47 protein-coding genes and 1 pseudogene are annotated in these 45,052 nt (G+C 38.3%); 11 read left to right on the top strand and 37 right to left on the bottom strand.

Features of this window, described 5'->3' with window-relative positions:
- Positions 1-325 precede the first annotated feature (325 nt).
- Positions 326-1,618 carry an alanine racemase gene (gene alr / locus AWW73_RS11225; protein ID WP_062849673.1) on the top strand — a complete coding sequence of 431 codons (1,293 nt, stop codon included), beginning with the start codon at positions 326-328 and terminating at the stop codon, positions 1,616-1,618.
- Positions 1,619-1,764: 146 nt separating this feature from the next.
- Here the strand turns inward: alr and AWW73_RS19205 are convergent.
- Both AWW73_RS19205 and AWW73_RS19200 read right to left on the bottom strand, forming a co-directional pair.
- Positions 1,765-2,315: pseudogene (locus AWW73_RS19205) on the bottom strand (FAD-dependent monooxygenase); the annotation flags it as partial.
- A 2-nt stretch (positions 2,316-2,317) separates the two neighbouring features.
- The coding region (locus AWW73_RS19200; RefSeq protein ID WP_240491654.1) for an FAD-dependent monooxygenase at positions 2,318-2,878 on the bottom strand (561 nt) is incomplete at its 3' end.
- A 141-nt stretch (positions 2,879-3,019) separates the two neighbouring features.
- On the opposite strand from AWW73_RS19200, the gene pobR reads away from it, so the two are divergent.
- The gene (gene pobR / locus AWW73_RS11215) at positions 3,020-3,835 is read left to right on the top strand and encodes an IclR family transcriptional regulator PobR (RefSeq protein WP_062849672.1); all 816 of its coding nucleotides are present in this window, start codon (positions 3,020-3,022) and stop codon (positions 3,833-3,835) included.
- Between the two features lie 62 nt (positions 3,836-3,897).
- On the opposite strand, the gene AWW73_RS11210 is transcribed toward pobR, so the two are convergent.
- The 10 genes from AWW73_RS11210 to AWW73_RS11170 all read right to left on the bottom strand — a co-directional run bounded on the left by AWW73_RS11210 (position 3,898) and on the right by AWW73_RS11170 (position 13,626).
- Positions 3,898-4,281 (bottom strand): carboxymuconolactone decarboxylase family protein, encoded by a 384-nt coding sequence (locus AWW73_RS11210; protein ID WP_000064100.1) that lies wholly within the window; start codon positions 4,279-4,281, stop codon positions 3,898-3,900.
- Positions 4,278-5,735 carry an NAD-dependent succinate-semialdehyde dehydrogenase gene (locus AWW73_RS11205; RefSeq protein ID WP_062849671.1) on the bottom strand — a complete coding sequence of 486 codons (1,458 nt, stop codon included), beginning with the start codon at positions 5,733-5,735 and terminating at the stop codon, positions 4,278-4,280. The genes AWW73_RS11210 and AWW73_RS11205 overlap by 4 nt, the downstream gene beginning before the upstream one ends.
- Before the next feature lie 138 nt (positions 5,736-5,873).
- Entirely contained in the window at positions 5,874-7,043 is a 1,170-nt protein-coding gene (locus AWW73_RS11200; RefSeq protein ID WP_062849670.1) for a hypothetical protein, read from the bottom strand.
- 25 nt (positions 7,044-7,068) lie between these two features.
- Positions 7,069-8,475, bottom strand: coding sequence for a purine-cytosine permease family protein (locus tag AWW73_RS11195; RefSeq protein WP_031380571.1), 1,407 nt, complete (start codon positions 8,473-8,475; stop codon positions 7,069-7,071).
- Between the two features lie 38 nt (positions 8,476-8,513).
- Positions 8,514-8,657: a hypothetical protein gene (locus AWW73_RS18655; RefSeq protein ID WP_075382724.1), complete on the bottom strand. Its 144-nt coding sequence runs from the start codon at positions 8,655-8,657 to the stop codon at positions 8,514-8,516.
- A 122-nt stretch (positions 8,658-8,779) separates the two neighbouring features.
- The gene (gene tgnC / locus AWW73_RS11190) at positions 8,780-10,249 is read right to left on the bottom strand and encodes a (Z)-2-((N-methylformamido)methylene)-5-hydroxybutyrolactone dehydrogenase (RefSeq protein WP_062849669.1); all 1,470 of its coding nucleotides are present in this window, start codon (positions 10,247-10,249) and stop codon (positions 8,780-8,782) included.
- Between the two features lie 11 nt (positions 10,250-10,260).
- On the bottom strand, positions 10,261-11,298 hold the full coding sequence (gene tgnB, locus AWW73_RS11185) for a flavin-dependent trigonelline monooxygenase oxygenase component (protein ID WP_004793333.1): 1,038 nt from the start codon (positions 11,296-11,298) through the stop codon (positions 10,261-10,263).
- A gap of 2 nt (positions 11,299-11,300) precedes the next feature.
- Positions 11,301-12,233, bottom strand: a complete 933-nt coding sequence (tgnA, locus tag AWW73_RS11180) for a flavin-dependent trigonelline monooxygenase reductase component (RefSeq protein ID WP_062849668.1) — start codon at positions 12,231-12,233, stop codon at positions 11,301-11,303.
- Positions 12,234-12,263: 30 nt separating this feature from the next.
- Positions 12,264-13,055, bottom strand: a complete 792-nt coding sequence (locus AWW73_RS11175) for an alpha/beta fold hydrolase (protein ID WP_062849667.1) — start codon at positions 13,053-13,055, stop codon at positions 12,264-12,266.
- Positions 13,024-13,626, bottom strand: a complete 603-nt coding sequence (locus AWW73_RS11170; protein ID WP_000420415.1) for an amino acid synthesis family protein — start codon at positions 13,624-13,626, stop codon at positions 13,024-13,026. The genes AWW73_RS11175 and AWW73_RS11170 overlap by 32 nt, the downstream gene beginning before the upstream one ends.
- A 152-nt stretch (positions 13,627-13,778) precedes the next feature.
- Here AWW73_RS11170 and AWW73_RS11165 point away from each other — a divergent pair, with 152 nt between their 5' ends.
- Positions 13,779-14,441: a GntR family transcriptional regulator gene (locus AWW73_RS11165; RefSeq protein ID WP_062849666.1), complete on the top strand. Its 663-nt coding sequence runs from the start codon at positions 13,779-13,781 to the stop codon at positions 14,439-14,441.
- Between the two features lie 62 nt (positions 14,442-14,503).
- The gene (locus AWW73_RS11160) at positions 14,504-14,788 is read left to right on the top strand and encodes a DUF1330 domain-containing protein (RefSeq protein WP_001277471.1); all 285 of its coding nucleotides are present in this window, start codon (positions 14,504-14,506) and stop codon (positions 14,786-14,788) included.
- A 67-nt stretch (positions 14,789-14,855) separates the two neighbouring features.
- On the opposite strand, the gene AWW73_RS11155 is transcribed toward AWW73_RS11160, so the two are convergent.
- The 6 genes from AWW73_RS11155 to AWW73_RS11135 all read right to left on the bottom strand — a co-directional run bounded on the left by AWW73_RS11155 (position 14,856) and on the right by AWW73_RS11135 (position 17,625).
- Positions 14,856-15,500: a glutathione S-transferase family protein gene (locus AWW73_RS11155; RefSeq protein WP_062849665.1), complete on the bottom strand. Its 645-nt coding sequence runs from the start codon at positions 15,498-15,500 to the stop codon at positions 14,856-14,858.
- Between the two features lie 94 nt (positions 15,501-15,594).
- On the bottom strand, positions 15,595-15,783 hold the full coding sequence (locus AWW73_RS11150; protein WP_081409592.1) for a hypothetical protein: 189 nt from the start codon (positions 15,781-15,783) through the stop codon (positions 15,595-15,597).
- A gap of 147 nt (positions 15,784-15,930) precedes the next feature.
- Positions 15,931-16,401, bottom strand: coding sequence for a hypothetical protein (locus tag AWW73_RS11145; protein ID WP_062849663.1), 471 nt, complete (start codon positions 16,399-16,401; stop codon positions 15,931-15,933).
- A 96-nt stretch (positions 16,402-16,497) separates the two neighbouring features.
- Complete coding sequence (locus AWW73_RS18650; RefSeq protein WP_016141421.1) at positions 16,498-16,644, bottom strand: hypothetical protein; 147 nt, start codon at positions 16,642-16,644, stop codon at positions 16,498-16,500.
- 218 nt (positions 16,645-16,862) lie between these two features.
- Positions 16,863-17,072 carry a cold-shock protein gene (locus tag AWW73_RS11140; RefSeq protein WP_000072127.1) on the bottom strand — a complete coding sequence of 70 codons (210 nt, stop codon included), beginning with the start codon at positions 17,070-17,072 and terminating at the stop codon, positions 16,863-16,865.
- Between the two features lie 232 nt (positions 17,073-17,304).
- Positions 17,305-17,625 (bottom strand): hypothetical protein, encoded by a 321-nt coding sequence (locus AWW73_RS11135; protein ID WP_062849662.1) that lies wholly within the window; start codon positions 17,623-17,625, stop codon positions 17,305-17,307.
- Positions 17,626-18,011: 386 nt separating this feature from the next.
- Here AWW73_RS11135 and AWW73_RS18645 point away from each other — a divergent pair, with 386 nt between their 5' ends.
- From AWW73_RS18645 to AWW73_RS19090, 3 genes are all read left to right on the top strand, one after another.
- Entirely contained in the window at positions 18,012-18,164 is a 153-nt protein-coding gene (locus AWW73_RS18645; RefSeq protein WP_081409591.1) for a hypothetical protein, read from the top strand.
- A 179-nt stretch (positions 18,165-18,343) separates the two neighbouring features.
- Positions 18,344-18,460, top strand: a complete 117-nt coding sequence (locus AWW73_RS18960) for a hypothetical protein (protein WP_125699389.1) — start codon at positions 18,344-18,346, stop codon at positions 18,458-18,460.
- 340 nt (positions 18,461-18,800) lie between these two features.
- Positions 18,801-19,034: a hypothetical protein gene (locus AWW73_RS19090; protein ID WP_025470329.1), complete on the top strand. Its 234-nt coding sequence runs from the start codon at positions 18,801-18,803 to the stop codon at positions 19,032-19,034.
- Positions 19,035-19,269: 235 nt separating this feature from the next.
- Here the strand turns inward: AWW73_RS19090 and AWW73_RS11120 are convergent, their stop codons facing one another.
- Positions 19,270-20,163, bottom strand: coding sequence for an NAD(P)/FAD-dependent oxidoreductase (locus tag AWW73_RS11120; protein WP_062849661.1), 894 nt, complete (start codon positions 20,161-20,163; stop codon positions 19,270-19,272).
- Positions 20,164-20,406: 243 nt separating this feature from the next.
- Here AWW73_RS11120 and AWW73_RS11115 point away from each other — a divergent pair, with 243 nt between their 5' ends.
- On the top strand, positions 20,407-21,051 hold the full coding sequence (locus AWW73_RS11115) for a TetR/AcrR family transcriptional regulator (protein WP_062849660.1): 645 nt from the start codon (positions 20,407-20,409) through the stop codon (positions 21,049-21,051).
- An 88-nt stretch (positions 21,052-21,139) separates the two neighbouring features.
- On the opposite strand, the gene AWW73_RS11110 is transcribed toward AWW73_RS11115, so the two are convergent.
- Entirely contained in the window at positions 21,140-21,694 is a 555-nt protein-coding gene (locus AWW73_RS11110; RefSeq protein ID WP_081409593.1) for a TetR/AcrR family transcriptional regulator, read from the bottom strand.
- Between the two features lie 807 nt (positions 21,695-22,501).
- On the opposite strand from AWW73_RS11110, the gene AWW73_RS11105 reads away from it, so the two are divergent.
- Positions 22,502-26,266, top strand: a complete 3,765-nt coding sequence (locus tag AWW73_RS11105) for a hypothetical protein (protein WP_062849658.1) — start codon at positions 22,502-22,504, stop codon at positions 26,264-26,266.
- Between the two features lie 118 nt (positions 26,267-26,384).
- On the opposite strand, the gene AWW73_RS11100 is transcribed toward AWW73_RS11105, so the two are convergent.
- The 13 genes from AWW73_RS11100 to paaA all read right to left on the bottom strand — a co-directional run bounded on the left by AWW73_RS11100 (position 26,385) and on the right by paaA (position 37,752).
- A complete protein-coding gene (locus tag AWW73_RS11100; protein ID WP_002133131.1) occupies positions 26,385-26,768 on the bottom strand; it encodes a PaaI family thioesterase in 384 nt (127 codons plus the stop codon).
- A 77-nt stretch (positions 26,769-26,845) separates the two neighbouring features.
- On the bottom strand, positions 26,846-27,451 hold the full coding sequence (locus AWW73_RS11095) for a DapH/DapD/GlmU-related protein (protein WP_062849657.1): 606 nt from the start codon (positions 27,449-27,451) through the stop codon (positions 26,846-26,848).
- A complete protein-coding gene (paaX, locus tag AWW73_RS11090) occupies positions 27,438-28,403 on the bottom strand; it encodes a phenylacetic acid degradation operon negative regulatory protein PaaX (protein WP_000062822.1) in 966 nt (321 codons plus the stop codon). The genes AWW73_RS11095 and paaX overlap by 14 nt, the downstream gene beginning before the upstream one ends.
- A gap of 53 nt (positions 28,404-28,456) precedes the next feature.
- Complete coding sequence (gene paaK / locus AWW73_RS11085) at positions 28,457-29,746, bottom strand: phenylacetate--CoA ligase PaaK (protein ID WP_000377865.1); 1,290 nt, start codon at positions 29,744-29,746, stop codon at positions 28,457-28,459.
- 40 nt (positions 29,747-29,786) lie between these two features.
- Positions 29,787-30,995, bottom strand: coding sequence for a 3-oxoadipyl-CoA thiolase (gene pcaF / locus AWW73_RS11080; RefSeq protein WP_057106468.1), 1,209 nt, complete (start codon positions 30,993-30,995; stop codon positions 29,787-29,789).
- Between the two features lie 12 nt (positions 30,996-31,007).
- Entirely contained in the window at positions 31,008-32,546 is a 1,539-nt protein-coding gene (locus AWW73_RS11075) for a 3-hydroxyacyl-CoA dehydrogenase (protein WP_062849656.1), read from the bottom strand.
- A gap of 2 nt (positions 32,547-32,548) precedes the next feature.
- Complete coding sequence (gene paaG / locus AWW73_RS11070; RefSeq protein ID WP_062849655.1) at positions 32,549-33,340, bottom strand: 2-(1,2-epoxy-1,2-dihydrophenyl)acetyl-CoA isomerase PaaG; 792 nt, start codon at positions 33,338-33,340, stop codon at positions 32,549-32,551.
- Entirely contained in the window at positions 33,340-34,113 is a 774-nt protein-coding gene (locus AWW73_RS11065; RefSeq protein WP_062849654.1) for an enoyl-CoA hydratase-related protein, read from the bottom strand. The genes paaG and AWW73_RS11065 overlap by 1 nt, the downstream gene beginning before the upstream one ends.
- An 8-nt stretch (positions 34,114-34,121) precedes the next feature.
- Positions 34,122-35,183 carry a 1,2-phenylacetyl-CoA epoxidase subunit PaaE gene (gene paaE, locus AWW73_RS11060; RefSeq protein WP_062849653.1) on the bottom strand — a complete coding sequence of 354 codons (1,062 nt, stop codon included), beginning with the start codon at positions 35,181-35,183 and terminating at the stop codon, positions 34,122-34,124.
- Positions 35,184-35,206: 23 nt separating this feature from the next.
- Positions 35,207-35,707, bottom strand: a complete 501-nt coding sequence (gene paaD, locus AWW73_RS11055; RefSeq protein ID WP_001177938.1) for a 1,2-phenylacetyl-CoA epoxidase subunit PaaD — start codon at positions 35,705-35,707, stop codon at positions 35,207-35,209.
- 15 nt (positions 35,708-35,722) lie between these two features.
- The gene (paaC, locus tag AWW73_RS11050) at positions 35,723-36,478 is read right to left on the bottom strand and encodes a 1,2-phenylacetyl-CoA epoxidase subunit PaaC (RefSeq protein WP_062849652.1); all 756 of its coding nucleotides are present in this window, start codon (positions 36,476-36,478) and stop codon (positions 35,723-35,725) included.
- Positions 36,479-36,490: 12 nt separating this feature from the next.
- Positions 36,491-36,781 (bottom strand): 1,2-phenylacetyl-CoA epoxidase subunit PaaB, encoded by a 291-nt coding sequence (gene paaB / locus AWW73_RS11045; RefSeq protein ID WP_062849651.1) that lies wholly within the window; start codon positions 36,779-36,781, stop codon positions 36,491-36,493.
- 32 nt (positions 36,782-36,813) lie between these two features.
- A complete protein-coding gene (gene paaA / locus AWW73_RS11040) occupies positions 36,814-37,752 on the bottom strand; it encodes a 1,2-phenylacetyl-CoA epoxidase subunit PaaA (protein WP_016141440.1) in 939 nt (312 codons plus the stop codon).
- 265 nt (positions 37,753-38,017) lie between these two features.
- Between paaA and paaZ the strand changes: the two genes are divergently transcribed.
- A complete protein-coding gene (paaZ, locus tag AWW73_RS11035) occupies positions 38,018-40,120 on the top strand; it encodes a phenylacetic acid degradation bifunctional protein PaaZ (RefSeq protein ID WP_062849650.1) in 2,103 nt (700 codons plus the stop codon).
- A gap of 43 nt (positions 40,121-40,163) precedes the next feature.
- Here paaZ and AWW73_RS11030 read toward each other — a convergent pair whose 3' ends face one another.
- Positions 40,164-41,543 carry an L-serine ammonia-lyase gene (locus tag AWW73_RS11030; RefSeq protein ID WP_062849649.1) on the bottom strand — a complete coding sequence of 460 codons (1,380 nt, stop codon included), beginning with the start codon at positions 41,541-41,543 and terminating at the stop codon, positions 40,164-40,166.
- Positions 41,544-41,895: 352 nt separating this feature from the next.
- On the opposite strand from AWW73_RS11030, the gene AWW73_RS11025 reads away from it, so the two are divergent.
- Entirely contained in the window at positions 41,896-42,804 is a 909-nt protein-coding gene (locus AWW73_RS11025) for a DMT family transporter (RefSeq protein ID WP_062849648.1), read from the top strand.
- Positions 42,805-43,183: 379 nt separating this feature from the next.
- On the opposite strand, the gene AWW73_RS11020 is transcribed toward AWW73_RS11025, so the two are convergent.
- The 3 genes from AWW73_RS11020 to AWW73_RS11010 all read right to left on the bottom strand — a co-directional run bounded on the left by AWW73_RS11020 (position 43,184) and on the right by AWW73_RS11010 (position 44,729).
- Positions 43,184-43,618 (bottom strand): I78 family peptidase inhibitor, encoded by a 435-nt coding sequence (locus tag AWW73_RS11020; RefSeq protein ID WP_031947948.1) that lies wholly within the window; start codon positions 43,616-43,618, stop codon positions 43,184-43,186.
- Positions 43,619-43,776: 158 nt separating this feature from the next.
- Positions 43,777-44,241 carry a redox-sensitive transcriptional activator SoxR gene (soxR, locus tag AWW73_RS11015; protein WP_062849647.1) on the bottom strand — a complete coding sequence of 155 codons (465 nt, stop codon included), beginning with the start codon at positions 44,239-44,241 and terminating at the stop codon, positions 43,777-43,779.
- A gap of 194 nt (positions 44,242-44,435) precedes the next feature.
- Positions 44,436-44,729, bottom strand: coding sequence for a hypothetical protein (locus AWW73_RS11010; RefSeq protein ID WP_016141447.1), 294 nt, complete (start codon positions 44,727-44,729; stop codon positions 44,436-44,438).
- Between the last annotated feature and the right edge of the window lie 323 nt (positions 44,730-45,052).

Here is a 45,052-nt window from a genome sequence, read left to right as displayed (position 1 = left end):
ATGTTATATTTTAAAAAAATTAATTAAAAACAGCACAACCAAATAGATTAAAAAAATAACACTCAAAAAAATATAATAAATTTTCTGCTTGTTTTTTAATGAAGGTATATTTAGATTTAATTAAGATTAATTGAAATCACATTTACATTTTTCAATTTAGTCTAAGCAAAATTAAATTTTACTTAATAGTGACTATAATATTTTAAGGAGAAAGTATTATTGCGACTAAATCGTGTGACATTTTAAATCAATTATATTTCTGTACTTAACCATAAAAACCCACCCAGCGTTAAAATATATTCAGCCAGGAAAGATTAAAAAACTCATGAAACTTAAAACAAAATTTTCTCATCTCGCTTATAGCTGTGCATTAATATTATTCGGTTCGGTGCAATTTGCTCATGCAGCTCCCTTACTCACTCCCCATGTTACAAATGAAGTAAGCCCTGCACCTACAGCAAATGCATGGATAGAAATTGATACTCAAGCTTTTGAAGATAATATTAAAAAGACAAATCAGTTACTTAATGGCAAAACACAACTTTGTATAGTCATGAAAGCTAACGCATATGGCCATAGTATTGATCTACTTATGCCAAGTGTTATGAAGTTAAACGTATCTTGTATTGGCATTACCAGTAATGCTGAAGCGGCTATGGTACGTAAGCATGGCTATAAAGGCAAAATTACACGTTTACGTACAGCCACAGATAGTGAAATTATCAACGCACAGGCGTTAAATATTGAAGAGCTTTTGGGTAATTATGACCAAGCTGCCCGTATCTCTAAATGGGCGGAAGTGAATAATACAACTGTTCATTACAGCTTGGCTTTAAATTCAGGCGGCATGGATCGTAATGGTCTTGAAATGTTGTCAGAACAAGGTAAAGGACAAGCTGTCGCGATCACCAAACTGCCCCATCTTAAAATTGATGGCATTATGACCCACTATGCCGTAGAGGATGAAAAATTTGTTCGTGAGCGTCTGGCACAATTTAATGAACAAACTGCATGGTTGATTAAAAAAGCCAAACTCAATCGTAAAGAATTAACATTACATACAGCGAATTCATTTGCTACCGTAAACGTTCCTGAATCACATTTAGATATGGTCCGTGCAGGTGCAATTATATATGGGGATTTTCCTAATCACCCTGAATTTAAAGGTATGATGGCATTTAAAACACAAATTGCCGCAGTTAATAATTACCTTAAAGATTCAACTGTAGGTTATGACCAGACCTACACGTTGAAACGTGACTCTAAACTAGCAAACCTCCCTGTAGGTTATTCGGATGGCTACCGTCGTAGTTTTAGTAATAAAGCTTTTGTATTAATAAATGGACAAAAAGCGCCAGTGGTGGGTCGAGTATCAATGAATACTGTTATGGTTGATGTAACAGATATTCCAGAGGCGAAAGCAGGCGATGAAGTTGTTTTATTTGGTCATCAAGGCAATGCTGAAGTTAAAACGAGTGATTTAACCAGTCTTACAGGCCATATTTTGACAGAAGCGTATATCCCGTGGAGTAACTCTAATCCACAAGTGATTAAACCCCTTCAATCTCAGCAACAAGTGATATTAACCAATAAAAAAGTTACGGCAACCGCCCACTAAACTTTAAGTTGATTGATAAGTAGCCCTATATTTTGAAAAGTATCGGGCTACTTTTAGCTGAATCACATCTTTCAAGCGATCTTATTCCATCCAGTTTTTATATAAAAAAGAGCACTTTCATGCCCTTTTTATTTTTTAACTAGCCTTTAGCTCGCATGCTTAAAACTATCAATTTGCTTAATCTCATAAGGCAAACCGACATAGTTTTCAGCCAATGTGGTTTTACCCGCAATTGAACCAAGCACATAACTTAACTCTGCTTGTTTAATCTTATGATCAAACTCGCTTTCAGTTTCAAAGCGATGCAATAAATGAGTCATCCACCAAGAAAAACGCTCAGCTTTCCATACTCGTTGTAGGCATTTTTCTGAGTATTCATTTATACCTTGCTCTGAACCCTCAACATAATATTCAACAAGTGCACTTGATAAATAAGCAATATCAGAAGCCGCGAGGTTTAGGCCTTTTGCTCCTGTTGGTGGAACAATATGCGCAGCATCACCTGCTAAAAATAGTTTTCCGAAACGCATTGGCTCGGTCACAAAGCTGCGTAATGGCGCGATACTTTTTTCAATAGAAGGTCCTGTCACTAACTTTTCACGGCTTTCAGGATCTAGGCGATTTTTTAACTCATCCCAAAACTTTTCATCCGACCAATCTTCGACATGATCTGTTAAAGGAACTTGTAAATAATAACNNCCAGCCAAATGGATAAACTTTTTCAAAGGTTTTAATTTTATCTTCTGGCACGCTGGCACGGCAGACACCATGGTAGCCATCACAACCAGCAATAAAGTCACACTGAATTTGAAAGGCTTTACCTTGGTACTCAAACTCAACTTTCGGCGCAGTATAGAAATCTTTCACTTGTACATTTTGAGCTTCATAAAATGAAGTAAGCTGCTCTGCTTCACGGGCAGTCATTAAATCTTTGGTGACTTCGGTCTGACCATATACGGTCACTTGTTTTCCACCCGTGAGTGCGGCTAAATCAACCCGATGCAATTCACCATTGGTTAAGATTTCAATGCCCGAATGCGGTAATCCTTTTTCTTTTAAATTTTGGTCAACGCCAGCTTGTTTCAGTAAGTCGACCGAAACTTGCTCTAAAATTCCTGCACGAATCCGTGAAGCCACATATTCAGCACTACGTTGCTCAACAATAATATGGTCGATGCCAGCTTTATATAGAAGTTGCCCAAGCAATAACCCTGCTGGTCCAGAACCAATAATTGCAACCTGTGTCTTTAAAATATCCATAACTTCATCCTTGTTTCATCCTGACTTTTAAATTACTGGCTTTAAGTTTTATGCACTATGTATCCAAGACGAAAATAACCGTTTATCATTTAGTTTGTCCGAATAGCGGACAGAAACAACCAAAATAACAGGAATGAAAGGATGCCTTCTCTCGATGCTTTTTTAGAGCACCCAAACTCGCATGAGAAAATTCGTCAAGAAGACTACATTGCAGGATTAGCAAAAGGCTTGGCTTTGCTGGAAGCTTTTGGAACAGATCGGCAACGGCTCAATGTCACTCAAGTGGCCGAGCGAACCGGTATTAGCCGAACAGCGGCAAGGCGTTATCTAAAAACTTTAAAATACTTAGGCTATTTAGAAACTGATGAACATTACTTTTGGCTCACTCATCGTGTGCTGCGCTTTTCGAGTTCATATTTAAGCTCTGCTCACCTGCCTAAAGTTGCCCAATCATTTTTAAATCTTTTGTGCGCGCAGACGTCTCTTACTTTTTCGATAGTGGTGTTAGACGATAATGAAGTCGTACCGATTGCCCGTAGCTATTTACCGCAGCAAGATAATTTGCGTGTAAGCCCTTATGGTATGCATTTAGGTAACCGACTGCCTGCCCATGCAACTTCTACGGGTAAAGTATTGCTTGCAGCACTGTCTGAAGAAGCTCAGCACACGTGGGTAAAAACTTACGGTTTAAAGCGCTTAACCCCTTTTACCCTTGTAGATGAGTCAAAGTTTTTTGAAGTACTTAAGGGTATTTCGTTATCGGATTATTGTCTTTCTAAAGAAGAACATGAGCTTGGCGTGATTGCGATTGCCGTACCCGTTTTTAATGCACAAGGTCAAGCGGTGGCAGCGCTTAACTGCATGTCTCAAACCAACCGCGTACAAGAAGATTATTTAGTTCAGCAAATTTTGCCCTTGCTGCGTAACACGGCAAATGAACTTAGAAATGTGATTTAAATTATATAAATAAGGCCTCGTCCACTTGAACAAGGCCTTTTTATAATATTCAAACCGAAAGTTTATTGCTCAGATTCAAACTCTTTAATTGCTTCTTTAGCAATACGAAAGCTATCTACAGCTGCAGGTACGCCACAGTAAATAGCTACCTGTAACAGCACTTCACGAATTTTCTCTTTAGGTACGCCATTTCGAAGTGCACCTTTAACATGTAGTTTTAACTCATGTGGACGATTTAAAGCTGAAATCATTGCCAAGTTAATTAAGCTACGCTCAGGCTTACTTAACTCTTCACGTCCCCAAACAGCTCCCCAACAATATTCAGTCACTAACTCTTGAAGAGGAAGATTAAATTCATCGGCATTATTAATTGAATTATTTACATATTCTTCACCAAGAACTTGTTTACGGATTGCTAAACCCTTTTCAAATTTTTCATTACTCATATATTCAATCCTCCAAACAAGGTGTATTTAATTTCCAGATAATCTTCAATACAGTATTTAGAACCTTCACGCCCCAAACCAGACTGTTTAATTCCACCAAAAGGCGCAACTTCATTAGAAATAAGGCCTTTATTAATTCCAACCATGCCATATTCGAGCTGTTCACTCATTCGCCAAGCACGGCCTAAATCTTTGGTATAACAATATGCAGCTAAACCAAATTCAGTTGCGTTTGCCATTTCTACCGCTTGTTGCTCGGTTTCAAATTTAAATACGGCTGCCAGTGGGCCAAACGTTTCTTGAGTTGCCACATCCATATCAGCGGTAACATCTGCAATCAGTGTCGGCTCAAAAAACAATTCACCCGCTTTATGTTTTTTACCACCAATCACAAGACGACCATTTTTATCTAAGGCATCTTGAATATGAGCTTCAACTTTTTTCACCGCATTGGCATTAATTAATGGTCCAATGTCATGCCCTGCTTCTAATCCATTACCAATATTAAAGTTTTGAATTTTTTGGCTTAGGGCAGCAATAAATTTTTCATAAATGCCAGCCTGTACCAAGAATCGATTGACGCAGACACAGGTTTGCCCTGCATTTCTAAATTTGGCAATGAGTGCTCCCTCAATTGCTGCATCTAAATCGGCATCATCAAATACAATAAACGGTGCATTGCCACCCAACTCTAAGGAAACTTTTTTTAAAGTTTTTGCTGAACGCTCAAGCAACATTTTGCCGACTGGTGTTGAACCGGTAAAAGTAAACTTGCGTACGACATCACTTTCAAAAATCGCATCACCAATATGAACTGCATCACCTGTAATCACACTAAAAATTTCAGCAGGCACGCCAGCTTGTACAGCTAAGTCCACTAAAGCCAAGGCAGTAAAAGGTGTTTCTGGTGCCGGTTTTACAATGCAAGGACAACCTGCCGCCAAGGCTGGAGCCACCTTGCGCGTAATCATGGCAGCCGGAAAATTCCAAGGTGTAATGGCTGCAACGACGCCAATAGGCTGTTTATTTACAACAATTCGAGCATCGGGATATGGGCTTGGAATAATATCGCCATACACTCGTTTTGCTTCTTCGGCAAACCATTCAATAAAACTGGCAGCATATAAAATTTCACCTTTGGCTTCGGCTAAAGGCTTTCCTTGCTCACTTGTTAAAATAAAAGCCAAGTCATCTGCATTTGAAATAATTAAATCAAACCATTTTTTTAAAATAATTGATCGATCTTTTGCTGTTTTATTTTTCCATAACGGCCAAGCTTCTTTGGCAGCTTCAATGGCACGCTCGGTCTCAGCCTTACCCATATTGGGGACAGTACCAATCACTTCTAATGTCGCCGGATTTAAAATTTCGGATGTTTGTTGATGGTCTGCATCGCACCACTTTCCAGCAACAAAGGCTTGCTGACGAAATAAAGCGAGTTCATTAAGCTGCATGATCATTATCCTGTTGAGATCTTCTGCATTGATAGTGAAGCGATAGATAAATTAAATAGCTCACCATCAACTTTGTATTATGGCATACCAAAAATTAATTTAAAAAAATTTTCGGCATGCCCGAATGTTTAAATGTCTTTAAAAATGATAAAACAGCGTTAAGTTAAGCAACTTATTCCACTGGTTATCATCCCCTTGTGCCAATGAATCTTGAGTCCCACCAATGAACGGGTCATTTTTACTCATGATGTATTCAGCCACCAAAGATAGTTGTTTATGGTCAATAGACACACCAATAATATTACGGATTGAATCTTTCATATTGTCCTGATCTTTATCGTACTGACTGTACATAAAGTACGGCGTAATGTTTCCGATCTGCTTAACATTTTTGAAAGAGTAGCCCACATCTGCGGTATAGAACGTTCCTTTGTTCGCGACATAATATTCAGTGTCGTAGGAACCCATGAGTGACTGATTAGGATTGAGCTGATCCTGATTAGTTACATCATTTTTACCACCTGTAAGGGTCACATTAAAATTGCCATAATTGGCTTTACCAAAAAGTGCCCATGCATGACGACGCCCATCACTCGAAGCCGCTTTATTTTCAATATCCGATGTCCAATATGAACCACCGAGCTGTGTGGTTAAACCATTAATTCCAAGATTTACATCTTGAGTCACTCGGCCCACCCACATGTTCTTTTCTTGCAAATCGGTTTTATTCGGATCGTCTGAACTCACGTAGTTTGCTGTATAGCGACCTGAGTCTTTTGTAGAACCTGTGTAGTTTCCGCCATCTACTGCAAAATAACCCAAATCAAACTTAGTTGCCGTCGGCAATTCAAAGTGATAATTCAAACCAAGATTATGAACATCTTCTAAGCCTGCGGTTGTGCTCATACTTCCATATAGACTATTGCCCCAGAAACGTCCCGGCCCAAATGGAATCGGCTGAACACCTGCCACCACCTGATCTGTTTTATTTAATTTGTATCCCACATAACCATCAACCAACGTAGAAAAATCACATAGACGGTCATATTGATAACAACGATATTCCGCATGACCAAATAAAGGTCCACGCTCGTAGTCCAGTTTTAACTGCGCAGCATCAAAACGAATTTTTTGATCAGAAGCAGTTTCACCATAATGTTTATCTTGATAGTTAGCGCGGACATAGCCCGATACGGTGAGCTTACCGTATTCACCATCGGTATCTCCAAAACTTACACCTGCGTAACTTGGATAAATTACGGCCATCAATGCTGCGCTTAGAGCCGCTTGTAAATAGCTTTTTTTCATTGTGGGATTCCTTTCACTACAATGCTTATTGAGGTAATTTTGCGTTTAATGCAGGTGCAGAACATTTAATCTTTCCTAGATTAAAGGCGTAATACACCACCAGACTCACCACCAATCCAATCACCCATGAAATATCCGCATCCGGAATTACATCGGCCAGTGCACCGGTGAAAAACGCATTTTTTAAGAATGGAATTTGTACCGCGATCCCAATGAAATAAGCTGTAAGCGCTTTTGCATTAAATTTGCCGTAAATACCACCATCACGTGCAAAGATAGACTGAATGTCATAAGACTTTTTATTCACGACATAGAAATCTAGTAAATTAATAGACACCCATGGCACCAAAATAAATAACAGAGCAAAAATCACATTCAAGAAGAAACTAATAAAGTTACTTGATGCCCAAAGCGCTGTTAAAGTCGCTAGAACTAATACAATGATTGATAACACGACTCGGATATTTCGGCTTGGCATCCACTGCCCTGCAAAAGTCTGAATAGAGGTAATACAGGAAAGAACCGCACCGTAGAGGTTCATAGCATTGTGACCAATGATATTGCATAAAAACAAAATCATAAGAACATAACCGAACAACCCAGTGCCTGACTTTACCGCTTCCATAGCATCTGTGGTTGAGCCAATACTGACCGCAATCGTCCCAAATGCCATCGCAAAAATGGTTCCTAACGATGCGCCTAAATAGGTAAAGATAAATGGCTTATAAATACCAATCGACTTCGGTAAATATCGCGAATAGTCTGAGGTATAAGGCGAGAAACTAATTTGCCATACCGCACACAAACCAAACATGGCAAACCAGCCTTTCATATTGAAAGAGCCTTTGGCAAGTACATCTGCATTAATATGCGGCACCATAATCATGAGCCCGATGAGCAACGAACCACCCATAAACCAAGTTCCAATTTTATTGAACTTATGAATAAAGTGATAACCGATCACGCCAATTGTAGTTGCTGCAATCGCACCAATCACGGTTGCGGTCGGCACAGGAATGGCAGGAACAACGGTATGAAGGGTTTTGCCTGACAAAATAATGTTAGAGATGAAAAAACCTAAATAAATGAGGGTGGTAAACAGTACAACCAGCAATGCCCCATAACGCCCGAACTGTGCGCGGCTCTGAATCATTTGAGGAATGCCGACCTGCGGACCTTGTGCAGAGGTTAAGGCCAGAATCGCTGCACCAAAAAAATGTCCGCAGCAGATCGCAAGCAATGCACTTACGATATTGAGGTTAAAGGTTAAAATTGACATTGCACCCGTAATGACGGCAAGCGGTGCAATATTGGTACAAAACCATAATGTGAATAGATCGCGAACTTTCCCATTACGTTCAGAGGGAGCAACATAATCAATAGAATGACTTTCGATAGCGAAAGCATTATTGCTATTTTCGTTTTGGCTCATATCCTTAATCTCTCTTTGAGGAATTCATTTCCTCAACATCAAAAAATCTGCCCAGCCAAAGTCATTTCAATATGACTCGGCTTCATCTTTTTATTTCCTTTTACAAACAGCTCATTTCTCTGTTTGTGTTGTTTTAGCCAAGAAAAAGGTAAAGCCAGTCCGATCAATACTTGATTAAGCATCGATACATCTAGTTTTACGTTTTCAACTATTTAAAGCTTTAGGCGATTACTGGGTTTGACTGATTCATTTTTTCATCCTTGAAATTAAAATCCCGTTATATTTTCATACCTCAAGTCATGATTTATCTCATGACAAATGGGTCATCAATTGGCTCATCTGAGGTACGTAACCAAACTGTTTTGGTGGTGGTGTAATCTAGAACAGCATTTGCGCCACCTTCCCGCCCATGTCCCGAAAGTCCATGTCCACCAAAAGGTGCAAGTGGTGAAACAGCGCGGTAAGTGTTTAACCAAACAATTCCCGACCCAATGACTTTGGTCATACGGTGCGCACGGCTTAAATTGGTGGTAAAAACGCCAGCTGCCAACCCGTAAGGCGTGCTATTGGCTTTTTGCACAGCTTCCGCTTCATCTTTGAAACTATCTACCGATAACACCGGACCAAATAGTTCTGTGGTAATGCAATCTGCTTGAGGCGCATCGGTGCAATCTAAAATGGTCGGTGGATAGTAATACCCTGCTCGCTCTAGGCTTTTACCGCCAGTAAGAAGTTTTGCCCCTTGCTGGATTGAACTTGCAACGACTTGCTCGATTTTTTGGCGTTGGCGTAAAGTACAAAGTGGTCCAAACTCGGTTGCCATTTCATGAGGTAAACCAATTTTTATGGTTTGTACACGCTCAACCAAACGCTGAACAAATTCATCTTTAATGCTTTCTTCAACCAGTAAGCGTGAACCTGCCACACAACTTTGCCCAGTAGCAGCAAAAATAGCAGCGACCTGAGCATTTACCGCACTTTGAATATCTGCATCAGCAAATACAATAAATGGAGATTTGCCACCTAATTCGAGTGAAACTTTTGCAAGATTTTCAGCCGAGTTACGCACAATGTGTCTTGCCGTTTCTGGACCACCTGTAAACGCAACATGTGCAACATCTGGATGACTACTCAGCACGGCGCCACATTCAGGTCCGAAACCGGTAATCACATTGACCACTCCAACCGGAAAACCCGCCTCATGGACCAATTTAGCAAAAGCTAGCAATGGCCCAGGGCCGTCTTCAGAGGCTTTTAACACGACGGTACAACCTGCCGCTAAAGCTGGCCCTACCTTCACTGCCGATAGAAATAACTGACTGTTCCAAGGAACGATTGCAGCAACCACACCTACTGGTTCACGAACAATCCACGCTTGCATGTCTGCCTTATCAATCGGTAGAAAACTACCCTCTAATTTGTCGGCAATACCTGCATAGTAGCGATAATATTCAGCGACATAGGCAATCTGGCTCGAAGTTTCACGAATAATTTTGCCCGTGTCACTGGTTTCAATTTGTGCCAATTGCGGTGCAGCTTTTTCAATTAAATCAGCCAGTTTATAGAGCAATTTACCGCGCTGTGAAGCAGTTAAACCTGCCCAAGCCGGTGCCTTTAACGCACTTGATGCGGCCTGAACTGCTCGATTGACTTCATCGGTTCGAGCTTCCGGCATGTGTGCCCAGACTTCACCTGTTGCAGGATTAATACTTTCAAAAGTCGCTGCACCAGATTCAAACTGACCATTAATATAAAGCTGAAAATCTGCTGTCATGATATTCGCCTCTATGCAAATGCCGGCATAACTTCATTGATCATACGTTCTAATGAGGCTTTTTTACGTTCAAAGCTCATGCCCGTATCAATCCAGAAAGAATATTCGTTGTAACCCATCGCTTCATAAGCTTTTAAGCGGTCAATCACTTCTTGGGCCTGCCCAATCACGTTATTTTTGCGCATCGCTTCTGGTGTATAAAAAGGATGTGCAGCAATTTCTTCAGCACTTAAAGGTGCGATTAAACCTTGATTAATTTCACGCTCATTTTTAAACCATGCGCCGAAATAGTTATAGAAGGTGTTAATTTCATCTGCTGCTAGTTGAGCATCTTCTTCACTATCTGCCACATAGGTATGGCGGAGCAACATAATTTCAGGGCGCTGAATTTCATTGAACTTTTCGCAAGCTGCATTGAAATGCCCCATGAGCTTTTCAACTTCTTCGTCACCTAAATGCAAAGGCGTTACCTGTACATTACAGCCATTTTGCACAGCAAATTCATGGCTATTTGGATCACGGGCAGCAACCCAAATTGGTGGATGCGGTTGTTGAAGCGGTTGAGGTGCTGAAGTGGTTTTTGGAAACTGCCAAAATTCACCGTTATGCTCATAATCGCCTTTCCAAAGGTTTTTAATGGCAGGAATCATTTCACGTAAACGCTGACCTGCACTCCATGCATCCATACCCGGAACCATACGTTCATATTCAAACGAATATGCACCACGAGCAATACCAATATCTAAACGACCATTGGTAATAATGTCGGTCATTGCAGCTTCGCCTGCAAGTTTAATCGGATGCCAAAATGGTGCTACCACCGTACCTGTACCTAAACGAACATTTTTGGTTTTATTGGCTAAATCGACTAGATTTAAAAATGGGTTTGGTGCAATGGTAAAGTTCATGGCATGGTGTTCGCCTGTCCAAACCGCATGCATACCACCACGGTCTGCAATCTGACAAAGCTCAATCATTTCATCATAAAGCTGCTTCTGGGTTTGCTGATCAGAAACACGTTCCATATGCACAAATAATGAAAAACGCATGATTAAACTCCCTCTTTAACGATTTGACGAACTGTACCTGTTGTCTGATTTCCGTAATAAACCCCATACGTTTTCAGATGGTTTTCTTTGCGATAGCGCATCAACATACTTTCTAAAGCACTATCTACAAACTCTAGCTTTTCAAGATCATTTAAATCGACAAACTGACCTTTGGTGGCTTGAGCTACGGGTGTGTTGCATAAAAATGAAATATATTGCTGTTGGTTTTCAACGTTTTCATATACAGAGTAAATGAAGTTGGCAGAAGCATCTGGCTGATATTCTGTAAAGATTTTCTCAAGCGCTTTATCGGCACCGTCTTTATCTACCATCACATGTGGAATAGTCCATTTATGATCGGCAGTTTCTTCAAGCAAAATGGTATTTTCATGACCAATGATCGCACTCATCACCACTTTAGGACCAGAGATGACCTCGGCAGAAAGTTTGGCTGGTGTGAAATATCCACCACGATAATAACCAAGACCTGCAAAACCTGTCGAAGCAAAATCTTCAACTTTACCAATTAAAATGGCGTGGTCACCTGCATCGACAACCTGATAAGTTGTACAGTCAAACCATGCACTCACATGATCGATCAGCGGGTTTTGGCAAGCACTTTTTGACCATGAAAGATTTGCAAAACGGTCTTCGCTTGGACGAGCAAAGGTATTCGAAACATCCTTTTGCTCTTCTGCCAAAATATTAATTGCAAAATGAGTGGTATTTGCAAAGTTATGATAATTGCTTGATGTCTTGGCAATACTCACTAGAAGTAAAGCTGGGTCCAAAGACACCGAAGCAAAAGAGTTTGCTGTAAAGCCAAGTGGCGTTCCATCTTCTTTACAGGTTGTGACCACGGTAACGCCCGTCATAAATGATCCGAAAGCATCGCGTAGTTCACGTATTTTATTAATTGTATCCATTTCACTCATTGTTATATTCCTTCAGCAATGTGTGGCAATTTAAACGCTGGTTTCCAACCACGCTTGCATTGCATTATTCACTTTGTCAGGTGCAGTCAAGTTCACCATGTGACGTTCATTTTCAATGACAATTGCAGTGCCATGCTTTGCTTGATTCGCCATTTGCACAGCCATTTCGGCAGTTGAGTTCGGATCATCCGTTCCGGTCAACACCAAAGCAGGACAAGTAATCTTTGACCAGTCATCTGCATAGGTTTCATCGCCTTGCGCAAAAGCAGAATATGCAGTGGTATAACCAGACAAGTCGACATTTTCGAGCCATGATTTCACTTTGGCTGCCGCTATACGCTCGACTTCGCTTTCACCAAACCAGCGCTGTAGCGGAGTCTCAACATCAATACGACCTGTTTTTAACTCTTCAGCTCTTTTGATCACGGCATTACGTGCTTGTGTTGTACGTTTATATACACCATTGAGCACCGCCATCCGTTTAACTAAATCAGGACGGGTAACGCTAACTCCTGTGGTAATCAGCGAGCCCATTGAATGTCCCGCTAAATTTACAGGCCCTAAATTTAAGGCTGTAATAAATTCGATGGTCCATTCAACAAAATCTTGTAATTTTGCGTCTGACGGTAATTTGGTGCTTTGACCATGGCCCGGCATATCTACTGAAATTACATGATAATGTTTAGAAAAATATTCAATTTGTGGATACCATGCCGCAGCTTGCATTCCCACTCCATGGATCAGAACCAGAGGCTCTCCTTCGCCTTGCTCAAAATAGTGAGCAATACGGTTATTTGACAGCTGCAGGGTTTTTGACATCATGACCTAACTCTTCCAAATCTTTATAACGATCACCAATACGATGATGTGGTCGACCACCTGTTGCTGCACCAATCACAACAACCAGCTCATCGGCAGCAGGCGCATCTGGAATTGCAAATTGCAATGTTAAGTAATGAGAACGACGGCCTTCGTCATTTTTATCCATCATTGGAATTAAAATCGGCGCGTTTGCTGGGCCACGGGTATTGTTAAATGCTAAATAAGATTTCGCACCAACAGCACTACGGTAAGTATTACCAAAATGTAAGGTATGAATTAAAGCTGAAGCATGCTCAAGTTCACCGTTTAAGCCCACCACTGCACTTTTACCAAAAGCTTCAACAGCTTCGCCCGAACCGACTTCATCAAGAATAAGCTTGGTTAAATGTTCGCTTAAGATCGGCGCAATGCGGCGAATTTCCGGTGTTAGGTTTTCTACATAGCCTTGCCCTGCCCACGGATTTTTAATCACCGCTGCGGCTGCCACCATTTTTAAAGGCTTTGCTGCTTCTTTGCCGCCATCTACATAAGTGGTTTCTACATGAAGCACTGTTTTACGTATGAGTTCCATTGCTCTTCCTTGCAAGTAAATTATCTTGTCATTCGTATTATGGTATACCATAATACATACTGAAAAAAAAGCAAGAGTTTGCTATGCTAATTTTTATTGAAAAACATGTGATGAAACTCAACATGTTAAAAAACAGGAAAATTTAATTATTTATGAATCTTAAAATTGAAAACCCGCCCGTAACATTACGAGAGCTGTGTTTAGATAAAGTGCGCAATGCCATTATTACGGGCTATTTCCCTTCAGGAAAAAGACTGGTTGAAAGAACGTTATGTGAAGAACTCGGCGTGAGCCGCTCTGTGGTTCGCGAAGTGATTCGTTATTTAGAAGCAGAAGGTTTAGTTGAGATTTTGCCAAATAAAGGCCCTATCGTTTCGCTACTTAACTGGGACATCGCTTCACAGATCTATGAAATTCGTCTTTTGTTAGAGCAAAGTGCTGTGGTTGACTGCACTAAAAACCTCGATGATAAAACTGCTGAAAAATTAAAGCTTCTATTAGAAGATCTTAAAGCTGCTTTTGCTGCCGATGACATCAATCTGATTATTGCGACTTCAACCCAGCTTTACCAAACCATCTTCGCTACCGCAAATCATCATATTGCTTGGGAAGTGGTGCAACGCTTAAATGGTCGAATTAGCCGTCTTCGTGCCATGACCATGAAATCAACAAAACGTGAAATTTCAGGTTATCAACGTATTAAAAATATGTGTGAAGCCATCTATCTTCACAAAAACCCAGAAAAGGCAAAAAAAGCGGTTGCTGAACATATTGCTGAAGCTGCGGCTGTCGCAAAAAATATTTTAGATGCGTGAAATCACAAATTTTAGGAAAAGGTAAATAGACCTTTATTTAATAAATTATAGGGAAATACGATATGTCTGCTTACTGGATTGCTCATGTCACTATTCATGATATGGAACAATATAAACAATATATGGCCACTGCTCCGCAAGCTTTTCAAAAGTACGGTGCCAAGTTTCTTGCCCGTGGCGGTGCCTCAGAAGTTTTAGAGGGGCAAGAGTTTGAACGTCACGTGGTGATTGAGTTTCCAGATATGGAAACCGCACGTGAATGTTATTTTTCACCTGAATATCAGCTTGCCAAAAGTAAACGTCAAGGCTGCTGTGATGTTATGGTGAGTTTTGTTGAAGGGATCTAAATTGCTGAATTGATTTCTCTACTTGAGAAATCAATTCTTTTTTTAAGTGCTTAAGGGTATTTCGTTTTTAGGCATTGGTTTGGTGATGAAGATTTTGTTCTATAGACATGGCTTTTTGCCAGCTTTCTAAGCTTTCTAGACTTTTTACATATTGTTCAATATTGAGATATTTTGAGCGAATATTTAAAGAATTAATTAGACCATAGACTACAAAACCAATCATAAAATCTGCACCCGTTAAGCTATTGCCTACTAAGAATTTTTTGCCTAGTAATTGTTGATCTAAATACGAAAATACTTTATCCAACTCAGCATGTGCATATCGGTCCAAGAACTTTAATTGAGTGCCATTTTTTAACTCAATTGAATTAAAAATATTTAATAAATATGGAACCATAGCCGAACTTTCTGAAAAATGAATCCATTGTAAATAATCAAGATAACTGTCTGAATCTTTCGCAGGCATAAGTTGTGGAGCAAACTTTTCAATCAAAATTTCTACAATTGCACCTGATTCTGCAATTACTTTTCCATTGAGCTCAATCACAGGTGATTTTCCTAAAGGATGTATGTTTTTTAATTCTTGAGGTGCAAGATTTGTAGTTTTATCTCGAAAATAACGTTTTAATTCATAAGGTTGATTAATTTCTTCAAGTAACCACAGAATGCGAAATGAGCGTGAAGCATTTAAATGATGAAGAATAATAGACATTAATTTTCTCTTTTAAACTAGAAGGACAACAAAGTAATGCCTCACTATATAGATTAGTAGACGACCGGTCTAATATTTTTTGTTATCAGTACAGCTAACGACTGTATATTGGATCTTCCTCAACAAAAAACACTTCCCCCGATGAGGGTAAAACCCATTGATAAGTTCCTTCTATTTTCTGCATTTTTTCTTTAAAAATATTATATATTGCTACAAGAACATGTTTTTCATCATATTCTCCTATATAGCCAAGTTCCTTTTCTTCGTGAAAATCTCTAAACATTTTGTGCATTTTTACTGGTTTAAGTTCCATATCCTTTCTCTTTTTTATTATCACTCTAATTATTATGATCCTTTTTTTATTTTAAATACTAAAAAAATGTACCAAAATATATCTTATAGCAATATCAATTAAATGGTCATTAGGTATTTAGTATTTATCAAACCTAAACTTTTCCATATCATAAGGTATATCTAGCTTCACGCTCCATTTGCTTGTCTTTTCACTTATTATAATTGCATCAACCTCAAAAGCATCCTTATCACTAAAACCTTTTATTTTTAAAAAATTAACAAAAATTGAGGCATTTATTTTATTAAGATAACCAACTCTTAAAGTATCTATATAGACTGCGATTTTATCTGTTTCTTTTTCGAGGCATATTACAGCATTTTTAAAAACCTTATTTCTATCACCATTTTGGTTACCGACTAAAGTTATCAGTTCTTCTTGGTATAAAGTTACAATAATTTCATGTTCAAAAAAGTTTTTATTCTCTGTAAATATTTTACCAGCTATTTTTAGGGTACTTTCGGGAAGTTCCAGACTAACTTTAGAAAAAACTTTAAATAAAATATAAGCCAAAACAAAGAAAATAAAAATTATTATAATAAAAGACATATTTAAAATATTCCTCTTAATTTTATAAACTGGCAAAAAGAATAATTATTCTTTCTACCAATCCATCATTTAAGAAAAAATAAATTTATTATATTATTATTTTTTCTCTTCTTTCTCATTTGGATTTACTTTTTCTACATCATTCTGATCAGGAGTTTTTGGCTCAAACTCTTTACCATCTTGCTGTTGCTGTTGTTGCTCTTTTGATTTGTCTTGATCGCTTTGAACTTGGTCTTGAGACATTAGAGTCTCTGCTATTTAATGGTGTGCAGATGATTATCTAACACTTAGTTAACATAGTCCTTTTACCTATATATAGATACAACGCAAGTGTATCTGAATGTGATAGTGTTGTTTATTATCATAATAATGCATATTTTTTAATTTATTTAAAATTATCTTGGTGATTAATATACTAAAAACAAAAAAAGCACCTAAGGTGCTTTTTTTATTTTTAAATATTATTGAGCAATAATATTTGTAGCTGTAGGACCTTTTTGGCCTTGAGCTATATTAAAGGTAACACGTTGACCTTCATATAAGGTTTTAAAACCAGAACTACTGATTTCTTTGAAATGTGCAAAAACATCTGGGCCTGTATCTTGTTGAATAAAACCAAAACCTTTAGTTTCATTAAACCACTTCACTGTACCAATTGCTGTATTAGACATAATATATCCTTTGATTTTTAATAATATAAAGCCATATTTCATGACTCATTAAACTTTGAAAAAATAATAACAAATTGAGTTTAAGATCTTAAAAAACGAAGGATTATGAATAAAACTACGATACTAAAAGAGGATTTACTAATAAGTCTTTTTTTCTAGTTAATTCGAGTATACGCTAAATAAATATTTATACAACAAATTTAAAAATATTTATTTATTATCACCTCGTAATTTAAAAATAATAATTCTTAGATACAGAAATACTTTTTATAAAACCTGCTAACCAAAGAATAAATTCATGTTCATTCTCAAAATTAGGAAGAAGGCTTAAATCTATTTTTACTACACGCTCTTTCATAGGCCGATTTAAGCAATTTTCAAAATCAATAACACTATATTTTAACTGCAAATTATTTGTAGCAGCTTCTTTTTTAATTTCAATTAACAATCTATTGAGACAATCTACTAAATTCTTAGAAGTCTGATTTTTAAGATGAATATTATGATAAACACTTTCAGCCACATCAAAATATTTATTCATTTCAGTATCCATATTTTTCTCATTTTCTAAGCAATTTGATTGAGTATGCATGTAAAACTGTATCTTTATGTTGTATAAATATATTTGAAGATCAACTATAGCACTTCAATAGAAATACCCAACTTTAACTTAAGGAGTTTAAATAATATATTTAGTTTAATTGTAATTATTAAAAAACCATTAAAAACAATAGCGATTTAGGGCTATGTTAACTCTTGTATTTGATTAAAATACCCTTCTACTTATATATCAACAGACTATTTGATTTAAAGAAATATGATGTCGATAATTAAACAGTTTCAGGCACATATTTCTACATAGAGTTCTCACAATCACCGCAATGTAACTAAATTAAAAGCCTACGATAAAGCTTCCTTACGATGATTAAGAAGTTTAAAATGTCTGATTTCAAAGAATTCTCTAAAAAAACCACACAAAATCAAAATGATTCGAATGCTAAACCTACTGAGGAAAAAACTGAAAAGACTGTACAACCCCCTGAAGCAGAAAATAATCCTGCCGAAAATAATAATAAAAACAAAGAGGTATAAATAATTAACTCAGAAGCTCTATACTAAATAGAACTTCTGTTTAGCATTATATTAATTAAAAAATATTTTACCTAAAATTTCTTCATTAAAAATCAACTACCCGCCTAATTTCACAGATATATTTATTTTAATTTAAGCAAGTTCAAATCTTTTATTTAATATTAATTCAACTCTTCTTTGTGCATCACAAAAATCAATCTCTTCACTTATCCAAAACGTATGAAGTTGTCCATGTAAATGAAAATGCTCTTTATTATATTGTGAACCATGGTCAGAATAATGACTATCTACTCTGAAATGATTTTGATCGTCTTTTCTTTTTTTCCCGTTAAGTATACCGCCAATACAGATATCCATTTTAAAGCCAATAATTAATCGAAATTGACTATAACACATAGAGCGCTGTTGCTTAAAAAAGAGTTGTTACCATTATTTTACAGAATCATATAAAGTTTTCTTATTGTGGTGTATCTACTTAAATTTAAACAGAATAAATAAATATGATGTATGTTAAAAATACTTCGATCTGCAATATGAATATTTATTTATCTAAAATTTATAACATTTTCAAAATAATTCTTCTGGGAAGAGACAAATCACTATATGCTGCATGAACAACTTACAGAAATTATCCTCATGTCACAGCAGACCCTGCTACAAGAACTGAACTCCAGAATCGATTATTACTCTAACAGAACAGACTACCCACTACGCAGAATTTTGATAGGTTACCGTGCATACGCAAAATTGATGCTATGTGCATCTTTCTCAGATGAAGTTATAAATTCTGCAATTGACCCAAACAAACGAAAATATAAAAAGTTAAAAATCAAAGTCACCAAAGATGATGATCAACTCGAACTTGAATGAATCAATCAAAGCGGCTCATCCATTCGTGCTTTTAGACAATTGGTGTCATGAGGCTAGAAAGTCCAATTCTAAAATATAATCTTTTCAATTCTCGAAATGCTTAGAAAAACAAAGAGGCCGAAACCTCCTTATTCTTATTACAATAAAATTCAGTCATCAATTGGCGAACGCTTGCTTAGAAGTGCCTTTAATCAAAAGCTAACGATCACATAGTCAAAGAAAAGAATATTTGCACTCAAACTAGCATCGACTGCTGAGCAGAGATACCCGCGAGTGCGCCTTGAGATGATGCTGCGGTAACTGAAGACATGAGTGGATTAGCGAGATCACCAGCGGCATAGATACCAGGCATACTGGTTTCACGACGTTCATCAACTTTAAGAGCTATACCGAAAGGTGTATTGACCGTGGCAAGACCCAATGATTCGTGTAAGCCTGCGGACGGCTTAGTGTCTGGATGTGCAAATAGAATATCAACCATGACATTTTGATGGTTATCAAGACCTACAGTTACTGTGCGCCCTTCGTTATGGACAATTTCGGTAATCTGGCCTTCTACCACATTTACATTACGGCGTTCGAGATCTGCCAGAACATCAGCAGAAATCTCGTGACCATTGGTGAAGACTGTTAATGTACTCGTCCAATCATGATATAGACGTACATAATTGAGGGACTTTGGACCAGACCAGATGAGCCCCCAATGTTGATCAGCAACTTCAAAACCATCGCAATAAGGGCAAGGCACGATAGATGCACCCCAATTTTCAGCAAAGCCAGAAATATCAGGCATCTGATCGACAACACCATAGCTTAAGATAAGGCGGCGTGCGCCCATAGTTTTGCCATCGTGAGTCAGAACAGAGAAGTTATCGATAGAACCAGAGATGCTTTCAGCCCGAGCATTGACTAGCTTAATCGTTGGATAGCGTTCTAACTGTCGACGTGCTTCAGCTAAGATTTCTAGCGGTGGTTTATGGTCATGTCCAAGCAAACCATGAGAATGACCAGCGAAGCGATTGCGCGGCAGTCCCGTGTCAAGAACAGTGACCTTACGACGGGCACGGCCGAGTTGCAATGCAGCGGCAAGACCAGCAAAGCTGCCTCCTATAATGATGACATCATCCATAGTGATAGGCTCCTAATTTAAATCAAGAAGTTAGCTGATGCCTGAAGCAATTAATCCACTTCGACATTGTTAAGAAAGTCACCCATCTCTGTGCTGCCCCATCGAACAACATGGTGTTAGATATGCAGGAGGAGATCTAGGTCTAAAAGACATCGCTGAGATCTAATCACTGGCTTGCACATTTTGGATACTTCATGGTATCGTAATTCAGCAATTAAGATACTGTCAAGGACTATAATTATTGTGAGCGAGAAAAAAAGAAGTCAACGTGGTCGGCCAGTCAATCAAGCATTAGCTCAAACGATAGTGGATGCTGCGTATGAACTTTTTGTCGAATTGGGTTTTCAAGCAGCGACATTGGACAAAGTTGCCCAGAAAGCAAAGATATCGAAGCTTAGTATCTATCGACATTTCGAAAATAAAGAGGCCCTTTTCAGCGCAGCAATATTGGATCGGTGCCAACAGTTTGCACCACAAACTCTTTTTGAAGGACTCCAAGGTTCAGCCGAAGAACAGCTCATGGCGGTGGGATCGTCCTTACTGCGTACATTATTAAGCCCAGACGTTCGTAGTGTCGAGGCTATGATCGTAGCCGATAAGACAAACCAAAAGACATTAAGCAAGCTCCATTATGAAGCTGGCCCTACCCATGTCATCACCCAAATTGAGGCCATGCTATGTCAGTTGCATACCAAAGCGCTTCTGAACGTGCCTGATCCTTTTCAATCGGCTCGAATGTTTGCCGCTCTTTTTAAAGGGTGTGATCTGTTAATGATTGCGCGTTTTGATGAAGCACGAGCAACGGACGACCATGAAATCGAATCCTATTGTCGATCGGCTGTTAAAATGTTCATCGCGGCTCATGGTGGTAACGACAAGACGGGTTAATATGCCTTGTCGTTGCAAATAAAACATTATTTTTAGCACCATTCATATAGCGAACATCAGCCTGTAAGCCCGTATTTATGTATATGTTTTAAACGAACCCTACAAAAAAACAATCCAGCACCTTTTCTCTCTCATCCACTTGATTTGAGTCTAAAAGCTGAATGATTGCGCCTTCAATCATATATAAGAACAGTTTGGCATCTTGAAAAGTCGCATCGGTGTTTAGTTTTATAAGCTGGCTATAGATTTCATTGATCAGCCATGTTCGATATCTCACCGCGATTTGATAAGTGTTTGGATAGATCAGTTTCGTTTCAAAAATAGCTTTAAATAATAGAAAGTACAGCCCTTCTACATCGGTATGTAAGAAATAAAGTTTCTTGAGTTTATCGATTGCGCTTGTGCGTTGGTCGTACTCAACAATTGAAACCACTTTTTCTTTTAAACGTTCTTTTTGTACGATCAAACAAATTTCAATAAACCGCTCTTTTGAGTGAAAGAAGTTATAAAAAGTCGCTTTGGTAATTTCACACTCTTTGACGATTCGATCCACCCCAACTGTATGAAACCCACGATGGTGAAATAAATCAATCGACTTATTGATGACGTGTATGGCACGAGAAGAAAGCACTAAATTTGGCATAGTTTTACCGTTATAAATTCTTGTTGTTTCTAAGCGAGATACTTTTTTGGGAGAAAAAAAGGCATAGCAAAGCCGTAAAGACTGTGCTTGGCACATCTCAAGTTTGTTGTTGCTAAGTTTTAAGTAAAAATGACTTTAAGCCTAAAAACCTTAGGGCGTTCAAGCTGCTTTAATTTTTAAGCTGTGTCGTTATAGCTTTTGGCATCGAGAGCCAAGAAATAATGGATGTGCAAAACCAACTCCTTTTTATTGGGAGTTCTGCCGACATTAAAATTATGGTGGCAGAACGAGAAAGGGTTCGCGGACTGGTGAAAGATATAACCAGCACACCCGAAGGTGTCCCTCTCCCGTCCTACCGCAACGGGAGGAGACGAGGAGTTCACGCATAAGACTATCCCTCAGAAGGAATAACTCTGATGCGATCTTTCATCACGGTCCGCGACGACCGTCTGGCAATGTAGGCCAGCAGGCAAAGGATAGTGTTCTACCCTTTTGCAGTCAAGCACGCAAAATGCCATTTGTTTTAAATTAAATCATTAGAAAAGTACGGCTAAATAATGAGTGGGTTATTGTTAAGTGGGGCGTTATAGAGGGAGGATTTTCTAGACAATTTCTTTGGATGAAATTAGGGTTAAATAACTAACGGCCCTATTTCACTACTAAGGACCATATAAATCCGTCCTAATTTAAATTTATAAGTAAAATCAATTTGAAATTAGTCTCATAATAAAATACTTAGATCTTGTGTAAGCTAGTATAAATTTGATAAATATATAATTTATCAAAATATTTAATAGGTTATAAAAAATGATAAAGCCAGATTGGGAAATATTTTCTGCAAAATTCTCTAGCGATAAAGAGTTAACTTTTGAGTGGTTTACATATTTATTATTTTGCCGAGAATTCAACCTACCTAGAGGATGGTTCGGCTTTAAAAACCAATCAGGTATTGAAAAAAATCCTATTAAATATAATGGAGAAATTATCGGGTTCCAATCCAAATTCTATTCAACAAAACTTTCAGAACATAAAGATGATTTAATTGAAACTTTAAATAAAGTAAAACGCGATTATCCTGAACTTACCAAACTTTTATTCTATACAAACCAAATTTGGGGTCAGGCATATAGCAATGTGGAAAAAAGGATGATCCCTCCTCAAGCGTTGGTAGATATAGAAAATAAAGCCAAAGAATTAGGCATTTCACTGGAATGGAGAGAGACCTCATTTTTCGAATCAGAGTTTGTCTGTTTAGAACATGATGATTTATCAAAGTACTTCTTTACTGAACAAGCACAACATGGCTGGCAACGTTTTGATGATTGGTCAAATACAAAATCCAAATTAGAAGAAGAATATTTTATTGATGATAATGTGAAAGTAATTTCACCAAATCATCAACAGAATAGTGAATTAAATGTTGTAGATGGTATTAATGAAATACGTAAAAAGCTTAGTAGTTCTAATTCTTCAGTCCGATTAGTTGGTTTATCAGGTGTTGGCAAAACTCGCTTTGCACAAGCATTATTTGATGAGCGTATCGGTGAAAATAGTTTAGATCATCGACAAGTTTGGTACTGTGATTTAGGTGACTCACCAATCCCTATGCCTGAACACTTTATTGAAGAGCTAATACAGAAAAATAAATCTTATATTTTAATTGTAGATAATTGTGGACAAGATACTCATGCAAATCTAACGAGAAAAGTTCAAAACTCACAAATTACTTTGATGACAATTGAATATGATGTAAAAGATGATTTACCAGAAAGAACAGATGTTTATAAATTAAAACCGATTAGTGTAGAAATTGTTCAAAAAGTTATTGAACGTCATTATCCCCATATTAATGACCTAAATAGTCGGAAAATTGCAGAGTTTGCTGGTGGAAACTATCGTTTGGCTTTAGCTATAGCATCGAACATTGAAAGAACAGATAACTTAGCTTTACTAACAGACAAGGAGCTTTTTGAAAGATTGTTTTGGCAGCAAGGTCACGTAAATGAAGAATTATTAAAAGTTGCACAAAATTTTGCTTTAGTTTATTCGTTTAATATTGAAGATAGCGGAGAAGAAAACTCGGAACTAGATTTCTTAGCAGGATTAGCAAGAGTAGATGCAGATACCGCTATTGAGGCTATAGAAAATCTTAAGAATAAAGATATTGTACAACAACGTGGAAAATGGAGAGCAATATTGCCTCATGCTTTAGCAAACCATTTAGCTAAAGAACTCATTTCGACAAAATTAGTCTCTAAAATTAATGAATTTACTGCAAAAATGCCTGTTCGGCTTCAGACCTCTTTTATTAAACGCTTAAGCTATTTACATGATGTACCTAAAGTAAAAGAACTAGCTAATTTATGGCTTAGCAATAACGGCTGGTTAGGTGAAAACATTTTAAATGACTCTTATGACAGTCAAGATTTAGTAAAAATTCGGTTATTATCTTTAATTGCAGAAGATCAATTACTGGCTTTAATTGAGCAGAAACATGCATTAGATAAAAAATTCTTAACAAGAGAAAATCTACATTTTGTTGAATTATCTCGATTGGTTAGATCTTTAGCGTATCAAAAACATAATTTTAAAGATGCTTTTAAATTATTAATTTATTTTGCTAAAGATGAAAAAGAGAATGAAAGAAACAATTCAATTCGTGATTTAGTAACTTCCTTATTTAGATTATATACTTCTGAGACTCTAGCTGACTTGGAACAGAAAAAAGAAATATTAAATGAACTAAAATCACAAGAGGTATATCAATCTATTTTACTAGATTGTATTTCCATAGCTTTAAATTTTCATGAATATGGATATTTCATAAGAGAATCTACTGAAAGTGGAAAGTCTTCTGATTATGGCTATCACCCTAAAACATATGAGGAAATCTTATCTTGGGTTGATTTTTTGCTAGAAATTCTGAACGAATTAGATATTCGTGGGATAGCTAAAGCGAGAACAATTTTTGTAAATCATCTCAAGGAAATAATTTGGACATGTGGAGAAACTGAAACAGTAAAAAAACATTTAGAAATTTTTAATAAAAGAAGTTTTTTTGTTGAAGCTCACAATAAAATATTAAATATTATTAAGTGGAATACAGATGAGTTAAAAAGTAAAGCTCCAAAAATTTTAGAAGAGTTAAGTGAGTTAGAAATTGATTTGAGACCAAACAAATCCAATATAAGTGAATTAATAAAGTCTTATATTTTTGTTCCAGACTATAAATTAGATGAAATACTCAAAGATTCTGACGAAGAAGATTCAATAAAAATCCCAGAATTTGATAGCTACGAACATCTTATAAATTATATTTCTAAAAATCTTCAAAATATAGAAGTATTAAAAGAAAATTTAGAACTATTAATTTCGGCAAATAGTGGCTGGGTAGAGAATAATTATTTAATTAAATTAGGTGAAAATTCAGCACAAGTATTTACTGATAGCGACCAATTTATGGAATATATTAAATTTTTAAATATTGAAAAACAACTACGTTCTTCTGAATTTTTACTAGGTATCTTAAAGGGTTTTAAAAAGAAATCGACAAAGGAATTTTATCGTATAATTGAATTTATGACAAAACATGAAAACTATAAATACATGGTTTGCTTGCTATTAATGCAAACTTGTGAAAATGATGATGATTTTTTATATTTTTCTAATTTAATTACAAGCAAAAAAATGGAGGTTTTAAATTTTCCTAGTATTTCTGGTTACAAACATCGCCAAAGAATTACTAACAATCAATATGAAATTTTACTTGATGCATTAATTAATATTTCAGCTCTAGATGAAGTTAAATTTACACTTTTACAGGAATGTTTTTTTCAAAAAAAACTGGATGAAAAGTATCGAGATATTTTAATCAATAATATTCAAGAAATATTTAAAAATGATAATAATTACGACCATAGCGAAGATGCATTAAAATATTTACTTACATTAGATCAAACCACAAAAAATAAAATTCTAAAAGATATTAAAAGTATATTTCACGAAGAAAGGTATATTTCAATATATCGAAATTCTAAGAAATTTAGATTATTAAAGTTATCTGCAGAAGAGTGTACAACAGAGTTTATTTCCTTATTTTTAGAAGATCAAGAATTTATGAACAGACTGTGGAAAAATGATTTCTTAAAAGTTCTTGTTTATGCAAAAGAGGATAAAGTTTTATATTGGATTAACAACGATCAAAACAAAATGAATCAGTGGATTAAAAACTCTAGTTTACTTATTATTCAAGATAATGGTGACATTAATTGGTTAGATCTAACAAAAAGCCTACTAAATATTAGTAAAACCCCATCTCAAACTTTAGAAGATATCATTCAAAATAATATTTTTGAAATTAAAGGAAATATAGTGTATTCAGGTAGATGGTCTGATGTATTAAAACAAAGAATTCCTTATCTTACCTCTTTAAAAGATAAATTAGAACTTTCGCACCCAGAACTCTTACCTTTAATATATAAAAAAGAAAAAGAATTATTAAAGATGATTGATATACAATCTAAAAAAGATGATGATGAATCTAGGGTTAATAATGAACGTTTTGATTATTAAATTACTTTAATTTAGAAAAGATAATTCTTACTCTATTAGATTGAGCCTATTTTCATTTATTCGTATTGTTAAAAAGCCCCTACAAAAGCAAGGGCTTTTTTTCAAAACCAACCACCTATCACGGCGCAAGCCTATAACAGGTAGATGTAAATAAAGCGACTCTATTATTCAAACCGTCTGTTATCACCACTTCGTAATGCGCGAATTTTTTACTACTGCCGACCTTGGTTGCCGTTGCAAATAAGACCCTATCTTTTGCACCGCTCATATAACGAATATCCGCCTGTAGGCCTGTATATGGCGCATCCCCTGCATTACAAGCCATCGCAAAAGCAATATCGGCTAAAGAAAATATGACCCCACCATGCACACCGCCCAATGCATTCATGTGTTCGTCTTTTACATTAAGCTGACAACGCGCCTCATCAAAACTGCGATGCAACACTTGTACACCCAATAGCTCTGCGAATTGATCAACCGCAGTAGTTTCCATATTTTGCACAAACGTCTCCCTACTCATGCGAGTATTCCTTAAGTGTTATGAATCTCTATGTATTGAAATCGACTGATTAAAAGCCGTTAAACGCTATCTTGTTTAATCTGATAGTTTGAGGAACTAAAGTCCTTATAGGTCAGGCGGTCATCCAACTCTGAGCTTAAAGGCTGAACTTCTTGCATTGAGTTTAAGCATCGCTGTGCAAGCTCAATGTATTCTTGCGTGCCTCTAGTTTTCCACTTTTTTTCTTGTTCTGATAAATCACGTGCCACCTTGGTAGGACTACCCATTGCCAGTACATTTGCCGGAATAATATCTTTGGTTTTGACTAAACTATTTGCACCAATAATGGTGTTTTCACCAATTTCGGCATAGTCCAAAATTACGCTGTTCATGCCGACCAACACATTTTTTCCAATGCGGCAGCCATGTAAAGTTGTGCCATGCCCAATGTGCCCCATTTCTTCAACTAACGTCACGCTTTGCGGAAAACCATGTACGGTGCAGTTATCTTGTATATTGGCATTTTGCTTAATATGAATACGACCAAAATCGGCACGCAATGAAGCAAATGGCCCTACATATACACCCGCTTCAATAATCACATCACCAATTAAAACTGCGGTTGGGTGTACAAAAGCGTCTGGGCTAACGACGGGAATAACACCGTCAATACTATAACAAGGCATGATTTAACCTCTCATTTGTCGCCACCAAACCTCCGAAACGGCGCCAATAGTGTGCTGTGGCATTTGGCATTGGTCCTTCTGCTGTTGCGGCAACAGACAAGAAGTATTCATCGGCAGGTTCAAATACTTTTTTATAAATATTCATTGATAACGTTCGTGCACTAATCGCAGGCCAGTCAGTTGGCAACAACTCAAGCGGTAGTGCTGGGTCTTTCAACAAAATCCGTCGATAATAATGAATCAGCAAAGTTCGAATTTGAAAGGCCTGAACAGGTTCGAGTTGTTCGTTTTCCTGCATCAGCAACACACCAATTTCTCTAAAAATATCGAGAAACTGTAGATATCTTTGGCGTAATTCATCGATTGGCCAGTTGGTTCTGAGCATACGGCCAATGGTATCGACCGAATTATTAAAGAGTTGCAAGGTTTCGGCTTTAAACACCACCACTTGCTCACTCATATTTAAGTCAACCAACAAGCGTTGCAGTTCAATACGGTTACAACCCGGATAAGCCATTAAGTTGGTTGAAATATTGGCAAACCCTAACCATTCGAGTTCTTTCTTTAGCAACGCTTTATTTTCAGTGTCGAGGCTAGACATTAGAATAAGATCCCAATAATGATCCCACTCTTTCATCTGGTCGTTATAAATGCGTTGTTCGGCTTGCAAATAGGTCGAACGACTCGAATCGGTAATTCGATAAAAACTGGTTCTGCCGATTTTGTCTGAACATAACCAATCATTTTTAACTAAACGAAAAACAGAAGTTCTTACAGCACGGTCATTAAAACCAAACAGCTCTAATAACTGAATCAGGCTTGCAAGACTAATGTTTCCACCCCGATGAAGTACTGAATCTCCAAAAATTGTCGAAATAAGCGAAGTTCCACTTAAGGTTTCATTCTTTACAACAGAATCAATTATTTGCTGTATTTTTGCACTCATACTCATGTCTTGGCGTTTAGTTTCAGGGTATAGATTCTATACCCTGAATGATCTTGATGTTAAGCAATCTGACGCATATCGATTACCCGCTTTGCCTTACCTTCCGAACGAGGTAAGGTCGCTTCTGTCACAACTTCGACAGTAACGCTAATCCCAATCATGGTTTTAATGCGTTTCATCAACTCCTGAGCAAGTTGATTGGCCTGTATAGTACAGTTATGACACATCTCTGTACGAATATGCAAAGTATCCATATGTCCTTTTTTAGTCACCAAAATTTCATAATTTGGAACTAAATGCGGAACTTGCAAAATTTGCTCTTCAATTTGAGTTGGGAAAACGTTCACGCCGCGAATAATCAGCATGTCGTCGCTACGGCCCACAATTTTATCCATCTTACGCATTGCCAGATTTTCACCTGGTAGTAAACGGGTCAAATCGCGGGTACGGTAACGAATAATCGGTAAGCCTTCTTTGGTAATGGTGGTAAAGACTAACTCGCCAAGTTCACCATCTTTACAGACTTCACCTGTTTCAGGGTTAATAATTTCCGGATAGAAATGATCTTCCCAAATGGTTAATCCCTCGCCTTCACCTAAGCACTGCATCGCAACGCCCGGCCCCATCACCTCAGATAAACCATAAATATCGAGTGCTTTAATATTGAGGCGTTCTTCAATTTCACGGCGCAGTTCGTTGGTCCACGGCTCGGCACCAAAAATACCGACTTTTAAAGACGTATTACGTGCAGTACCAAATTGTTGCTCGAGCTTTTCAATAATGCTCACGCAATAGGATGGCGTAACCATAATTGCAGTCGGTTTAAAGTCTTGAATAAGCTGAACTTGCTTTTCAGTTTGGCCGCCAGACATTGGAATAACCGTTGCACCTAAGCGCTCAGCGCCATAATGCGCGCCTAGACCGCCTGTAAACAGTCCATAGCCATAAGCCACCTGAACCATGTCTTTCGCAGTTAAACCCGCCATGCGTAAGCAACGCGCAACAATGTCCGACCAAGTATTAATATCTTTTTGGGTATAACCCACCACGGTCGGTTTACCTGTTGTGCCTGATGATGCATGTAAACGCACAATCTGCTCTTGCGGTACGGCAAACATACCAAACGGATAGTTGTCTCTTAAATCCTGTTTGGTGGTAAATGGAAACTTTGCCAGATCGTCTAAAGTGACGAAGTCATCAGGATGTACGCCTGCTTCATCGAACTTTTTCTTATAGACCGGACTATTTTCATATACAAAAGTCAGGGTTTGTTTTAACCGTTTAGTTTGCAGCTCTCTAAGCTCTGCAAGTGTTAATTGTTCAACATTATCCGTTGTAAGGCTGTCCATCGCCTCTCTCCTCATTATGTAATTTTAAAAACCGTCTGAATTAATTTAAATTTTCCAAAATCAGTGCAACGCCTTGTCCAACACCCACACACATCGTGCACAGTGCATAGCGTCCACCTCGTTTTTTTAGCTCACGTGTTGCGGTAATCACCAAACGTGTACCGCTCATACCGAGCGGATGGCCTAACGCAATCGCACCACCATTTGGGTTCACGCGTTCATCGTCATCTTTTAAACCAAGTTCACGCATACAAGCTAAAGATTGGGCTGCGAATGCTTCATTCAGCTCAATCACATCCATCTGATCTAGCGTTAAACCTGTTTGCTTTAAAATTTTCTGCACAGCAGGAACAGGACCTATACCCATATATTTGGGTTCAACACCTGCACTTGCAATACCAATTACGCGTGCTAAAGGTTTTAGACCATGGGTATCTGCAAATTCACGGTTGGTAATTAATACACACGCAGCACCATCATTTACACCAGAGGCATTTCCAGCAGTCACCGAACCACCTTCTTTTTTAAATGGCGCTTTTAGTTTTGCGAGTGCTTCAAGTGTCGTTTCGCGCGGATGTTCATCGCGATTCACAACGTTCACGTTTTTCTTACGATCTACAATCTCGACAGGTAAAATCTCATCGTTAAAGAAACCGTTTTGTTGTGCCGCAGCCGTTTTTTGTTGGCTACGCAATGCAAAAGCATCTTGGTCTTCACGACTAATTTGATATTTTTCAGCTACATTTTCGGCAGTTTCCGGCATGCTGTCAGTGCCGTATTGCGCTTTTATTTGCTTATTTACAAAGCGCCAGCCAATAGTGGTGTCATAAATTTCAGGTGTACGGCTAAACGCTTCGGTTGGTTTAGCTTGTACAAATGGCGCGCGGCTCATTGACTCCACACCGCCTGCCAACACAAACTGCGCTTCACCTGCCTTAATTGAGCGTGCCGCAAGGCCTACCGCATCTAAACCAGAAGCACACAGGCGATTGACGGTCATGGCCGGTACTGTATCAGGTAAGCCTGCCAAGAGTGTCGCCATACGTGCAACGTTACGGTTGTCTTCACCTGCTTGGTTGGCACATCCTAAAAACACTTCGTCTACTGTATTCCACGGTAAGTTCGGGTGTTTATCTTTTAAATATTTGATGGGCAATGCAGCTAAATCATCTGCGCGTACAGCACTTAGGGCACCTGCATATCGTCCAATTGGGGTACGAATAAAATCGCAAATTAAAACGTCTTCCATGTTGACTCCTGATTATGCAAATTCGGTCATATCACGTGAATATTGAGTAGCAATGTTTTGAGTTTTCGCTACATATTGCTTGAGGTAGATACTCGCGCGATATTTTTCCTCTCCATACAGTGCATATAAGTTATTTAAGGTTTGGAGCACATAAGCGCCGCCCATTTGTGTCAACCACTGGTAAGGACCTTTAGGATAATTCACTCCATATTTCATAGCATTATCAATATCTTCCAGACTCGCAACACCATGTAAACTTGCTTCACAGGCTTCGTTAATGAGTAAAGCGATGGTGCGTAAGGTTAACAGTGCCGGATGGTCTTTAATCCACATCACGCTAATATCAAACTGCGCAAAGTAAGCTTCAACTTTAACGAGGTCACTTGCTTCACAAAGTTCGTTATGACTGAGTACTAAAGCCTCTGCCTGCGCAAAATCATGATGCCAATCCATTAAAACCACTTTACGGCTTAGGTAATGAATATTGGCTGACTCACCTTGGCTTAAACGCAAGTCGATATCATCGATCTGAAGGATATTGTCATCACTTGCAGATCCGCTTTTTAAGCCTAAACGCGTTAAAAAAGCAGGTAGCTGAGACCAAGTCCCTTTGAGCTGAATATGGGCATCAATTGGTTTGACAGTCACAGCTTGAGGTTGAAAAGTCTCGTACTGATTTTTTTCGTTATAACTATAGAAACCCTGTTTTGACTTACGCCCCCAAGCACCTGCATCGACCAATTCTTTTTGAATCAGGCTTGGGCGGTAGCGTGGCTCGTAAAAGAACTCTTGATAAACGCTTTGTGTCACCGAAAAGTTAATATCTTGCCCAATGAGGTCTGTGAGTTCACACGGCCCCATCGCAAAACCGCCACATTGCTTTAAAGCATAGTCTAGTTGGTCGTAGCTGGTGACTTGTTCTTGCAGTGCTCTAAAGCCTTCTGCATAAAACGGACGTGCAATTCGGTTAACAATAAAACCGGGAGTCGACTTGGTGAGTACCGGAATTTTTTTCCAGCTGAGCATCAAGTTTTTTAAAGCCAAACATAAGCTGTTTGGGGTTTTTAAGCCTTGCACAATTTCAACCAGTTTCATAACTGGCGCAGGGTTAAAAAAGTGTAAACCGACCACGCGTTCAGGGTGAGCAATGCCTGCCGAAATTGCAGTTACTGAAATTGAAGATGTGTTACTTGCAAAAATGGTTTGCGCACTACAAATTTCAGCAAGTTGCTTAAATAAAGACTGTTTAACTTCTTTTTTCTCAACAACCGCTTCAATCACCAAGTCAGCATCACGTAAGGCTTCAACTTGATTCACCACCGTTAAACGCGCTAAGGCTTCATCAGCTTGCTGTTGTGTAAGCTTGCTCTTTTCAACCAACTTTTTAAATGTCTGCTCTAAGCCGTGAGCGGCTTGTTGCGCTTTTTGAGCATCTAGATCATATAAAACGGTCGAGTGCCCATTAACGATGGCTAACTGAGCAATGCCGATGCCCATGGTGCCAGACCCAATGACGGCAATTCGGGCACGAGATAAGTCTAAATCTGTCATGCTTAGCGCCCTTTAAAATTTGGTTCACGTTTATTCATAAAGGCTTGTACACCTTCACGATAATCTTCTGAACGACCCGCAATACGTTGAAAATCTCGCTCTAACAGCACTTGCTCATCAAAGGTGTTATTGCTTGATTGATGAATGGCTTTTTTAATGAGAGATAGACCAAAAGTAGGCTGTTTCGCTAAACGTTCCGCAAGTTCAGTCACCTTTGTTTTAAGCTCAGCGTCTTCAACCACATCCCAAATCATGCCCCATTCTTTTGCGGTTTCTGCTGGTAGCTTGTCACCTAACAAAGTTAAACCCATCGCACGCGCATGGCCCACGGCACGTGGTAAAAACCATGTACCAGCAGAATCTGGAACCAAACCTAAGCGACAAAAGGCTTGTACAAAGTTTGCCGATTTGGCTGCAATCACCAAATCACATGCCAGTGCAATATTTGCCCCTGCACCTGCTGCCACGCCATTTACGGCACAAATCACAGGCTTTGGCATATTTACAATCGTTTTAATCAGCGGGTTATAGTAAGTTTCAATGGAATATCCTAAATCTGGAGCTTCAGCATTTGGGTCAACTACACGATCGCCTAAATCTTGCCCTGCACAAAAGCCGCGACCTTCGCCACTAATCACAACACAGCGAACATCTGGATTTTTAGTCCACAGATTTAAAACCTCAGCCACTTCACGGTGCATATCAACGTTAAAGCTATTCAGTGCTTTTGGGCGGTTAAATGTTAGGTAGCCAACACCATTTTTTTCTTCAGCAATAATATTTTGATAGTCCATCACTCACCTCTAAACACTGGCTTTCTTTTCTCAAAGAAAGCATTAATCCCTTCGTTTCGATCTTTTGTAGCCGCCAGCCAGACAAAGTTTTGACGTTCAAACTTGAGTCCCTGACTTAACGTTGTTTCATGAATACTTTTAATTGATTGTTTAATTACGCGAATCGCTAAAGGCGCTTGTTTCGCAATTTTGACTGCAAGTTGAACCGCATATTCAACGGTTAATTCAGTCGGCACCACTTGACTGCAAATGCCGTGTTGCTCTGCCTGTTTTGCCGAAATCATCTCACCTGTCATGGCCCAGCGCATGGTGAGCTGTTGCCCTACCAAGCGCGCTAAACGCTGTGTTCCGCCTGCACCCGGCAACATACCTAAAGTAATTTCAGGTAAAGCAAAACGGGCATTCTCACCACAAACGACCATATCCGAATGCAAAACCAGCTCAAACCCAGCGCCTAAGGCATAGCCATTCACTGCGGTGATCAGCGGCTTACTAAACGCATCAATTTTTTGCCAAAGCTTCGGGCGAATATCGAGTTGCAAAGACACGGCGTCCATTGCAGCCAGCTCACTAAGATCTGCTCCAGCTGCAAAACATTGAGCGTTACCGGTTAAAACCACCGCTTTGACTTGAGCATTATGTTCAGCTTCTTCGAGCAACTCACACAAACATTGCAATGTTGCATTGTTTAAGGCATTTCTTTTTTCCGGACGGTTTAGGGTTAATAACAAAACACCGTCAGTTGCTGTGCTGGCTTTGATCAACTCTTGCATGGCGGCCTCTATTCATCAAAACTCAAGCGAACATTTGAGCCTTTTGGTAAGGTCTGGCAGCTCAGCACATAGCCCCTTTCAACTTCATCTTCTTCAAGACTGTAGTTAAGGAACATGTCGACTTCGCCAGAAAGCACCTTACAACGACAGGTCGCACACACCCCACCTTTACAGGCATACGGTAAGTCAGCACCTGCGCGTAAAGCCGCATCAAGAATACTTTCATCGTCTTGAGCCACAGAAACAATCAGCTCACGACCATCTAAAATAATGTTGACCTTTTCTTCTTTACGGTTTGCATCCGCTTCAACACTACGTTTACGCGCTTGTCCCGTATGGAAACGTTCGGTGTGAATTCGCTCTTTTGCAATGCCAAAGTTCGGCAAGGTGCTTTCTACAGCATTCATCATTTCGTCTGGACCACAGGCGAACACATGGTCAAAACTCGTTTCAAGCACATCAAAATCAAAAAGTTGTTTTAGCTTTTCTTCATCAATACGACCATTCATGAGTTCGCTGTCGTTGAACTCACGAGAAAAGATATTGATGAGTTGAAAGCGTTCTTTAAACTGATCTTTCAAATCCATAATTTGCTCGGCAAACATGGTTTGTTTCCATGAGCGATTGCCATAGAGCAACGTAAATTTAGCTTCGGGTTGTTCAAACAAAACTTGCTTAACAATCGATAAAATTGGGGTAATACCACTGCCCGCAGCAACACCTAAATAGTTTTGTCCGCCGATCTTGGCTGCTTTTTGAAAAAACACGCCTTGTGGTGGCATCACTTCAAGCACATCACCCACTTTCAAATGGTCATTTGCCCAGTTTGAAAATTGACCCTGATCAATTTTTTTAACCGCAATGCTGATGTCTTCTTTGCCTGCATAGCTACAAATTGAATAACAACGGCGGATTTCACCAGCTTCAGTTAAATGGCGAATGGTTAAGTGTTGACCCGGTTGAAATTGAAATTGTTCTTGTTGTTCAGGTACAACGTCAAATGCAATACAAATTGCCTGATCGGTTTGCGGCGAAATACTTTTTACTTTTAATGGTACAAATTGGCTCATGGCTGATTTCCTTATCTAAAGACTTAAATACATTTGAAGTAATCAAAAGGCTCAAGACAGTCCTGACATTTATAAAGTGCTTTACAGGCAGTAGAACTAAACTCTGTTAACAGTCGGGTATGTCGGCTTTTACAACGCGGACACTCGACACCATCATTTAAATGAACATGGGTCCCACACTGATGCGCCAACCCTTCAGGTGGTGCAATGCCATAGACTTGTAGTTTCTTTTTACCCGCTTCAGACATCCAGTCCGTGGTCCATGCTTCTGACAAATCGACCATAACTTTGACCGGTGTCAAAGCTTCTGCGGTAAATGCCTCAACAATTTGTGCTTTGAGCATATCTGTTGCTGGGCAACCGCTATATGTCGGAGTTAGACGAACAATAATTTCTTGTTGATCGTTAATCTCTACACCGCGAATCATGCCTAAATCGACAACCGATAAAACCGGAATTTCAGGGTCACTGACCGTTTGTAGAACATCCCAACATTGGTCGATGCAATGACGAATCATTTGCATGGCTCACTCCTTGTCTTACCAGGTCATGCCCGGATAAGTTCTTTGAATACTTTGCATTTCAGCCAACAAATAACCTAAATGCTCGGTATGCAATCCTTGTTTCGCTCCACGGCGATAAGCACCGTTCAAAGCAACATTTAATTCAAAACGTTTAAGCTCATCTGCAATGGTTTGGTTCCATTGTTCTTTTTCATTTGAAAAATCTGGAATCACGCCTTGTGCAACTAATGCTTGTTCGTCTGCACTCAGTTCAAATAACTCAGCGGTAAAACGCCATAAATTATTTAATCCGTTTTGTACACGTTGATGCGCTTCATCTGTGCTTAAACTTAAACGTTCCATCCAGCTTGTCGAAAAACGGATGTGATACTTCACTTCTTTTAAAGATTTCACGGCAAGTGCGCTTACTTCAGGAACTGAGCTTTGCGCTAAAGCCATAAATAAATGAAGATGGTAATGATCCATCAACCACTGGCGTACAATCGTTTGAGCAAAATCACCATTGGGTTGTTCACACAACAATAGGTTTAAAAACTCACGTTCTGTACGGAAATACGCAAGCTGATCTTCATCACGTTTAGCCTCGTCATATTGACCCGCCAAAGTCAGAAAGTTTCTTGCTTGACCCAACAAGTCCAAACCGATATTTGCTAAAGCAATATCAATTTCAAGCTCAGGTGCATGCCCGCACCATTCAGCCAAACGCTGCGATAAAACCAGTTGACTGTCGCCAATATGTAATAAGAATTTAGATAAAACTGACTGATTCATGTGTCATCTCCCTTACATGTGCTCAATGCCATCTGGGATATGGTAAAAAGTCGGATGACGATAAACCTTGTCTAGAGAAGGTTCGAAAAATTCAGCTTTTTCATCTGGCTGTGAAGATTTAATCAGTTCAGAACGAACCACCCAAATGCTAATTCCTTCGTTACGGCGCGTATAAACATCACGCGCATGTTGCAGTGCGATTTCATCATCAGGTGCTCTTAAGCTACCTACATGACGGTGGCTTAAGCCTTGTTTACTACGTACAAATACTTCGTAGAGCGACCAGTTGTTTTTATCTTCCATTTTGATTTCCTCAAATTTTTCCATAAATCTTGTTAAGCCACTTTGTTTGCTTCAAGCTGCTGCTTTTTCGCGTAGACCACTGCTGCATCACGAACCCATTTGCCGTTTTCCCATGCTTTACGGCGAGCTTCGATACGCTCGTGATTACATGGTCCACGTCCGGCAATTACTTCATTAAATTCGTGCCAGTCGATCTCGCCAAACTCATAGTGGCCTGTTTCTTCATTCAGTTTTAAATCTGGGTCCGGCACTTCCAAGCCAAGCTGCAACACTTGTGGCACGGTGTTATCAACGAACTTCTGACGTAATTCATCATTACTAAAACGTTTGATTTTCCACGCCATGCTTTGTGCGCTGTTTGGAGAATGCTCATCACTTGGGCCAAACATCATGAGTGCTGGCCACCAGTAGCGATTTACTGCATCTTGTGCCATCTGCTTTTGTTCTGGTGTACCGTTTGCCAAAGCCATCATGGCTTCAAAACCTTGGCGTTGGTGGAAACTTTCTTCTTTACAGATACGTACCATTGCACGTGCATATGGTCCGTAAGAGGTACGGCAAAGCGCAACTTGGTTCACAATGGCTGCCCCATCGACAAGCCAGCCAATTGCAGCGACATCTGCCCAAGTCAAAGTTGGATAGTTAAAGATTGATGAGTATTTCATTTTCCCATCAATCAATTTTTCCATCATGTCATCACGGTCAGCGCCTAAAGTTTCTGCTGCGCTGTACAAATACAAACCATGACCCGCTTCATCTTGTACCTTCGCCAATAAAACTGCTTTACGTTTTAAAGTTGGCGCACGAGTAATCCAATTCCCTTCAGGCAACATACCTACAATTTCAGAATGTCCATGTTGCCCGATTTGACGAATCAATGTTTTGCGATAGGCATCGGGCATTTGATCCTTCGCCTCGATCGTAATTTCATTGGCAATATTTTGTTCAAATTTCTGGTAATTGTTTTCCATTCTTTCATTCCCTGTAGGTATCACCCTTAAATCTATTTTTCGATACACTAAAAACAAAGTCAATCAATTTTTTAGTATCAAATTAAATACAACCAATAATTCAAAATTAAATATTTGAAATTATTAAATTTAAATCAATTGTAAAAAACCTTTTTACTTTTACAAATCAAAATAAAGTTGACTTTTTGACAAATTAATCTGAAATTATGAATCATATTTTTGCAATTTTTATAATTGATGTATCACATAAAAAAGGAGTTTGGTCATGCTTGAACAAGCACACCTAGAAGGAACCTCAACTGACACAGATTTTCAGCAGTCTGAGCATCAACTGCCTCACCTTGCTTCTTACGTCTATGGAACATGGCATTCGACGGGCGAAGAACTACGTCCTGTTTATCATGCCATTACAGGTGAACCGATTTATGCCGTAAGTAGTCATGGCATTGATATGAAACGTGTTGTTCAATATGCCAAACAAAATGGTTCAGAATTGGCTAACTGGACGTTTCATCAACGCGCTAATGCATTAAAACAAATTGCCCAATATTTACTGGAACGTAAGGAAGAGTTCTATAAGCTTGCTTATGCAACAGGTGCAACTCGTAAAGATGCATGGATTGATATTGAAGGTGGCATCCAGACATTATTTGCTTATTCAAGTCTGGTTCGCCGTGAACTCAATGACGAAAAAATTATTACCGAAGACAGCTGGATTCAATTATCTAAAAATGGGACTTTCGGCGCTAAACACATTTTAAGCCCTAAAGCAGGTGTTGCCGTTCACATTAACGCTTTTAACTTCCCAATTTGGGGAATGCTTGAAAAGATTGCACCGACGCTACTTGCAGGTGTGCCATGTATTGTTAAACCTGCAACCGATGGCTCTCAATTAACTCAAGCTGTTGTAAAAGCCATTGAAGAAGCACATGTATTACCAAAAGGTTCGCTACAACTCATTTGCGGTCAGACTTATGACCTGTTAGAACAGTTAGGCCCACAAGACTGCGTTACGTTTACAGGTTCTGCCTACACAGGTCAAAAACTACGTAACCACCCTCACCTCAATAAATATTCGATTCCATTTAGCATGGAAGCCGACTCGGTAAACAGCGCAATTTTAAGCCCTGAAGCAAATGAAGAAACTGTAGATTTATTTGTGCGTGAAGTCTTCCGTGAAATGACGACAAAAGCAGGGCAAAAATGTACTGCCATTCGTCGTGCTTTCGTTCCTGAAAACTTGTTAACGACTGTACAAGAGAAGCTAACCGCCAAACTTGCTAAAGTTGTGGTGGGTGACCCTCAAAAAGAAGAAACCACCATGGGCGCTTTGGCGAGTGTTAAACAAAAACATGACGTTGCAGAAAAAGTTGCCGAGCTTAGCAAAGATGCAAAAATTGTTTTTGGTGGCAACGAGACCTTTAGGTTTAATACAGATCATCCTGAAAAAGGTGCTTTTTTCGCTCCAACTTTATTGCTCTGCGAACAACCTTTACAAGCGACGAATGTTCATACTACAGAAGCTTTCGGTCCGGTATGTACACTCATGCCATATCAAAGCATTGAAGAGCTTAGCGATCTTGTTTCACGTGGTGAAGGTAGCTTAGTGGCTTCAGTCGTTAAAAATAACGATGAGAATATTGAACAAATTATTCAAAAAATTGCACCTTGGCATGGCCGTGTGCATGTACTCGATTCAGAGTCTGCAAAAGAAAGTACAGGACATGGTTCACCACTTCCGCATCTTGTGCATGGCGGTCCTGGTCGTGCAGGTGGCGGTGAAGAGTTAGGTGGTATTCGCGCCGTTAAACACTACATGCAGCGCACTGCAATTCAGGGTTCTCCAAATAGCCTGACTCAAATTACCCACTCATGGACTGCTGGTTCGAAAGTTAACGAAGACCGCGTACATCCATTTAAAAAGTCTTTTGATGAGTTAGTGATTGGTGAACGTTTATTAACGGCGCGTCGTACAGTAACTGAAGCAGATATTGTCAATTTCGCGTGTTTAAGCGGTGACTACTTCTACGCACATACCGACAAAATCGCAGCGGCCGAGTCTTTCTTTGGTGAGCGTGTGGCACACGGCTACTTCATTGTATCTGCTGCAGCAGGTCTATTTGTAGATGCAGCACAAGGTCCTGTGATTGCAAACTACGGTATGGACAACTTACGTTTTGTTGAACCCGTTAAAATTGGTGACTCGATTCAGGTTGAACTCACCTGTAAACAAAAAACGCCTAAACCACAAAAAGACCCATCTCAACCTGCACATGGCGTTGTCGTGTGGGATATTAAAGTCAAGAACCAACGTGGGGAACTTGTCGCAACTTACGATATTTTAACCTTAGTTGCTCGCGAGGCTTAATGTTTAAAATGAGATGGGGTCACCTCGTCCCCATCTCATTTTTTTAGCACTCAATTGCGTTAACAGCGAGGCCACCTTTTGACGTCTCTTTATATTTTTCAGACATATCTTTGCCTGTTTCCTTCATGGTCTGAATCACTTTATCTAGCGTGACAAAATGTTCATCGTCATCATGAAGTGCCATTTGTGCTGCATTAATCGCTTTTACGGCTGCAATTGCATTTCGTTCAATGCAAGGCACCTGAACCAAACCACCAATCGGGTCACACGTTAAACCCAAATTATGTTCAAGGCCAATTTCAGCTGCATGCTCCACTTGCTCAGGTGATGCTCCTAAAATCTCGGCTAAACCTGCCGAAGCCATCGCACATGCTGAGCCGACTTCGCCCTGACATCCCACTTCTGCACCAGAAATAGAAGCATTGAGTTTACATAAAATGCCGACGGCTGCCGCACTTAGAAAAAAGCGAACCACTTTGTCTTCGGAAAAGTCTTTAGAGAAAGTCACGTAGTAATATAAAACTGCCGGAATAATCCCTGCCGCACCATTTGTAGGGGCTGTTACGACTCGACCGCCAGCAGCATTTTCTTCATTGACCGCCAAGGCAAATAAATTAACCCACTCCATGGCATGAAAAGTTGTCACAATCAGGTTAGAGTTTTTCTTATTTAATAACTTATCGTGAATTTTTTTAGCCCGACGTTTTACGTTTAATCCGCCCGGTAATATGCCTTCATTAATTAATCCGTTGTGAATACATTGCTGCATCACTTTCCAGATTTCCATAATTTTACTGCGAATCTCACTTTCACTACGCCAGCTTTTTTCGTTTTCAAGCATTAACTCACTCACTGATAAATGATGAGTTCTACATAAGCTTAAAAGTTCAGCCGCACTGTGAAATGGATATGGAACTTTAACGTCGTTGGTTTCAGTTTCGGTGTGTGTTAATTGTCTTTCACTGACAATAAAGCCACCACCAACCGAATAGTAAGTTTCTGCATATAAAATTTCTTGAGCCCCGTTATACGCAATCAGTTCCATTGCGTTGGGGTGATAAGGCAAAGATTCATCTAAAAAAAGCACATCATGCTTATAATCAAAAGAAATAGTCTTTTGCTGATTAAGCTGGATAGCTTTATTTTCAAGTACATCTTCAATCAAGCTTATGCTTACTTGAGTATCAATATGTTCAGGGTCAAAGCCCATTAAGCCTAACAGTACTGCCTTGTCTGTCGCATGACCGACACCGGTTGCCGACAGCGAACCGTATAACTTCGCCTGAACTCTTACCGTTGCTTGTAAATTGTTTTGCTTCAATAAATCATCCACAAAACTGTATGCCGCTCGCATTGGTCCAACTGTATGGGAGCTAGATGGGCCGATGCCTATTTTAAAAAGATCAAATACACTAATAAACACTTGGTCCTACCTTCGATTCATTATTATTCGTATGTTCGTCATTATTGTGTCCTTTCGGATAGTTCTAAAATTATCATTAAGCCGTCTATAAGGCACTGAAAATAAATGGCTCACTGCCTAAAAACAACACAATCAATACTGAATTTACTATTTTTCAAATAGTAGATTTTTCCATTAAATTAAATGATAAATTCTTCAGCAAAATTCTGTGATTTGCATATACTGTTTCCTTGAGACGGACAGTCATCAAAAAGTTCCTACCCATTCAGCTAACTTATTCTTTACAAGATTAATCATTCTTATCTTGTAGAAATTGTGCTGCATAAAACTTTTAAAGTTTGAGTCACTCCATATGAACGTGCCAACAGAAACAAAATTTTCCCTAACTTATTATACGGGTTTCTTATCTGTACTATTTGCGGCATTTTTATGGGGTACTGCAGGTACTGCTGCGTCTTTTGCAAAAGGTATTAGTCCAGTAGTGATTGCCACTATATCTGTAGGTTTCGGAGGGTTAATTCATACATTTTTAAGTTTAAAAGCAATTAAGAAAGATTACCGAAAGCTTTTTGACTATAAAACGAAAGTTTTTATTGCTGTAATTGTCTCTATTCTGTGCCCTTTCGCATTTTATTCATCTGTCTCGTTGGCTGGTGTTTCCATTGGTACCGTCATTTCAATTGGCTGTGCCCCTTTGTTTTCGGTCATGCTCGAATGGTTATTAGATAAACGTAAACTCTCTTTAAAATGGCTCATTAGTTTTATCTTAGGTTTTTTAGGAGTTGTCTTACTCTCCTATTCAGGCGAACATAGTCATCAACATCAAGGGATTCAGTCAGAACGTCTTTTAGGCGTATTTTTTGGCTTACTTTCTAGCCTGAGTTATGCAACATATTCATGGATTATGAAAAATTTAATTCATGAAGGTGTCGACTCAAGAGCTGCGATGGGCGTGATTTTTGGTATCTCGGCCGTTCTTTTATTACCTACATTATTTATTACAGCAACTCACCTATTTGATTATCCAACAAATCTTTGGGTAGCACTTTATATTCCGATCGTACCTATGTTTTTAGGTTATCTATTTTTTAGCTTTGGATTAAAACGTATTCCTGCGAGTCAGGCCATGACTTTAGCACTCGTTGAAATTCCAGTAGCCACTTTATTAGCAGTGCTATTAGTAGGTGAAAGCCTAACATTGAGTAGTTATTTAGGTTTAATCTTAATTTTTTTATGCGTTATCGTTCTCACTAAAAAATAAACTTTGAGTAACAGCTAAAGACCAAAAAAATGAAAATTTTCTACACAAATCAAAAATTAATCGAGAGGTTAAAAAATCCATCATATATATGGACTGTTATAAATTACAGTCCAATTTACTCATTTAAGCCGATTAAAAAACAACCACAGAACATTAGCCATTAGTCGCACCTCTCTATTTTTATTCATTTTTACTGGTAAAGTGCTTTACATGGTTTGATACAACCTACTTAACTCAGATGCATAATTCACCTGTTCTTGCATCTGGAGTTTTTCTGCCTCTAGTCCGCTAGAGGCTTTTTTTTATTACTTAATAAAAAAGCCTGCATTTCAGCAGACTTTTATTTCACGATTTAATTTAGCAAACTTAATTATACAAATTAACCACAGGTTGCCTGAGTAATTTTCTTAGAAGCAGGATCAATAGTCACTGTAACTCGGTTTGTACGATAGTCCATAGTCATAGGTTGACCTGGAGCTACTTTACGCACAATTTCAGATTTAGTTTTTTGCTTAATTTGATCATCAGTCAGGCCAGATTGACCTACCAATTTTTGAGCTTCTTCTGCTACACAGTTCGCTTGGTTATCACGGAATAATTTCCATTCTTCGACGACTTGGCCATTTGGTAAGTGACAATACCCAACCTGCCCATTTGCTTCATTTCTAATTTCTAATTTCCCGCCTTGTTCAACACAATATTGACTAGCGGGGTTTGGTGAACCAATTTTTGGTGGAGTTGAATCTTTATGTTGTACAGATGAACAAGCCGTTAACGAAACGAGCGCTAAACCAAGAAAGATAATTTTTTTCATAAATTTTTGCTTCTTAATAAAAAACTAAAGATATCAAAAAAATTCATGTTTCATGTGACTTCTTTACAATAAAAAACTCTCTTAGAATTCTATTAACTGCTCTTTAATTGATTGGAATTTAAAATATTCTGTCCTAAAAAAATTATTAAATATTGTAATTAAGGTCTCTCTAAAATTCGTGGTCCAGCTCCTTCTTTCGCTAATACGTCATCAGGATTTCTTAAAGGACATTGCTCGAGTGACAAGCAACCACAGCCAATACACCAGTCCATTTCATCACGTAGTCTAGTTAATTTTTGAATACGCTCATCCAGATCTTTTCGCCAATGGCTTGATAATTCTTTCCATTGCTTGGCTGTTAATTTGCTTCCCATAGGATAGGCGCTAAGTGCTGCTTTAATTTCATCTAAAGAAATTCCAACTCTTTGAGCAACTTTAATAATCGCAATATATCTTAAAACGATTAATGGAAAGCGGCGCTGATTACCATTGGTTCTTATACTTTTGATCAGACCTTTCGCCTCATAAAAATGTAGAGTCGAGATAGGAACCCCACTCCTTTTTGCAACTTCACCCACAGTCAAAACTCGACTAGGGTCAGCTTTTTTATTTTCACTTATCATGATTGACCTCAACTTTACTCGAGGTTTATAAGAGAGCTTATTGATTTTGTCAAATAAATTATCCAATCGCTTTAACTGCAAAAAACATTTACTGAACTTATCGGTTTTATATAAAACCTGAGCAGTTAAATTGGATGAAATTATTAACTCATTTAAATCTATAAAATGGATTGCTGATATTTAAAGTTAAGAAATTAATTTTGTAGAGTACATGGACACCCACAAATCCAAAACATGTTGTAAACAAAAGGCATTGGTGCTCCTAGAGGATAGACCTTAGCTTGTTCGATTTTATAAGTTTTTTTACGTGACTCAATGTGAAGTATATTATCGTAGCGAGCAACTACAATTCCCTTTTTATATAATTTTTTCCGTTCATTCTTTGCATCAAATTTATATACCAAAAAGTAAACTTTTTCTCCTACGCTGATCTTTGAATGATTAACCATAATGTAACCATTACAATACTTACATTGCCAATCTTTCATATCTCAAATTATCACACGCTTAAGTTTAAAAACACATTGATTTTATAGTATAGATTTATTAAAGCCACAAATCTAAAGAAATATTTCAATTGAAAAAATAAGGTTTTATTGTGACACATATCACAATAAAAACATAAAAATTTCAAATTATACTTATAAACATCAATTACTTACCTATATAATTTTTAATATTATTATTTTTAAAAATATTAAATTTATATATATTTTATCCCATCATATAGTGTTTTAGTGAGTAAATTTAAATATGATTTCATAATTAATTTTAATAATCTACTTATTTCATTATACTTAATTTAACATTC

This window comes from Acinetobacter lactucae (genome assembly GCF_001605885.1).
Lineage (GTDB): Bacteria > Pseudomonadota > Gammaproteobacteria > Pseudomonadales > Moraxellaceae > Acinetobacter > Acinetobacter lactucae.
The sequence above is the reverse complement of the archived record's forward strand: the minus strand, read 5'-3'. Positions and strand labels throughout refer to the sequence as shown.

Excerpts from the sequence above, each read along its gene's own strand:
- alr (WP_062849673.1), top strand. The coding sequence starts at position 326 with ATGAAACTTAAAACAAAATTTTCTCATCTCGCTTATAGCTGTGCATTA.
- pobR (WP_062849672.1), top strand. The coding sequence starts at position 3,020 with ATGCCTTCTCTCGATGCTTTTTTAGAGCACCCAAACTCGCATGAGAAA.
- AWW73_RS11210 (WP_000064100.1), bottom strand. The coding sequence starts at position 4,281 with ATGAGTAATGAAAAATTTGAAAAGGGTTTAGCAATCCGTAAACAAGTT.
- AWW73_RS11205 (WP_062849671.1), bottom strand. The coding sequence starts at position 5,735 with ATGCAGCTTAATGAACTCGCTTTATTTCGTCAGCAAGCCTTTGTTGCT.
- AWW73_RS11200 (WP_062849670.1), bottom strand. The coding sequence starts at position 7,043 with ATGAAAAAAAGCTATTTACAAGCGGCTCTAAGCGCAGCATTGATGGCC.
- AWW73_RS11195 (WP_031380571.1), bottom strand. The coding sequence starts at position 8,475 with ATGAGCCAAAACGAAAATAGCAATAATGCTTTCGCTATCGAAAGTCAT.
- AWW73_RS18655 (WP_075382724.1), bottom strand. The coding sequence starts at position 8,657 with ATGCTTAATCAAGTATTGATCGGACTGGCTTTACCTTTTTCTTGGCTA.
- tgnC (WP_062849669.1), bottom strand. The coding sequence starts at position 10,249 with ATGACAGCAGATTTTCAGCTTTATATTAATGGTCAGTTTGAATCTGGT.
- tgnB (WP_004793333.1), bottom strand. The coding sequence starts at position 11,298 with ATGCGTTTTTCATTATTTGTGCATATGGAACGTGTTTCTGATCAGCAA.
- tgnA (WP_062849668.1), bottom strand. The coding sequence starts at position 12,233 with ATGAGTGAAATGGATACAATTAATAAAATACGTGAACTACGCGATGCT.
- AWW73_RS11175 (WP_062849667.1), bottom strand. The coding sequence starts at position 13,055 with ATGATGTCAAAAACCCTGCAGCTGTCAAATAACCGTATTGCTCACTAT.
- AWW73_RS11170 (WP_000420415.1), bottom strand. The coding sequence starts at position 13,626 with ATGGAACTCATACGTAAAACAGTGCTTCATGTAGAAACCACTTATGTA.
- AWW73_RS11165 (WP_062849666.1), top strand. The coding sequence starts at position 13,779 with ATGAATCTTAAAATTGAAAACCCGCCCGTAACATTACGAGAGCTGTGT.
- AWW73_RS11160 (WP_001277471.1), top strand. The coding sequence starts at position 14,504 with ATGTCTGCTTACTGGATTGCTCATGTCACTATTCATGATATGGAACAA.
- AWW73_RS11155 (WP_062849665.1), bottom strand. The coding sequence starts at position 15,500 with ATGTCTATTATTCTTCATCATTTAAATGCTTCACGCTCATTTCGCATT.
- AWW73_RS11150 (WP_081409592.1), bottom strand. The coding sequence starts at position 15,783 with ATGTTTAGAGATTTTCACGAAGAAAAGGAACTTGGCTATATAGGAGAA.
- AWW73_RS11145 (WP_062849663.1), bottom strand. The coding sequence starts at position 16,401 with ATGTCTTTTATTATAATAATTTTTATTTTCTTTGTTTTGGCTTATATT.
- AWW73_RS18650 (WP_016141421.1), bottom strand. The coding sequence starts at position 16,644 with ATGTCTCAAGACCAAGTTCAAAGCGATCAAGACAAATCAAAAGAGCAA.
- AWW73_RS11140 (WP_000072127.1), bottom strand. The coding sequence starts at position 17,072 with ATGTCTAATACAGCAATTGGTACAGTGAAGTGGTTTAATGAAACTAAA.
- AWW73_RS11135 (WP_062849662.1), bottom strand. The coding sequence starts at position 17,625 with ATGGATACTGAAATGAATAAATATTTTGATGTGGCTGAAAGTGTTTAT.
- AWW73_RS18645 (WP_081409591.1), top strand. The coding sequence starts at position 18,012 with ATGTCTGATTTCAAAGAATTCTCTAAAAAAACCACACAAAATCAAAAT.
- AWW73_RS19090 (WP_025470329.1), top strand. The coding sequence starts at position 18,801 with ATGTCACAGCAGACCCTGCTACAAGAACTGAACTCCAGAATCGATTAT.
- AWW73_RS11120 (WP_062849661.1), bottom strand. The coding sequence starts at position 20,163 with ATGGATGATGTCATCATTATAGGAGGCAGCTTTGCTGGTCTTGCCGCT.
- AWW73_RS11110 (WP_081409593.1), bottom strand. The coding sequence starts at position 21,694 with ATGCCAAATTTAGTGCTTTCTTCTCGTGCCATACACGTCATCAATAAG.
- AWW73_RS11105 (WP_062849658.1), top strand. The coding sequence starts at position 22,502 with ATGATAAAGCCAGATTGGGAAATATTTTCTGCAAAATTCTCTAGCGAT.
- AWW73_RS11095 (WP_062849657.1), bottom strand. The coding sequence starts at position 27,451 with ATGCCTTGTTATAGTATTGACGGTGTTATTCCCGTCGTTAGCCCAGAC.
- paaX (WP_000062822.1), bottom strand. The coding sequence starts at position 28,403 with ATGAGTATGAGTGCAAAAATACAGCAAATAATTGATTCTGTTGTAAAG.
- paaK (WP_000377865.1), bottom strand. The coding sequence starts at position 29,746 with ATGGACAGCCTTACAACGGATAATGTTGAACAATTAACACTTGCAGAG.
- pcaF (WP_057106468.1), bottom strand. The coding sequence starts at position 30,995 with ATGGAAGACGTTTTAATTTGCGATTTTATTCGTACCCCAATTGGACGA.
- AWW73_RS11075 (WP_062849656.1), bottom strand. The coding sequence starts at position 32,546 with ATGACAGATTTAGACTTATCTCGTGCCCGAATTGCCGTCATTGGGTCT.
- paaG (WP_062849655.1), bottom strand. The coding sequence starts at position 33,340 with ATGGACTATCAAAATATTATTGCTGAAGAAAAAAATGGTGTTGGCTAC.
- AWW73_RS11065 (WP_062849654.1), bottom strand. The coding sequence starts at position 34,113 with ATGCAAGAGTTGATCAAAGCCAGCACAGCAACTGACGGTGTTTTGTTA.
- paaE (WP_062849653.1), bottom strand. The coding sequence starts at position 35,183 with ATGAGCCAATTTGTACCATTAAAAGTAAAAAGTATTTCGCCGCAAACC.
- paaD (WP_001177938.1), bottom strand. The coding sequence starts at position 35,707 with ATGCAAATGATTCGTCATTGCATCGACCAATGTTGGGATGTTCTACAA.
- paaC (WP_062849652.1), bottom strand. The coding sequence starts at position 36,478 with ATGAATCAGTCAGTTTTATCTAAATTCTTATTACATATTGGCGACAGT.
- paaB (WP_062849651.1), bottom strand. The coding sequence starts at position 36,781 with ATGGAAGATAAAAACAACTGGTCGCTCTACGAAGTATTTGTACGTAGT.
- paaA (WP_016141440.1), bottom strand. The coding sequence starts at position 37,752 with ATGGAAAACAATTACCAGAAATTTGAACAAAATATTGCCAATGAAATT.
- paaZ (WP_062849650.1), top strand. The coding sequence starts at position 38,018 with ATGCTTGAACAAGCACACCTAGAAGGAACCTCAACTGACACAGATTTT.
- AWW73_RS11025 (WP_062849648.1), top strand. The coding sequence starts at position 41,896 with ATGAACGTGCCAACAGAAACAAAATTTTCCCTAACTTATTATACGGGT.
- AWW73_RS11020 (WP_031947948.1), bottom strand. The coding sequence starts at position 43,618 with ATGAAAAAAATTATCTTTCTTGGTTTAGCGCTCGTTTCGTTAACGGCT.
- soxR (WP_062849647.1), bottom strand. The coding sequence starts at position 44,241 with ATGATAAGTGAAAATAAAAAAGCTGACCCTAGTCGAGTTTTGACTGTG.
- AWW73_RS11010 (WP_016141447.1), bottom strand. The coding sequence starts at position 44,729 with ATGAAAGATTGGCAATGTAAGTATTGTAATGGTTACATTATGGTTAAT.